Consider the following 57,671-nt stretch of genomic DNA (forward strand, 5'->3'; position numbering starts at 1 on the left):
TTTAGTCAGAATGTGACGGAGGTTAGCGTGCTTACGCTTAAAACCACCACCTGCAGTCTTTTTAAAGCGTTTAGCTGCACCGCGTACTGTTTTAATCTTTGGCATTTCTATAATCCACTTCGCATTGTTAATAACATAAAATAATAAGGCGAATAGCAGTCAGTCAATAAAGACTGACGCTATTACTTGAATTGCCTAACTATTTCTTCTTCGGCGCTAGCACCATGATCATCTGACGACCTTCAATCTTATTAGGGAAAGATTCAACAGAAGCCAGTTCATCCAAATCTTCACGGATGCGATTAAGCATTTCCATACCGATTTGTTGGTGTGCCATTTCACGACCACGAAAACGCAGTGTGACTTTGGCTTTATCGCCATCTTCAAGAAAACGAATCAGGTTGCGTAGTTTGACCTGATAGTCGCCTTCATCTGTACCAGGACGGAATTTAACTTCCTTGACCTGAATAACCTTTTGTTTCTTTTTCTGTTCTTTGAGAGTCTTACTTTTCTCATAGAGGAATTTGCCGTAGTCCATAATACGACAAACTGGCGGCTCGGCATTAGGACTGATTTCAACTAAATCAGCACCTGCTTCCTCGGCTTTCTCAAGAGCCTCTTTCAGACTAACAACTCCAATCTGTTCGCCGTCTAAACCTGTTAAACGAACTTCATGAGCGCGAATCTCACCATTGATACGATTCTGACGCGTTGATTGAATTCTTTTTCCGCCTTTAATACCTTATTCCTCCAACTGATGAAGACTTCTGCTTCTGATTTCTTGCAGAAGTTTTTCTTTAAAATCGTTAACGTCGATACTGCCAAGGTCTTTACCTCGACGAGTACGAACCGCTACTTTGCCTGATTCGACTTCTTTATCACCGCAAACAAGCATGTACGGAACACGACGTAAAGTATGTTCACGAATTTTAAAGCCAATCTTCTCATTTCTCAAGTCTGCTTTTGCACGAATTCCGGCATCTTGCAATTCTTTGACGAGTTTTTGTACATAATCAGCCTGTCCATCCGTGATATTCATCACGACAACCTGCTGTGGTGCTAACCAAGTCGGGAAGAATCCTGCGTATTCTTCAGTTAGAATACCGATAAAACGTTCTAATGATCCTAACACCGCTCGGTGAAGCATAACAGGTACTTTACGCTCATTATTTTCAGCAACATAAGAAGCGCCTAATCGACCTGGCAATGAGAAGTCCAGCTGTACTGTACCACACTGCCATGCACGATCTAAACAGTCGTAAAGTGTAAATTCAATTTTAGGGCCATAAAACGCCCCTTCACCCGGCTGATATTCAAATTCAATATTGTTATCAGTCAAGGCTTTTGCTAAGTCTGTTTCTGCAATATCCCATAAAGCATCTTCACCGATGCGTTTTTCTGGACGAGTAGACAGCTTAACAACGATTTTTTCAAATCCGAAAGTAGAATATACATCATAAATCAATTTGATGCAGTTATTTACTTCACTTAAAATTTGTTCTTCTGTACAGAAGATATGTGCGTCATCTTGTGTAAAGCCACGAACACGCATTAAACCGTGTAATGCACCAGAGGGTTCATTACGATGACAGCTACCAAATTCAGCCATACGTAATGGTAAATCACGGTAAGAACGTAGACCTTGTTTAAAAATCTGCACGTGGCCTGGGCAGTTCATAGGTTTGATACAATATTCACGGTTTTCCGAAGAAGTAGTGAACATATTCTCTTTGTAGTTTTCCCAGTGACCTGTTTTTTCCCAAAGAACACGATCCATCATAAATGGACCTTTTACTTCCTGATAATCATATTCTTTTAATTTGCAACGTACAAATGTTTCTAACTCACGGAAAATAGTCCAACCATCATTATGCCAGAAAGCCATACCCGGCGCTTCTTCTTGCATATGATATAAATCAAGTTGTTTACCTATTTTACGGTGATCACGTTTAGCGGCTTCTTCTAAACGTTCTAAATAAGCTTTTAACTGTTTCTTATCAGCCCAAGCGGTACCGTAAATGCGTTGTAGCATTTTGTTATCGCTATTACCGCGCCAGTATGCACCTGCGATTTTCTGTAATTTAAAGTGATGGCAGAAACGCATGTTTGGCACATGGGGGCCACGGCACATATCAATATACTCTTGATGATGATAAAGTGCTGGGTGTGCATCTTGACTGATATTTTCATCAAGGATAGCGACTTTATAATCTTCACCACGAGCAACAAAAGTTTCCCGTGCTTGTGCCCAAGTTACGCGTTTTTTAATGACATCGTAATCTGTTTTCGCCAACTCTAGCATACGTTTTTCTAACGTTTCTAAATCTTCCTGCGTCAGAGAATGATCTAAATCCACATCATAGTAGAAACCATTTTCGATAACAGGACCAATCGCCATTTTGGTTTGTGGCCATAACTGTTTAATTGCGTGTCCTAATAAGTGGGCACAAGAGTGACGAATAATTTCAAGACCTTCATCGTCTTTTGCGGTAATAATCGCCAGTTGTGAATCTTGCTCGATTAATTCGCAAGCGTCCACCAGCTCACCATTAACGCGCCCTGCAATGCAGGCTTTGGCAAGTCCAGGACCGATATCTGCAGCGACATCCATGACAGAGACTGCATTTTCAAATTGACGTTGGCTCCCGTCAGGAAGAGTAATAATTGGCATTTAAAATCCTTAGTTACAGTGGTGACCCATACGCAAGATCACATGCATTCTTAATTTTACTTTAAAATTTAATACGTTATTAGCAGTTACTTGCTTCACTCTGCAAGTTATGTACACCAAAGTTTTTACGACAATAAAAGTACTTTGGCATACTGCTATAACTCAAGCGTGATATTATCATAGCAACAACAAATTATATATGCTTTTAATTATGTGAATATGCTTACTCCCTACCGTCATATTCACTTATCATAATGACAGTCACTGATGACTAAACTAATATGATACAAAATAGGAAATACACGATAGGCTATAATTAATTTTTTAACGAACAAATAGAATAGATATTTTTATCTATTTTCATTATTATTATCATCATCAAGCGGAAACCGTGGCTTTAAAATACTACTTTTCTGGGGCGGACCAGTGACTTTATTTAACATTAAAGGTACAGCTTGTGTTTTATCTAGCCCCTCGCCTACGCAAATTAGTTTATGCCATTACCTTTGAACTATTGGCTATTTTATTAAGCACCTTATTATTAGCATTTTTAAGCCAAAGTGGCTCAAACAACTCTCTTCCCGTCGCCATCGCTGTATCAGTTATTGCGCTGATTTGGAATTATCTATTTAACTCTTTTTTTGAATTTATTGAATTAAAATTAAAACTTGTAAAGCGAACCGTCGTAGTACGGTTAACTCATGCTATTAGCTTTGAATTAGGTCTATTTTTTTTTACTATCCCATTATATATGTGGTGGTATAGTGTTGGCTTTACAAAAGCAATCAGTATGGAGGTGACCATATTAATTTTCTTTTTTATTTACACTTACTTATTTACCTTAGTATTTGATAAATTATTGCCTCGTACTTATTCGCTAGCCCCCAAAAAAGAAAAACAACCACATCAGTAAGTCGTTTACTGTCGATATTCACTGGGGGTTTTATGAAAGTATTGACGAAAAGCTTGGCTAAAAGCCGAATGTGAATCATACCCTACCGCTAAAGCAATATTTTCAATCGTTAATGATGTGTATTTGAGCAACTCTGCGGATTTAGCGAGTCGCTTTTGCATCACATACTGCATAATAGATATGCCTAATTCCGCTTTTACTTTGCGCTGTAGCGTACTGATTGATATGTTTAATGCACCAGCAATATCAGAAGCTGTTAATGGCATATGCAGTTTATCTTCTAGCCAGAGATCTAATTTATCCCCCCAGCTTGGTTGTACTTTCATTTGGGCTAATAGCAGACGTGCGAGAGTGGAATGATGTTCTGGCGCTTGAGGGTATTGATGTACCCACGCTAATAATCCTATTGCTGCGGGTGATAAGGCAAACATTCCCCCTCTTTCATTCAGTCGCCACTGTGATGTGACAGGAAGTTCTAAAATAAGATTTTTATTATTGAGATGACCAGCAAAAGCATGATCGATGGTAGGTGGGATAATTAAACAGTTTTGTTGAGAAATAAGAAAATCTTGCCGATTGAAATTAACTTCCATCGTTCCGGTTAAGCCAAAGATGATCTGCCAGATATTCTCATGCTGATGTGATACCGTATCTTGTGTATAACATCGCAAATGTAATTCAGGTAATAACAAAACATCCCCTTACACATTAACGCTCACAGTAAAATAAATACTATAACAAAATCGCTGCGAGCGTTAAAAGAAAAGGACTATTAGCTATAGATCATGCTAAACGAGCCCCATCAGGCACAGGTAAATTAAATTCTGCGAGAACGATAGCACCGTTTTCATCAGCAGCCCCGGTAATCAACACCTCAGACTTGATCCCTGCAATCCGCTTAATAGGAAAATTGCAAACACATAAAACTCGGCGACCAATTAGCTCCTCAGGAGTATAATTCACGGTAATTTGCGCACTAGAGCGTTTAGTCCCTAGCTCTCCCAAGCTGACTTCCATTACATAAGCGGGTTTCTTCGCTTTTTTATTTATTTCAGCACTTATAATTGTGCCAACCCGCATTTCTACCCGTAAAAAGTCATCCCATTCGATGGTGTTGGTGGTGTCTGTCATCTTGCTACCTATTATTTTATTGCTATGTCTTCATTAAGATTATCGAATAAGTATAGATTAGCATGACATCGGTATCCTGCCCTGTTGCTAAGCTGTCATTCTCTGTTGTTAAACACTCATGACGTTATTTTTCTCTTTATACAAAAACAAATTCTTAAGCTATTTTTAATCACCGTTAAAATAAGCGTACCAATTAATAAATTTGTTATGTATAAAAAGTATTCTTGCCTTGAAACTATTTAATACACCGACTTAGAGAATCGCCTATGAGAAAGATAACAGACTGGACTACCTTAGAAGGTAATTTAGTACGTTTAGTACCATTAAGCATGGAGCATGCATCACCATTACGTGAACTGATTGCTAAAGATAGGCCTGATGAACTTTGGTTTACCACAGTTCCTTCTGTCACTACATTAAAACAAGATATTGAGCATAAAAGACAATTACAAAAACAAGGAGTAATGCTTCCTTTTGCCGTTATTGATAAACGCCGTGAACGTGTGGTGGGAGTGACGACCTATATGAACGTAGATAACCATACACCTAGAGTAGAGATTGGTTCAACATGGTATGCAAAAGAGGTACAAAGAACGGGTATTAATACCGAGGCGAAATATCTATTACTTAAATATGCATTAGAAGATCTGCAATGTATTGCTGTTGAATTCCGCACTCATATCTTAAATCAAACCAGTCGTAGAGCGATTGAGCGTTTAGGTGCAAAACTCGATGGCATATTACGTAATCATCGTTTGACCACCAACGGTCAACGCAGAGATACCTGTATCTATAGTATTACCGATTATGATTGGCAAGCGGTGAAAACACATCTTGAGTGGTTAATGAAAAAATACCCATAACCTTCTTATAAATATAAAAATATTTCTTGATATCAACACTATTATTACTATTTATTTGCTATGATCGGTAGCCTTAATTACCTGTTGTTAGGAGCCTTTACACTCTATGTACTCTGTTTACCAGTTTTTTCAGGCTATCGGTCTTGGTCTTATTTTACTTCTACCGCTAACTAACCCACTCACCACGGTCGCGCTTTGGCTTGGTCTGTCGGGGAATATGACCAAGGAACAGCGTAATCAACAATCCTTTATGGCATGTGTCTATATTTTTATTATTATGACCATCGCTTTTTATGCGGGTCGTGTAATAATGACGACCTTTGGTATCTCTATTCCAGGCCTTCGTATTGCTGGGGGGATGATCGTTGCTTTTATTGGTTTTAGTATGTTATTTCCCCATACTCCCAATGTGGACGATCCGCTTTCAGAAGAAAAAAATCCGCATCGAAATCCTCAGGCGCCCAATATTGCTTTTGTGCCCTTAGCCATGCCAAGTACCGCAGGGCCGGGAACAATTGCGATGATCATCAGTACAGCAGCATCAATTCCTTCACGTACAGATATTGCGCAATGGGTATTATACGTTGCACCTATTACCACTTTCTTTTTAATTAGCCTGATTGTTTGGCTTTCACTGCGCGGTTCAACCGGTATTATGCGCTATCTCGGCCATAGTGGTATCGATGCTATTTCTCGTGTTATGGGATTTTTATTAATTTGCATGGGAGTTCAGTTTATGATTAATGGTGTACTTGAAATCATTGCTGATCTCCCCGCTTTATTACAACAAGCTCAATCAGCGGCTGCTGCCAGCTTATCAGAAAAGTTATCCGCTAAATGATAGGCTGCTTTGACCTTCGCTAAATAGCGTGGTGCTTGAGATGCAGGATGATTTTTTTCAACGTAACGATAAAAATCATCCGCGCTCATGGCATTAATTTTGGCAATCGCCGTATCTCTATTTTTATCAAAAGTTCTGAGTAATGCACCCGCCCCATTCACATAAGCCAAAATAGTCGCGTAATAGAGTGTTTCAGGATTGGAGATCCCAGATAAATGTCGCTCTCTTAATAATTGAATATAAGCAGTGCCTAAATCAATATTAGTAGCCGGATCTTTTAGCTGAGCGGTGGTTGGTTGCCCTGCTTTTCCTCTATTTTGATAAATATCTCTCCCCGCTGTGGATGCCTTTATTTGCATTAATCCAACCGCATTCGATTTACTTATCACTTCTGGCCTAAAATTAGATTCTACCTGAATAATGGCTTTAATTAAGGTTTCATCAACACCATAACGGGCTGAAGCTTGTTTAATATGCTCATCAAAAGGGGTGTTTTTCCATTGAGCAGTAGAAATTGAGGCATTATTCACTCTGTGCTCTACAGGCTGGCTATTTAAAAATCGCGGTGTCTCTTTTTTCGCCGTTTGGTGATTGGGATCTGCACACCCTGCCAGCAGTAAAATTGCCAAAGGAAATATTATGTTGGTCTTCACACGTTATCCTCATCATTTCGCCCTATGCTTTATAGGAGATTATTAAAAAACACAAACCTAACGCTGTCCATTAAAAAAATGGACTAAGGATAAGCTTCTCTCATAAAAACAGATACCTTAACCAGCAGTAAGCCATGATTTGGCTGTAAATTTCATCAATTGTGAGTATTAAACAACCTTTCACACCAATAGTTACCATCGATTGTTAATTTTTATAAAGAAAGACGACAATTTACTTAACATTTATTGAAATACATGCTGTTATCTTAGTATCAGCTGTTATCAAATAGCTATTTTCACTTTCACACAGAGATAACTTGACTTTTTTGAAATGATATTGATAATCATTATCAGTTAGAGAATTCCACGAAAATTATAAGGCTATATAATATGGATATGTTCCGCTCTGTAAATAAAATTTCGCTTACGGCATTATGCTTAGTTGCCTCAATCTTCTTTATAACCCCTGCACAGGCAAAAGATAAGCTAAAAGTTGTCACGACTTTTACTATTATCCAAGATATCGCACAAAATGTTGCTGGCGATGCTGCCGTTGTTGAATCTATCACCAAACCCGGTGCAGAAATTCATGATTATCAACCAACACCAAAAGATATTGTCAAAGCGCAAAAAGCTGATCTTATTTTATGGAATGGGTTAAACCTTGAGCGTTGGTTTGAACGTTTTTTCAATGAATTACGTAATGTGCCTGCGGTCGTTGTCACTGAAGGTATTACCCCTATGCCTATTCGTGAAGGGGCTTACAAAAACAACCCAAACCCACATGCATGGATGTCGCCTAATAATGCATTAATTTATATCGAAAACATTCGTAAAGCGCTCGTTGAACACGATCCAGATAATGCCGCAATTTATAACCAAAATGCCGCGCGTTACGCTGAACAAATTAAACAACTTGATGCGCCATTAAGAGCAAGATTAGCGCGTATTCCTGAAGAAAAACGCTGGTTAGTAACGAGTGAAGGTGCCTTTAGCTATTTAACCAATGATTATGGTTTTAAAGAAGTGTATTTATGGCCAATTAATGCAGAAGAGCAAGGCACCCCACAACAAGTAAAATACGTGATTGATACCGTAAGAGAACACCATATTCCTGTCGTGTTTAGTGAAAGTACGATTTCCGATAAACCTGCTAAACAAGTGAGTAAAGAGACTGGTGCAAAATATGGTGGCGTTCTTTATGTAGACTCACTTTCTGCCCCAGGTGGAGAAGTGCCTACTTATATTGATCTACTTAATATTACTGTCGATACCATTGCGAAAGGATTTGGACAATGAATGATAAAAAAATAAATCCTACTCTTACTGTTGATAATGCAACGGTAACCTATAACAACGGTCACACTGCTATTTATGATGCAAGTTTCTCTATCACTGGTGGCACAATTTGTGCCCTAGTGGGCATCAACGGTAGTGGTAAATCCACACTTTTTAAAACCATTATGGGATTAGTCAAACCCTCAAAGGGTACCGTAACATTAAATAATCAACCTATTCAGCAAGCACTTAAACAGAATATGATTGCTTATGTGCCACAAACAGAGGAAGTTGACTGGAATTTTCCTGTACTGGTTTCTGATGTGGTGATGATGGGACGTTATGGAAAAATGGGTTTTTTTCGTATTCCATCGAAACAAGATCATGAAGTGGTTGAAGCTTGTTTAGAGCGTGTCGGCTTATCAGGGCTTGGACATCGCCAAATTGGTGAGCTATCTGGTGGGCAGAAAAAACGGGTATTCTTAGCACGAGCAATGGCACAAGAAGGCACCGTACTGTTATTAGATGAACCTTTTACTGGCGTGGACGTAAAAACAGAAAATGCCATTATTGAATTATTACGTAACTTGCGTAAAGAAGGTCACCTAGTATTAGTATCAACTCATAACTTAGGTAGTGTACCCGAGTTTTGTGATCACGTTATTTTAATTAATAGAACAGTGCTTGATAGCGGGCCAACAGAAACCACCTTTACCCAAAAGAATTTAGAGCATGCTTTTGGTGGCGTATTGCGTCATATCAGCTTATCAGGCCCTGATCTTCACGACGACGACGATCCACGTTCACTTACCGTTATTACCGATGATGAACGCGCTGCCGTTTTCTATGGCCACCATGAACAACATACTCCCGCTCATCAAAGTAAGCGTAAACAAGGAGATTAGCGATGCTAGAGTTACTCCTACAACCTTTTGAGTATAACTATATGGTAAAGGCTATCTGGGTAAGTGCCTTAGTTGGTGCTGTCTGTGCCTTTTTATCTTCTTACCTTATTCTTAAAGGTTGGTCATTAATGGGAGATGCCCTCTCCCACTCCGTCGTTCCCGGCGTTGCCGGTGCTTATATTTTAGGGTTGCCATACGCAGTGGGTGCTTTTTTTACGGGTCTACTTGCTGCTTTATCAATGACTTTTATTCGTCACATTACACGATTACGTGAAGATGCGGTGATTGGCTTTATTTTTTCTACTTTTTTTGCTTTTGGTCTGTTGCTGGTTTCATTAAACCCTACTGCCGTCAACGTTCAGACCATTATTTTAGGGAATATTCTCGGCATTGCTGATGAAGATGTCTGGCAAGTCGTTATCATTACTGGTGTCTCTTTTCTTATTCTATTTTGTATGTGGAAAGATTTATTAGTTGTATTTTTTGATGAAGTACATGCTCGCTCTATTGGTTTATCCCCTTTAAAACTAAAAATCATCTTCTTTACCTTGCTCAGTGCATGTACCGTTGCTGCGCTACAAACGGTCGGCGCTATCTTAGTTATTGCTATGGTAGTTACTCCCGGCGCTACCGCTTATTTACTCACTGACCAATTTAAACGACTCGCTATTATCGCTATTTGTATTGGTACAGTAACCAGTGCTGTTGGTGCTTATCTAAGTTATTTCTTTAATGGTGCTACGGGGGGCGTTATCGTCACAATGCAAACCGCCCTTTTCTTATTAGCCTTCTTATTTGCGCCTAAACATGGCATGTTGGCAGCCCGTCGCCGCGCACGTCAAAGTTCACAAGCACTTATTTCACAATCCCAGCATCCAAAAGACGTTACTCAACAAGAAGAGGTGCAACTATGAATGAATTAATGGAATTTTTCATTGAACCTTTTCAATATCCTTTTATGCAACGTGCAATTATTGCCGCGGTTATCATTGGTATCGCCTGCGCTATTTTATCTTGCTATATGGTGTTAAAAGGTTGGTCACTAATGGGAGATGCTATTTCTCACGCTGTTTTACCTGGCGTGGTATTAGCTTATGTCACTGCAATTCCTTTAACGATAGGGGCTTTTCTTTCGGGTCTATTTTGCTCATTTGCAACAGGTTATTTAAAAGAGCATAGCCGAATAAAAGAAGATACGGTAATGGGAATTGTCTTTTCTGGTATGTTTGCTGTCGGTTTGGTGATCTTCGCTAGTGTAGATACTGACCAACATTTAATGCATATATTATTTGGTAATATCTTAGGTATCACCCCTGATGTGCTTATACAGATTAGTGCTATTTGTTTAATTACTATTACTATTATGCTGGTTAAACAAAAAGACTTTATGTTGTATTGTTTCGACCCTAATCAAGCAAGAATTGTCGGTCTCCCGGTCGCTTTATTACATTATGGCTTACTCTCTATTTTGGCGTTAACGATTGTCGCCTCGATGCAAGCCGTTGGGATTATTTTAGTGGTCGCCATGCTGATTTCTCCGGGGATCACCGCTTATCTATTAACGCGAAGCTTCTCTCGAATGATCACACTCGCTATCCTTTTTTCTGTTATATCGAGTGTTATTGGTACATTTATCAGTTTTCATATTGACGGTGCCACAGGCCCTTCTATTGTACTCACGCAAGCGGTGTTCTTTATTATTGCATTACTCTGTAATCAGATTAAATTGGCAAAAATAAAACGGCAAACTAAACCCGCCAATGCCTAATAAAAATCTTTATTGCTATAAAAACGGGATAATCATCCCGTTTTTTAGTTTTATACTGTATTGATTTAATTAAAGTGTTATTGTCATAGTATAAACATCGCTCGTTACTATTTGGGTCTACTAAGTAAACAACTTTGCGAGGTGTAATCTATGTGGCAGAATATTGGTCGTTTGCTTGAATCAAATTTAGGATTTTCAGCAAAGATCAGCGAAAAACACCACCTTTCAAGCGGTGATATACACCACACTTGGAAAATTCAATATGGTGAGATCCCTGTCTTTGTAAAATCTAACCTACGGGAATTTTTGCCCACCTTTAAAAATGAAGCAGAACAGCTTGAAATGTTGGCAAAAAGCCAAACGATCCGTATTCCTCGCGTATTAGGCATTGGCAATAGTAAAGATACTAGCTTCTTACTGTTAGAATTTCTGCCTGTGCAACCTTTTACACCTCACAGCGCGTATTGTTTTGGTCAACAGTTAGCTAAATTGCATCAATGGGAAGAACAACCCCGTTATGGTTTTGATTTCGATACCCATATAGATACCACACCTCAAGCAAATGGTTGGGAGAAGCGCTGGAATTACTTCTATTCGGAAAAGCGTATCGGTATCCAGTTGCAACTCGCTTCAGAGAAAGGGATGGTTTTCGGTGATATAGAAGAAATCATTCAAATCATTAATCACCGTTTAGCCGATCATCATCCACAACCCTCGCTATTACATGGTAACTTATGGCCTAAAAATTGTGCTGCTATAGGTCAATCTGAAGGAACGATGTTCGATCCTGCTTGTTATTGGGGTGATCGCGAATGTGATATTGCCATGTTACCGCTATGCTCTTCTGTGCCAGCCAATATTTTTGATGGTTACCAAAGCATCTGGCCTTTATCTGAAAAATTCCTATCACGCCAGCCTATCTACCAACTCTACTATTTCCTTAATCGCTGTCATTTATTCGGTGAAGAAAAAGATTACCTAGCAGCCAGAAAAATCATTGATGATTTGCTCGGCACACACTAAAACAATCTGATTTTATTTACCGATAGATAAAAATAAACCTCGCAAAATGTTACCCTGCGAGGTTTATTTTAATTAAGTCAATGTGATAGATAACTACCAGCCTAAAAATTTCAGCAGAAAATAACCAATTGCGATCACAATAATAGGTGAAATATACAGCACCATGACTTGAGTAAATAGTGTATGTCTCGGCAATTTTATATTCTGCTCTAGCTCTTGCGCTGTAATACCACTTTTTAGTGCTCGTTCAATAATTAGTTGATCTTGAATATTTTCTTTTAAATATTTCACTTGGCGATACATTCTTAACCCTGATGCACTCAGTGCTAAGCCAATAAACATTAAAAAGAAGATCACAAAGAAGATAATATTCTGTTGGCTAAAACCTATTTGAGTGTTGGGTACTGGAGAATGACGCCAAAAAAAGTCTAGCCACGGGGTATTAAATTGTACCATTTCTGCTAATACTCGAAAAAAATCATTAATCACAGCATTAACACCCTCGCCATTTGCTCTTGGCATCGCAGCTAACTCAATCAACGAAACTGTCGTTGAAATAAAGGCAGGAATAAAAATAAGCCAACCAATAACACGTTTTACAATGGCATATATTCCTGCATGTTGATAACTCATTTTGTCCTCACTCATAGAATTCGGCAATATGCACCTAAATATCCTAATCTAATTAACGGCTAATATGTCAATAATTTAATAGCTATCATTTTCTCTATTTATTTTTTAAAAGAAATAAGAAACTGATTAAAAAAGATTTTCCAATCAACTCTTGCTACAATCATTTTTCATCAACATAGACCTTATTATGGAGAGTAAACATGTCTTTTAAATTGCCCATTGAAGCCGCTATTTTTGATATGGATGGTTTGCTAATCGACTCAGAGCCGTTTTGGGCACAAGCAGAACATGAGGTCTTTGCACAATTAGGTGTCGATTTATCACTTGCTGACAGCATGCCCGACACCGTCGGCTTAAGAATAGATCAAGTTATCGAACTTTGGTATCAAGTATCACCTTGGCAAGGCGTAACACAACAAGAAGCTAAAGAGAAAATGATTGCTCGCGTTGTACAACTTATTGAAGATAAAAAACCGCTGCTCCCTGGTGTTGAACATGCCCTATCTTTATGTCAATCATTAGGTTTAAAGATAGCCTTAGCCTCAGCATCACCGCATTTTATGCTAGAGCGTGTACTTGAGTTGTTTAATATTCGTCATTACTTCTCTGCCGTTGTCTCTGCAGCTGATTTAGCGCACAGTAAACCTCACCCAGAAGTCTATCTCAATGCTGCTAAGGCACTTAATGTTGCACCCATTAATTGTGTCTCTTTAGAGGACTCACGCAATGGTATGATTGCTTGCAAAGCCGCAAGAATGCGCTCAATTGTTGTGCCTGCAGCGGAGCAGTTTAATGACAAATGCTGGGGATTAGCCGATGTTAAACTTGCCTCTCTCAACGAATTAACCAAATCTCAATTATTAGGCTAACGACTTTAGTTATAGCCTATAAAAATTTATAAAAGGGTATCATTTATTGTCGATATCCTTTTTCTATATTAATTCTTATCCCTTATCTAAAATTTGGTTATTTTTAACACATCCGAATAAAATATTTCTGTTATTGCTTAATAATTAAGGCAATTTTTATCTTTTATGTCTGTTAGTTGCTGTAAAAACCTTTTATACTTAAGCACTGTATAAATGAACAGCAAGCGGTAAAAACCGCATATAGGCATAGATAAGGAATGACAGCCGAAGGACATTTACTTTTTTCTGTTGCAACACTCGTCTTAGCACAGAAATTAGAAATAACCCCCGTTCTTGCTCAAGGTGATTGGTTTCACATGATCCCTGCTGTCTTATTAGGTTCACTACTACCAGATTTAGATCATCCTGGCTCTATATTAGGACGCCTCTTTCGGATAATCTCATTACCGCTATCAAAACTCTGTGGTCATCGTGGATTCACACATAGCCTACTCGCCTTTTGTGGTTTAGCCATTTTATGGGAAACACAAGTTGCGCCTTATATAGCGATTTCGGCTGATTTTTTTCACGCCCTTTTGCTAGGTTACTTAAGTCACCTACTGGCAGATATGCTAACACCATCAGGTGTACCTTTTTTATGGCCACTAAAAATGCGTTTTGCCTTACCGATTTTAGCGAAAAAAAATAGCAAAAAAGGAGAACGATTTATTTCTGTCATCATCTTAGTTGGTGCACTATTTCTGCCCCCACACCTAACTTTTTCTCTTCCCACACAAATAAATCACTGGTTACAAATGTACCACGATAAACGTACACCTTTTTAACTCTCCTTGACAGTTCTCTACTTTCCTCTATCTATTTATAGTTAATTAGTCTTTTTTATACCAATCTTCCTTGTTTTTATAACTAAACGACTATATAAAAGAATAATTGATTATAAAAAGTTATTAACAATACTGTTACCATATAGCGAGTTGATGCTGTTATATCCTTTCTTATTACCTAAGAACTCATATCGCATACAATCGCCAAATTTATATATAAAAATCTCGTTGGAGAGTTAAGATGAATTTTCCGTTAATTATTAACGTACTCGTCTTTGTTGTGCTATTACTCATCTTGGCTAAATTAAGCCAACGTCAGTGGAGCCTGTCAAAGAAAGTTCTTGTCGGTTTGGTCTTTGGGGTGGTGTTTGGGCTGGCGTTACATGCATTCTATGACGCACACGATCCTATTATTAAAGAATCTATCCTTTGGTTTAACATCGTTGGTAACGGTTACGTGCAACTGTTACAAATGATTATTATGCCATTGGTATTTGCTTCTATTTTAAGTGCAGTATCACGTTTACACCAAGCATCATCATTGGGAAAAATTAGTGCACTAACCATTGGTACACTTCTATTTACAACGGCAATTGCTGCTCTTATTGGTATTGTTATAGCCAATATCTTTGGTTTAACAGCGGAAGGTCTTGTTCAAGGGGAACAGGAAGCACAGCGTTTAGCCGCTATTCAACATAATTATATAGGTAAAGTGTCTGACTTATCTGTACCTCAGTTAATTTTATCTTTTATTCCTAAAAATCCATTTGCCGATTTAACTGGTGCAAGCTCAACCTCGATTATTAGTGTAGTTATCTTTGCGGTATTCCTAGGAATGGCTGCAATAAAACTGCTTAAAGAAGATAAACCTCGCGGTGAAAAAGTATTAGCAGCGATTGATAGCTTACAAGCGTGGATCATGAAGTTAGTCCGTATCGTTATGGCATTAACACCTTACGGTGTAATGGCACTGATGACTAAAGTTGTGGCAAGCTCCAATCTGCATGACATTATTCAACTCGGTAGCTTCGTTGTTGCCTCTTATGTTGCGCTGGGCTTAATGTTTGTCGTTCATGGTTTATTAGTTGGATTTACTGGCTTAAGCCCAATTAAATTCTTCAAAAAAGCAGGACCATTATTAGCATTTGCATTTACAAGTCGTTCGAGTGCAGCCAGTATTCCATTAAATATCGAAACACAAACTCGTCGCATTGGTGTTCCTGAATCGATTGCCAGTTTCTCATCGTCTTTTGGTGCGACAATTGGTCAGAATGGTTGTGCCGGTATTTATCCTGCTATGTTAGCCGTTATGGTGGCACCAACAGTCGGTATTAATCCTTTCGATCCTCTTTGGATTGCCACTTTGGTAGGTATCGTAACCATTAGCTCAGCAGGTGTTGCGGGTGTCGGTGGTGGTGCAACCTTTGCAGCCCTGATCGTTTTACCAGCAATGGGATTACCTGTAACACTGGTTGCCCTACTGATTTCTGTGGAGCCTCTTATCGATATGGGTCGTACTGCATTAAATGTCAGTGGCTCTATGACCGCAGGTACTATTACTAGCCAAATGATGCGCCAAACAGATAAAGAGATCTTTAATCAGGAAGAAGAAGCTGAACTTAATGTGAAATAAACCACATGAACAATTAAGTTAAATCTCTTAAAGCCAGTTTAATTTTAAACTGGCTTTTTTATTTTTATATTAATTTAACTGCCTTTTATCAATCAATAGATATGATGAAATGCATCACTAGCTCTGAGGCTTAACTTAATACCTATAAAAATATTAAGAGATGAGGATATTTGGCTGAACCAGAACGGTCTGTTAAATAAAACGAAAAGCGATTGTAGGAATTAATTAAAGCTAATGAATCACCAACAAAAATGCCAGAAACATTTCTGTCTCTGGCATTTGTAAACTGATAATTAAAAATTATTTATCGCTAATAGTTTCTTTTACTTGAGATATTCGCCACTACGTAGTGCTTCAATACGTTTATCTAATGGTGGGTGTGATAAAAATAACTCACTAAATGACTTATTACGGCCATTAATACAGAAAGCCATCATACTGCTCTCTTCTTGTGGCTCATAGCTGGTTTTTAAGCGTTGTAATGCCGCTATCATCTTCTCACGGCCAACCAGTTTTGCAGAGCCTGCATCCGCATGGAATTCACGGTAGCGAGAGAACCACATCGTAATAATACTTGCCAAAATGCCAAAGACAATTTCAAGCACCATAGAAACGCCCATATATACCCATGGGTTTCCGTTACTGTTTTCACTCTCTTCATCGCTCGAAATAAAATTCGCCACAAATTGAGCAATGATACGGGAGATAAAGATCACGAAAGTATTCACAACACCTTGTAATAAGGTCATCGTTACCATATCACCGTTGGCAACATGGCTAATTTCGTGTGCAATAACAGCTTCCGCTTCGTCACGGCTCATACTGGCTAATAATCCGGTACTCACCGCCACCAGCGAAGCATCACGACGAGCTCCAGTTGCAAACGCATTAATATCTGGTGCATCGTAGATTGCAACTTGAGGCATTTTAATCCCCACTTGCTCAGACTGACGTCTTACAGTATCAAGTAACCAACGTTCTACTTCAGAGGTTGGATTTTCAATCACTTGACCACCAACGGATCGTAATGCCATCCATTTTGACATAAGTAAAGAAACAAATGCACCACCAAAACCAAATAGGCCAGCCATGATCATTAAACCCTGAACACTGCGGCCTTGAATACCTGTTAAAGATAAGATGATCCCGAACACAAACATGACAGCTAAGTTTGTTAACAGGAATAAGGCAATCCTCATCATATTGATACTGTTCCTATTTTATCTAATTACCACATTGCAAAAACTATCTTATAAATAAGGCTTTTTTTTATTTTATCAAGTCTTTTAACTTGTTTGCTACTAAAAACGATATAACTTTACATTTTAATAAAAGAAAATGTAATTAATAGCTAAATTATGGAGGATTATTTTCACATAGAGGAGGAATAACAGTCTAGGCAAGATAGGCCCAAAAATAAATGCCTAGTGATGAAATTTTAACAAAATAAATTAATTGAAGGCGTTTTGTTAGATTAAAGGCTTGGATGCCAGCTTTATCTATTTTTGTACATGGCTTACCATCAGGCAAGCCATGCACCTATACAGGGATGAATTCTGTTATCCCTTACCCTATAAACAATTACATTTTAAAACGATATGTCGTTGTCATAGAGCCTGATAATGAGTGAGCACGTCGTGAGTGACCATCATACAGTTTTGGTGTGGTGTAATCATTTTCTTGTTGATGGTGCCAACCAATACCGCCACTTAAAGAAATAGAAAGATTAGCCGTTGGCTTCCAGTAGCTAAATAAGCCAAACTGCCCTTGTTTTAATCTTTCGCCGGAGTAACTAAATTCACTATAGTTAGTCCGTGCACCAACAGACAACTCATTGTTAACTTTGTATGCAGCTTCTAATGCACCCATCACTTCACCATCACGCACATAGTCAATATCTGCATAAGCTGGTGAGTTAAAGCGTCCACGAGTATTCCCAATTGGGTTACGCGCAAATTGACCAACACCATTGGCTTTTTTCGCATCGGTATAAGTCACACCAGTACGAATGGTCCACGCTGATTCAGGAATACGCCATTCCATAGTACCAGCAAAGTGCCATGCATCCTTATCAAAGTTACGTTTACCTGCATTAGCATTGGTTAATGTGCGTTTTCCTTCACTGCCATAATCGTGGTAATAAACAACACCACCTAGAGTAACGTCTGATGTTAACTTATATTTTGTTTCTAAACCGTGTTGACGGAATACATCATCCGCCTGACCATAGAAATAATAGACTTTTAATGGTTTGGAATTATAGTTAACTCCCCCAGTAATAACATGGTCAATATTATGTCTAACACCATTACCATCACTGAAATACATTCTATCGATATTTGGGCTATCACGACGCATAACTTTTCCGTCGAGATACAGCAAATCTAAACTCCAATCACCCATCGCCGTATTAGTGTAATAACCGTTATAACTGTTTAATGATAAGCGCTGTGAGTTAGTAAAAATACCTGTATTCTTCAAGGTAAACCAACCCGCTTTACCATTAATTAAAACAGGATCTAAATCGAATCTCACTTTTGCAAAACGTTGACCAATTTTGTTATAGCCTTTTGCTTCACCATCATCATTATATAATATGGCACGAGAAGCGAAGTCTTTACTTGCTCCTAATTTAATACCACCATAATAAGAAACATCGAATCCAAGAATGCCACCTAAATAACCAGATCTGAAATCAGCTTGGAAGTTTTGCCCCCAAGCATTAGCAACTTGTTTTCTATAACGTTGCTCTTGTTTATCAAAACGGTTTTCTGTTTTTAGGTATTTCCACATATTAATGGTAGTCAGCTCAAGTTCAGAATCAGAAATAAATGAGCTTTCTTTAATTGTATTTTCCCAATTCCCAGCATTAGCAGCGCTCACAGCTAAAAAACAAGGGGAAAACATAAACAACACCATTCTTTTTAGTTTCATTTTAAATTCAACCTGGTTAATAACTATTTAAATTTATTTATATTCAATAAGTTAAACAAAGTACTATTTTTATATTTAGCTAAAAGTAACGCTCGCTTAAATTGTATAAACTTAAGCCAAATCGCTATTTTTTTAGCATCAATAATGCTAGGTAGTCATCTCACCACATTGTTATTTACTTTTTTGAGCAATAAAATGCTTAAGCAAATTATAAATAACTTACCTTCTAGTCATTAGTCCTTAATGAGAAAATCTATTCTAAAATTAGCGCATCTAGCGTTTATATAACTGCGCCGATGAGAAGAGATTTTGCACTTAGCATTTGGGTGAGATTTTTAATCTGTTACTATTACCTTAGTATGTCAGAATGATACAAAATTTTATGATCTGTATGCTATCGTAATTTTATGTCAACTAGAGCGATCATTGTCACAACATGTTACATTTATTGCAATAAGTAAACCATTAAATGTGAATTTAATCACATTTAATAAGGCATTTATTTTTTTATCTTATTTAATAGATAAAAATCTAGCTTTTATTTACCTTATAAAAGATTTTTTATCTAAAACCCCTTGTATTCCATTTGGTTATATTTTTCAAAGCTAGCATCAAATAGATTTTAAATAAAAACTTAGATTACATGATATTAAGAATATTTTTATATAAAAGCAGTTAAATATCTTAACGAATCCTTATGTTACTGGTAACTAAATATAACTACTGAGAAAAATAGCGAAATAATAGTATGAGACGATTTTCTCACTAAAGATATAACTAAGGTTATTATAAAGCATTAGATACCAGATACTTTTTCAGACAAATATAGGGAAATAAAAACCCCCAATAATTGATTAATCAACTATTGGGGGTAAATTTGAATCACTTTCTTAAGTAGAAAAACTTAATTTAATAACTTCTTAGGTTTTAATACCTTTGCAAGATCATCCGCAATATTAGCCGTTTCATCTAAGTAAGGATCAGGGCCTTCATAATCCTTCGGTAAATCATCAAGTGATTTTAGTGGCTGCTTACCCTCTAACTTAAGACGTTGGTTAATACGCTGTAATTTTATGGCTTCTAGCTCTTTATTCTCTTTTTCGCGCTCTGCAAAATTAAGAACAATAAACTTATCTTCACCTTTGGCTTTAGCTTCATTGTAGCGCTTGATATCATCAAAGATATATGAAAACTCTCTATCATTCGCGATACGTTTAGCATGTTGATCCGTCAATGTAGGTAGTGCTTGTTTTATTTTCTCTGAATACTCAGACAGCTTATAATTAGCCGGTGGAATACTGTCCCAAGGTAAAGCATTATCTTCATTGCTTTCCCCCATTTCTGAATTATCAAAGCTTGGTAATAACAAGTCTGGTGTCACCCCTTTTAATTGGGTACTTCCGCCATTAATACGATAGAATTTTTGGATAGTGTACTGAACTGAACCTAAACTAGGCCAATCAGGACTTAACATCTGATCATAAACTCGTGTCAATGAACGATATTGTTGCACCGTTCCTTTACCAAAGGTTTGCTCACCGACAATTAATGCGCGACCATAATCTTGCATTGCAGCAGCAAAAATTTCAGAAGCAGAAGCACTAAAGCGGTTAACGATAACCACTAGTGGCCCTTTATAATAGACAACATCATCACGATCATAATCCTGGCGTACTCGACCATTATTATCACGGACTTGAACGACGGGACCACTTGGAATAAATAAACCTGATAATGCAATAGCTTCCGTTAACGCACCGCCCCCATTACCACGTAAATCAATAACTAAAGCAGATACATTGTCTTTAGCCACTTTTTGTAGTTGGGTTTTCACATCATTAGTTAAACCGACATAGAAACTAGGAATATCTAAAATAGCGATTTTATCACCATTAATCACTTTTTCGGTTAACTTGACCGCTCTATCTTCTAGGCGGATCTGTTCTCTTGTTAAAGTGATAGTTCTTGGCTTCGCCCCTTTTTCATCAGAGATAACTTCTAGTTTAACTTGGCTACCTTTAGGGCCTTTGATTAACGCGACAACGTCATCTAAGCGCCAACCAACCACATCAACCATGGGTTTATTATGTTGACCGACAGCGATAATTTTATCACCTACTTTTAGCGCTTTACTTTTAGCAGCCGGTCCGCCCGTTACCATGGAATTAATCATTGGATAATCATCATCCATTTGTAATACGGCACCAATCCCTTCTAATGAAAGGCTCATCTCTGAATCAAAGGCTTCCGTATTTCTTGGTGATAAATAACTGGTATGGGGATCAATTTCACGCGCAAAAGCCGTCATGATAATTTGGAATACGTCTTCACTTTGGCTTTGTGTTTGGCGACGTAATGCAGCTTTATAACGTTTTGTCAGTGTTTCTTTGATTTCACTATCTGTTTTGTCAGAGAGTTTAAGTGTTAGCCAGTCGTATTTTACTTTTTCATCCCAAAGCTTATCTAATTCAGCTTGCGTTTTCGGCCATGGTGCTTTGGTTCTATCTAACTGAAATTTATCTTGTCCAGTGAGATCGATAGGTTGATTTAATCGATTTAAAGCATATTGAAAGCGCTCAAAACGTCTTTTTTGCGCAAGGTTAAACAGATCATATAAAGGACCTAATTCACCTGTTTTTAAATATTCACCCACTTTAGTTTTATCTTTATCAAACTGGGCAATATCTGACGCTAATAATACGTTATGGCTATAATCCAATAAATTAAGATAACGATTAAAAATCTTTTCGGAAAAACTCGCGTCTAACGAGAATTGACGATAGTGGGAACGTTCAAAACGAGCGGTGACACGTTCACTCACTGTGGAATGTTGTGGCTCTTGCTTTAATGTCGGTAATTGATTAATAGTCACCATGGCTGGCGTGGCTGGTTTATCAGCCATGACAGCGGAAGTGCCTGTTAACGCTAATCCGATAGCAAAAGCCACATTTAAAAGTTTGTTCATGCTCTGGTTGGCCTCCGTATCAGAACTTTAAATGTTCCGTGCGTACATTCATTGCCAAACCGTTAGGCAATTGTACACGTACACCCTCTTTCGCTATTTCTAGCACTGTCGCATCCATCACGCTACTTCCAACGTTAACTTTCAGCGATTGACCTACAGTAAGCACTGAGATGTCTTTGACTGGGGTTAACTTTTCAGTATTTTGGCGTGGCGCTTTGCGAGGCGCTTGATTAGCTTGCTTTTGAGGGCGAGGCTGTCGTTTTTCACCATCTTTAGGTGCTTGACGACGAGGATTTGGCTTTTTCGCTGCCGGACGTTTACTGGTCTCCTTATCACCTTCAGCTTCGCGCTTTTTAGCACGTTGCTCAGCTCGTTGAGCTTGAACGCGCGCTTTCGCTTCGGCTAATTGTGTACGAGCATGTGCAATATGCTCTGCTTCCAGCTCTCCGCAGTCGTTACCATTCAAGTCGACACGTTTAGCCCCTTCTTTTACACCATAAAGGTAGCGCCAACTTGAGGTATACAAGCGTAAGGCAGAACGTAACTGTGTCTTACTCAGCTGAGTTTCATCTTTTAGATGCTCAACGAGATCTTGAAAAATACCGACTTTCAAAGGGCGTGCTTCACCCTCAGCGATAAAACACTTAGGGAAACGTTCCGCTAAAAAAGCGATGATTTCTTTACTACTGTTCAACTTAGGTTGATTTTCCATGAAATTTCCTGATTACAACGGTTTTGCCAACCAGCGCAGGCATGAACAAGCGACATTATAATAGTGTTGCCAACAATTTCTACGGCAAACGCCTGTTATCTTACACAAAATTCACAATATTTTGCGGTATGACACGTTTTTAAATGCTCGCAGAGCACGTCACACAACGCTTTAAGCCCATTTTCATCTTTTTTATCAAAACGACCAAAAATAGGGCTATCGATATCGAGAACGCCGATAATTTGTCCATTTACCTCTAAAGGTAGAACAATTTCAGACTGACTTGCACTATCACATGCAATGTGTCCACTAAATTGGTGAACATCATTAACTCTTAGAATTTTGTTTTCTGAGAATGCCGTTCCGCAGACTCCTTTTCCAAAACCAATCCTGACACAAGCCACTTTACCTTGGAAAGGACCAAGAACTAATGAGTTACCATCATTAAGATAAAACCCGACCCAATTTATCTTGTCTAACTTCTCGTAAATCAATGCACTGGTATTAGCAAGTGATGCGATAAAGTCATTTTCACCAGACAACAAGGCTGACAAATTATCAGTGAGTTCCTGATAAAAATTTAATTGTGGCATCAGAAGATCCTATTTGCATAACGAAAGCATAACTAAAATAGATAACATATCTTGTAATTTAGCTTATTTTATCTTGAGGTTGAATACAGACTTTTCAATAAGTCTACAAAAAAACGATAATACACACTAAAAGCGCACAAAAAAAATCAGATACTTATTATTGTAAAATGAAAAGCGTAAATATAATAAAAATGGTAATTTGTGACCCACTGAGTATAGAGGTTTTTTTTGGGCTTAAGCTAGGATAAGCGAGAAGAAAGACCAAATAGGCGGATAAATGAGCGATTTAGTCACCAAAGAAAGCAAATCAATACATTGTCAGGAGTGTGACCACCTCGTATCACTTCCTATAGACCTCAAGCGTGGCGAAGACGCCTATTGCCCACAATGTCAAGCCAAGTTAGCGACCTATCGTGATTGGTCATTAACCCGGCTGTTAATTCTCTCTATCACCATGCTGATATTCGCGTCTATCGCTTTTACTCAACCTCTTATCAAGATCCATTTATTAGGGACCATGATATCAGCCAATGTTCTTGACGGTATTCGCTTAATGTCACAACAAGGCTCTCCATTAACGGCAACAATGGTTGCCTTTTGTGCCGTTGCCGCTCCTCTTAGTCTACCCATTGCCATTTTATATCTCCATTTAGGGGCTCGTTTACATCTAAATTTACGTCCCGTGCTATTAATGTTAGGTAAGCTAAAAGAATGGGTAATGCTTGATGTTTATTTAATTGGCCTTGGTGTTGCCACCATAAAACTGGGCGATTATGCCACAATCTATATTGGGCATGGCTTAGTTGCTTTTTCAGCTTTAATGGTTTTAAGTCTATTAATGCTTATTAACATTAATATGGATCAACTATGGCAACAGTTTTATCCACAAAAAGAGATAAAAACGAGTCCAGCAACCTGTCATGCATGTCATTACCATTTTAAAAAGCCACCTTCGAGCCATTGCCCAAGATGTAAATCTTGTTATAGTGCTCGTCAACCAATGAGTTTGCAAAAAACGTGGGCAGCACTCATTACAGCGATGATCTTGCTATTACCGGCTAATTTATTACCTATCTCAATCTTTTATTTAAATGGCCAGCGTAATGAAGACACTATTTTTTCTGGTGTTCTCTCTTTAATTAATTCAGGTAATACACCTATTGCAATTATTGTGTTTATTGCCAGTATCTTTGTGCCTTTCTTTAAGATAATCATTATGCTGGGATTACTTTTGAGCATTCATTTTAACTCACGTATTCACCCTCTATTGCGCATGAAACTTTATCGATTTGTCTCTTGGATCGGCCGATGGTCAATGCTCGACCTGTTTGTGATTGCGCTGATGATGTCATTAATTAATCGAGATCAATTAATGACATTCACTATGGGACCTGCAGCTTTTTATTTTGGTACAGCTGTCATTCTCACTATCCTTGCCGTTGAATGGTTTGATAGTCGTTTATTATGGGATACTTATGCAACAAGAAGAAAACAACACACAGGCAACCCAAGCCGAAATACGTCGCAAACGTAAAATTTCGACTTTTTGGTTACTCCCTGTTATCGCTATTTTTATTGCGAGTTGGTTGCTTTTCCAACACTGGCAAGAAAAAGGCGTACAAATAACCATCGATTTTCAATCAGCCTCTGGTATTGTTTCAGGGAGAACACCTATCCGTTACCAAGGTGTTGATGTAGGTATTGTACAAGACGTGACGCTCAGTAATGATTTACGTCGAGTCATTGTTACTGCTGATATTCGAAAAAACCTTGCTAATGCGTTACGTAAAAATACGCAATTTTGGCTTGTTACTCCAAAAGCCAGTCTTTCTGGTGTTTCGGGATTAGATGCCTTAGTGGGAGGCAACTATATCAGTATGCTTCCTGGAGATGGGGAAAAGCAGTTTCAATTTGTTGCTCAAGAGGTTCGTCCTAAAGCCAACATTGATAAAAACCAACAAATTATCACCTTAACGGCGGATAATTTAGGCTCTCTTAATGTCGACTCTCAAGTTTATTATCGCAAAGTTCCGGTCGGTAAAGTTTACAGCTATGCCATACGTCCAGATAATCAAGGTATTTTTATCGAGCTGAGTATTGATAAACAATATGCTCATCTGATCCGCCAAGATAGTCATTTTTGGAATGTATCCGGCTTTCAGGGCAACTTTAATCTAAAGAGTGGTGCTTCTATTAAAATGGAAAGTGTTTCTGCTTTAATTAATGGTGCTATTGCCTTTGATTCTCCGGAAAATAGTCCCCCTGCCCAAGAAAATCAACAATTTGTGCTACAGTCTGCCACTTCCGTGGATGCAGGCAAAGCCTTATATGGTGAAGATGGATTAATTATCTCATTAACCAGTGAAGAGAGCTGGGGTGTAGATGCCGGGCAACCTATTCTATTTAGAGGCATTACGATAGGACAAATTATTCAGCGCAACATCAGTGATGATGGGGTTATTTTCGATGCCATCATTGCACCTGAATATAAACACTATATTTACGAAAACAGCAAATTTGTCGCTAATAGCCGAATTAACGTCAATATGGGCTTAAATGGTATTGAGATCCAAGGAGCCACACCTCAAGAGTGGCTTGAAGGCGGTATCCACCTTATTCCGGGTAACCAAGGCGCCCCTAAAGAACAATATCGCCTTTATCGCAATGATTTTTATGCTAAAGCAAGTATTGAGGGCAATGAGTTACCTGTCACTTTGACACTTAAAGCAGCTAGTTTACCGGGTATTCAAAAAGGTTCCGTGGTGCTTTACCACCAATTCCAAGTTGGAGAAATCGTCGATGTACGGCCTTTAATGGATGAATTTGATATTGATGTCCATATTTCTAAACAATATCGTCACCTGCTTACTGAAAAGAGTGTGTTCTGGACTGAAGGTGCTGCGAAGGTTTCATTAAATGGTGCGGGATTAACGGTAGAAGCAACGCCGCTAAACCGTGCCTTAAAAGGCGCGATAAGCTTTGATAACTTTGAAAATATTAATAACAATGTTTCAAGATATAAACTTTATCCTAGCGAAACGAGTGCTAGAGCCATTGGTGCTCAAATTACTTTAAAAACCTACGATGCCAGTAAACTTTCTGAAGGAATGCCTATTCGTTATCTAGGTATTGATATCGGTCAGGTAGAAACGCTAACCCTTTCTGCGGATAAAAAAGCGGTGAGTGTATCAGCGGTACTCTACCCTGAATATGTGAAAACTTTTGCACGCTCAGGAAGCCGATTTGCGGTAGTCACCCCTGAGTTAACCGCTTCAGGCCTCGATAATTTAGATTCTCTTATTCAGCCTTATATCAAGGCAGAGCCAGGCAATGGTGGCGTATACCGCATATTTGAATTACAAACGGCAAATATTACCGACTCTCGGTATCTAGACGGCCTTAACCTTGTATTGAATGCGACTGAAGCAGGATCTGTGCAAATTGGTACACCTATCTATTATCGTGGTTTAGAAGTAGGTGCGGTAACCGGACTAGAATTAGGTAATATGTCTGACAGAGTATTGATCCACATTAGAATTAGTCAGAAATATCAATATCTGGTACGTAATAACACAGAGTTTTGGCTTTCATCAGGTTATAACTTCTCATTTGGTTTAACTGGTGGAGTATTCCGCAGCGGTACATTTAAGCAGTTTATACGTGGTGGCATTACATTTGCTACACCGCCATCAACCCCACTCCAGGCTAAAGCAAAACAAGAGCAGAATTTCATTCTCAATGCTAAAGAGCCAAAAGAGTGGAATGAATGGGGTACTGCGATACCTAAGCCATAAACGGTAATATCATCAACTTTATTTAACACATTTATTTAAAACGGATCACAAAATTTGATCCGTTTTTTTTATTGCTAAAAAATACTTTGGAAATGACTTCCATTTATACTATGCTTAAAACTGTCCGATTAAAAAGTGCTCACCATGCTGTTCACTTTTAAGCTTAAACTATGAAAGCACAACACAACATCGCATAACCTTGGAGCTATAGCATGAATAAAACAACCTTAAAAATTGCTTGTTATGAAATTGAAGATGTTACTTTGAAACACTCTTCCGATAACCAACTCACTTATGTTCATATTCCATGTGATTATGATAAAGAGTTTTGTATGCAATTAGATGGATGGGATGAAAACACCAGCATTCCTGCGCAACTGAAAGATAAAAATATTCTGCTTTATCGTCATGCCTATGACAAAGAAAACCACCATTGGATTTTAAAAGTAGCCTAATCGCATGTTAAAGCATCGTAAAAAAAGCCAGGTAAATCATTTACCTGGCTTAGGGAAAAGGCTCATTGCGAGCCGTGCGCTAAAAAGTGATACTGAATGAGAAAATAGCGTGTAAAAAACTGCTTATGCCACATCTATTTCACAACCTTATTGTTAAATAATAGCTAACAATATGTAAAGATCCAGTAAACACTCCTACCACACTTCATATTCTTTATAAAAAATCAAATAACTCATTTTTTATCTTTTAAATCAAACAAATAACAAATGTGTTTTTTTTATTGCAACTCAATCAAATGATTAGTTTTTTTCACAAAGAGACAAAAATGCACTTTCTATAGCTTCCAGTGATTTTTTCTTATCAGGTGTATTGGGATCAGGAAGTAGAATACTATCAATCAGTTGAGCATTAACTTTGCCACTTTTCATTTGTTCCATGGCAATATTATTAAGTGGATATTGAGCTAAAGTTGCGGGATTAATCACAAACCAAGCACCATCTGCACGACAATTTAGCATGACTTCTTCACGGGTGAATGGCCAAGCATCACCAAACTGAAGCTTACTGACTGTTGATATTGGTGCACTGAAAGTTTGAAAAGAAAAAAGCATCAATATGCCCGCAAATAAAAAACGTTTCATGGTTATCTTCCACTTAAAAAATTGATTAATACAAGTATATATCAATCTATACAGGTGAGTTAATCGCAAAAATGGCCACTGTCAAAATAACCATAGTACCAAGTAATAACTCAAACCAACTATTAATAAGCAACCATTGAAAGTTATTCTTCTTACGGATATGAGGCACTAATACATACCTATTCACTAATGCCAATCCTAACATCAAGGCAACAAAGGCTATTTTTAGCCATAACATACTTTGGTACTCTGAGGAAAGTTGTGTTGTCGCAGGCCAACCGGGGAGTAACATAATGGCACTCACAATCCCACTAGCTATAACCAATAAAACAGCGAAGTGACCAAATAATGAGAAGCGTTTCATGGTGGCAATAATAGGCTTGATCATGCCATCAGCTAACTCATCTTTATTACGTAAAAACTGTAGGCACACAACAAAAGGCCATAAACCACCAAACCAATACGCTCCACTAATAAGATGGATACTCTGATTTAGTTTATAAATTACGGCTTCACTACCTGTAAACATGGCACTATGGCCAATAAAAGCATGTAGCACAAGCATCAATGTTGAGATAAGTAACAGACTAATATTTCTAATGCTACGTTGATGAATAAAGAGAGCGATTAATGCGAGAGAGGATAAAACTAATTGCCATTGCCAAATTTGGCCAAAAGAGGTTCCCAATACAGCTTGCCATATCGTTAGCGACCAAGCATCTTGCCAGCCATCTCCCATAATGCCTGATTGCACTATCATCCATAAATAAGTGGAAACAAATACAGTGATAGTGCTAATCGCCAATGCTGGACGTAAGCGTACTTGAATAAGAGGAACAAACTTTTCTTTAGCGAGAATGGCAGCCGAACAGCTCAGTCCGAACATGAACATGACTGCCACAAAATGAAAAATTCGGCATAAAATATAAACGTCTTCAGGAGTCATTATTTTACACTAAATTGATAAGAACCTTTTGTTTTGTGCCCATCAACAGAAACAACACTCCAATCTACAGAGTAGTTCCCTTCTGCTAATTCACCTTCTAATGGCAATAACAATTTTGTATTGTTAACGGGATCAAGACTTAATTTACCGACAGTAATTTCTTTACCCTCTTTATCAGTGACTTTTACTTTACTAAAGGCCAACTCAATCCCTTCAGAGAAATCGAGTGTAATCACTTTTGGTGCTTGCGCTTGTTCAATAGCCGCACCCTCTGCAGGTAATTGTGATTTTAGATGTGCGTGTGCTAAGGCTTGTTGGCATGACATGCCTAAAAATAAAACAGCGATGGCGGATAATTTGCCCCATGATGTCTTAAGTGTGTTTAATGACATAATAACCTCTTAAATTACAGGTGATTTTTCTATTTATGATAAAGAAGATTTTATAGCAAATTGACTTTAATATCTGCGCTTCTTTATCGTTGAAATAAAAGGTTGTGAACTAGCACTCAAAATATAACTTATTTAGCGCCATTTTTGTTTCAAATATCACCCTTTTTACACTTAACAAAAATATAATACTTTAATTGACACACTACACAGTTCAATACATAACCAAATAATCTAAAAGCCAAACTAAAATAGGCTATAAATCGACGACTCAAACTAGAGAATAGAAAGAACAGAAAATAGACAAAATAATAATCAGCAAAGCTTAAGAAATGATTAAATTAAAGGAGTAGAAAAATAAAAAATCGATTACGTCTATATAAAATAGTTATATGGATATGCAATATTGCACTAACTGAGTCGATAAAAAAAGCTCTACTGTGCGATTACAGTAGAGCTTATTATGTTAATCTGAGCAATGCTTATATGCACTTAACCAACCAGGTTAAAACAGCAGTATAGTTATTCTTATTATTTAAATATGCGCGGATGTAGAAAGAGCACTTAAGTCTTTATCTAACAAGAACAATGCCTTACCACCATCACCGACCATAGCAAGTTTATCCAGAATAGATTTAAATAACTTCTCTTCTTCATGTTGTTCAGCAACATACCATTGTAAGAAGTTAAATGTTGAGTAATCTTGTGTTGTCATTGCTAGGTGAGCTAGTTTATTAATTTCAGCTGTAATAAACTTTTCGTGCTCATAAGTTTTAGTAAATAAATCAGATAAAGATAAAAATTCAGCGGGTGGTGCTTCAATAGTCCCTAACAAAGGCATAGCACCTGTATCACTTAAATAATCAAATAAGCGTTGCATATGCTCCATTTCTTCACGGGAATGTGCTTTTAGAAATTTGGCAGCGCCATCAAATCCTTTATCATCGCACCAAGCGCTCATCTGCAGGTAAAGGTTAGCTGAATAAAACTCAAGATTCAGCTGTTCATTGAGTTTATTGATCATATCTTGATGTAACATATTTTACTTCCTAACCATGAAAATTAACATTATGGATATTATGCACAGCTAAAAATAAAAATATAGTAAATTTAAATATACTTTTTATATATTTTATACTTTTCGAGAGAATAAAAATAAAAACCAATCTCATTTATGGTGACTTAAAAACAAATAATAATTAATGGAATTGATTATCATTAACCATTATGGCCAAAACAAATATCAATCACACACAACCTGTTGTATATAAAGGATATTTTTAGTTATACTCATTTCTTCAAAAATAAATTTTATTAAAACTAAATAAATTCACTTTTTATAATCTTCTATTAAATTTAGTAACGCTCTAAAACTGCACACTCTAATTTATATTAAATATAATTTGTCATATGAAATATCGATATTTACTAAAAACATCAAGATATTTTCCTTTATTTATTATCTTTTTTATTGCGTTTTCTACCATCAATAGCAATCTTATGATAGATCAACCTTTTTACATAAAATAAATATGAATATCTCAAAAAATGAAAATATTTCTATTTTCTTATACCGTTTTCTATTTGTGCTGATAATATTAAGAGGTGACTGATTTTTGGTGCATATAATAACAACCCGCTAAAGCCCCCAACATATAAAAGGTTAATGAGGAGCCACTATGACAAAAACTGTATTAGTTCCCATCGATTTTACTGAGCTTGGTTTATTGGATAAAGTTGTCACTCATCTCAAAGCATTAGCGATGGCCGATAAACTAAATATCCACTTTTTATCTGTTATTCCTAGCTATGAGTCCTTTGTCGGATTTGCTTTTGGCAACCAAGACCGTCTTGCCAATGATAAGCAACGTATTGAAATTGCATTATCTACGTTAAATGATAGTTTATCTCATATTGAAATTCCCAATAGCACATCCCAATCTTATATTTCCGTAGGTAACCCACGCGACCGTATTTTAGAGACCGCAAAAAAAATCCAAGCTGATCTGATTGTGATAGGCTCACGCAACCCTGGAATGAAAACCTACTTACTAGGCTCGACAGCTTCTTCTGTTGTTAGCTATGCAGAATCTTCTGTATTAGTTGTTCGATAACTCAACGCCAAGATTTTTCCTATCAGAAGTCAGGTTACGCCAATAACCTGATTTCTTATTTTTTATCTAAATAATCGCTTTAGAATAAAATTTTATTGTCTCAAAATCTTATTCTTCCTATAAAAAAGAAATAAACATTTTAACAATAAGAATTTTATGAAAATAAACTCATATCGAACGTAAGATAATATTTATTATACAAAACAATATATTAATAAAATGTTAATAAATTTATATTGTTTGCAAAGTTACTTTATGTAAAAATGCGTTTTTTTATGACTACAATTAAATGACCCTCTAACAGGAATTATGATGAATAAAGAATATTCTGCCAAATGGGAAGAGCGTTTTGATTTCTTCGAAAAATATGGTTCTCCTAAATCTCCAGAATACAAGGCTGCATATAAAGCACTGACTTTCGGTAAGCGTATTCTAATTGGGATGAATATCTGGGCTTTCTTCTTTGGTTTTATTTATTTTCTTATCCTTGGTTTATGGCGTAAAGCATTAACTTTATTCGGGATTAATGTTGCTATTATCATTGTGGTAAGTTTTATCGTGGAAGGACTTTCCCTAAGCCCTTCAATTCTCAATGTAGTCAGTATTGTGCTCAACTTCTTATGGGCGGCGACAGCTAATTATGCTTACTACTTAAAAGAAAAGAAAAATGATCAAGGTTGGAACCCGTTCACCGGTGTATTCTGAAAATAGATCAATAAGTTAAGTTAAATTAACATTAATCAAATTAGCAGAAAATCAGTGTTTTTTGCTACCTAAAAGGGCTCATCAGTAGCCCTTTTTTTATGGCTTAATCCCCATCTTTCACCTTTTCCTTCGCCCTTCTCACATATGAAAAATTTACCCAGCGATTTGTGATCATTTAATGAGTTAAGAACTTCACTTTAATATTAAATAAAATACAAGATTTGGCCCTAAATCAAAAACATAAATTATTTTTATAAAATAAATAATTTCACTAAAAAATAACACATAAAAAAACACTTATCACTATTTATACAATATTCAATTTATCATTTGCTATATTTTAAATTTAATAACAATATTTATAACCCAGTTAAATCTTAGGGTTATTCTTTAATATGAACAACAAACAATAAATAATGCTATATTGAATAATAAATTGATAAGGAAAAGAGATGTCTGAACACTTTCAAGGTAAATTTGAAGCAGAATTGAAATACCACTTAAAACGGCCTCAAGATTTTATTGATGCATTACAACTCGCTGGAGCAACTTTATTTATATCGAAAAATAATGAAACAGATTGGTATTTAGAACATCCCAATACACCTTTCCCTGCTCCCTCTATAAGTTTGTGCGTAAGAAAAATGGTCCCCTCTGGTATCAATTTATTAATTGTAAAAGGCCCAGAACAAGCCCAATGTGAAGCAGTAAAAATAGAAGATGCAGAAAAAACGGTTTCGATGTTTAAAACATTAGGTTATCACTGTATTTTAAACTATACAAAATCCCGTCAAATCTACTTTCTAGAGCAATTTCATATCACTATCGATAAATTAGACAATCTTGGCTACTTTGCTGAATTTGCTATTATGACTGATGATGAAAGTAAACTTGCTGACTATAAATTACAGTTACATAACTTAGCATATCAATTTGGCTTTAATGATAGTGAGCAAGAGCATCATAACTATAAAACAATGCTTTTAAGCAAGTTAGCTTAACTAACACGATACACAATCTCGAGCAAATAAGATACTTGAAAAAAGCTAACATTTAATAATGCTAGCTTTTAAGCTTTTTCACTATCTCAAAAATATTGAAACTCTGTGATCTCTTTTTTGCCATGAGTTTGTAAAAAATCAAGCACCTTTCTTGGTGATGTGTTCAATATCTTCTGTTGTGGAAATTGGATCTCCGCCAATACTTCTAATACTCGCTCAAAATTCCCTAAAGATGATGCAATATGTGAATCGGAGCCAAGCGCAATTAAACCTCCGGCATCAAGCACCGCTTTCGCTATTTCAATGCAGTTTTTCTCACTGCCTACTCGAGAATGTATAAAAGAAGAATTATTCATTTCTAATGCAACATTGAACTCAGCAGCAACCTTTGCGACTTCCTTAATATCTATAGGATATTTAGGGTTTCCCGGATGGGTGATCACCTGTACTAAACCACTACTTATTGTTGCAATAAGCGCTTTAGTATTATCAACCATACCTAGTGATCCCATAACAGGATCATGAAAACCAGCGAGTACAATATCTAATTTTTTACTCATCTTCTCAGTACAGTCGATTTCACCTTTTATATTTTTGATATTTGCTTCGATGCCATAAAGAATACCAACACCATCGACCATTCTGGGGATCACCGGCAAATTTGAAAAATGCCATTCATGAGGAGCGTCATCCATATCGGGACCATGATCTGTAATCGCAAATAGCTTAATCCCTTTCTTTTTAGCTTGTTGAAAATATTCGCTAACCGTACTATAAGCATGTGTACTCGCAATGGTATGTGCATGTAAGTCAACTGGATACATAAAGCTCCCCTTTTTCAGGCATACTATAACAACTGACACAATAGCCTTTTTTTTTCTAAAGATAAAACCCGTTTGAGATCTTGCTATTCTGATGGTGCGTAAAGAATTACAGATAAAAGCCGCTAAATATGCTTTAATCATGAGCATAAATTTTAAAATTAATTAGGCAATTTATGTTCAATTATCCAGCAACATCCCATTTTGACGAAGAAAGTGAAACTTACGAGATTACTTATCGTGATTTTGACAATATACATGCAGTGGCATATACAGAAGATGATATTGAACTAGAAGCCTCAGATATTTTACATGTAGGACTTGAAGAGTTTATTTCGAGTAAAATGCCGATCCCTATGCCTTCTGAGCCTCAATCAGGGGATTTTATTGTTTATCTTCCCCCTATTAGTTGCTTAAAAATCGCATTACATAATGCCATGTTAACAACAAAAACTAAAAAGGCAGATCTGGCAAGAAAAATGAATCTAAATAGCGCCCAAATTGAGCGTTTACTCGATATCAATCAAACTTCAAAAATCGATAGCCTAGAGCAAGCGCTTTACCTATTGGGTTATCACATTGCTATATCTGTGTATAAACAACGCTAGTTCGATATTTTCATCTAATAAAAAAGGTGGCTATAATAATTTACGCCACCTTGCTATCATATAACTATCTATCATATAACTATCTATCATATAACTATAGAGCATACAAAATAGTATACAAAGTATGACTACTTATCATGATTAAAGTTGCTTACTCGCTAAGTATTTAGCGTGCTGAGTATAAATAGCAACGATATCTTCATTATAACCCACTAACCCTGCAACTTGGTTAACCATATCAATATGATCTTGCGCATAATCATCTTTTATCAATTTGCCTAATCGCATACTCGAGCGACCAACTAAGCCGTCATTTTGTTTTTCAGTAAAGAATGTATTTAACACACGCATTGCCGCATGAGTAGGATCAAGTAGATTTCCCTTTTCCCCAGCAATTAATCCCTGAATATAGCTACCAAAGCAGTAGTAATGAACCCCATTGACGATTTCATCACCTTCACCACCAGGGGTTTTAGGTAATGCCTGTGGGTATTTGTTATTAAATTCGGTGACTTGCTCTGTTGTTAAAGACTCTAATGCGGCAATAGCATCTTGAGGATCGCCTCTATGACCAGAAAATGTTGAGATAATAGTACCAAACGCATTTAATACTTTTTCGACAATATATTCTGGGATACTGTCTTTACGCATAATGCGTCGATATAAGTCGGCTATTTCTGAACCATGATTTACACCATTAATTGAAGTTACCGAAGCAACACTATCAGGATAATTAGCCGCAACGTAACGACAAGCTAATGGCCCTTGGCTATGACCTATAAAATTCACTTTTTTCGCTTGTGTCTCTTGTAAGAGAGTCTGGACAAATTGCCACAACTGCTTGCCACGCACTTCATTTGAATTAAAGGCAGAAAGAGAAGCGGTAAAAACTTGATGCCCATCTTGCCTTAAGGCATCTGCAATACCGTAAAAGTAGGGAAAACCAACAATTTCATTAAAACCAGCTAAACCATGAACTAAAACGATAGGATATTTCGTTGACATACATCCACTCCTTGGGGTTAAAAACACTTAATTAAATTGCTAACATCCTATTAGCAAATGTTGAACTCATTAGATAAACTGCAATAAACAATATTATTGCAATTCTTTATTTGCTATCAGTTTGTTTAGAATAAGCCTTAAATTACGATCGTAAAGTACTATTTTCATTTTTCTCAATAATAAATATTAATTCGGCCATAATTAACATCCCTTCCACAATGCCTTCTGCTTTTTTGAGTTTTTTCCAATATAAGTATCAGAGCATCGATGCGCTTGTGCTAATTGAATAAATGTTTGTCCAAATACATAATAATCGACTAGTAATTCATAATCTTTTTTATGATTTTTTAGTAGTTTACTCATACATACCGAGACTATGATGCCTTGGCGATCAGTACAGGCTTTTCTTAATTTAACACGTATTGGCACATTTTCACGTTTATTTATTGTTAATGTATTGATATATAAATTATTATTTACAACCCATGAGCCCCAGGCTTCCATTAGTTTTGATATTTTTTGCATATAAACATCCTGTTTATCTTTCTAAAATACACTATATGATCACACTGTTTTTTTATACAGCACTTGTGGTATATAAATATAGTTATTTATCTAAAAAATACAATAGAAATAATAAAATTAAATATCAATATATAAATAGAAAAATAGCTAAAAATAATATTTCTAGCTATTAAAATAATATAAATTTATATCATAATTTTTGCATCAAAAATTAGATAGATATAAATTAACATATTATGGAAGTGTTTCTTCTGGACGCAAAGTGAGTACTTCATACCCATCAGCAGTAACTAAAATAGTATGTTCTGATTGTGCCGATAATTTTTTATCACGAGTGACTACAGTCCAACCATCTTTTTTGGTTTTTATTTTGTGTCCACCTTGGTTAATCATCGGTTCAATGGTAAAGGTCATCCCTTCTTTTAGTACAACACCTTGTCCTCGAATACCATAATGTAATACTTGAGGGGCTTCGTGCATTTCTCGACCAATCCCGTGTCCACAATACTCTCTTACAACACTATACCCATGACTTTGTGCAAAGCTTTGGATTGCATGACCGATATCACCGAGTGTTGCACCAGGTTTAACTTCTTTGATACCTTCCCACATCGCTTGGTAAGTTGTTTTGACTAATCTTCTTGCTATAGGTGAGGCATCTGGCATGACATACATCTTGCTAGAATCAGCAATAAAACCATTTTTTTCTAGTGTAATATCGACATTAATAATATCTTTACTTTTTAATAGCTCATCGGCTTTAGGAACACCATGGCATACTACCTCATTAATTGAAGTATTAAGTACATATTCATAGCCATATTGCCCTTTGCTTGCAGGTCTCGATTGCAGATCATGAGTAATAAAATCGTCTACTTTATCGTTAATTTCTAATGTAGAAACACCTGGCACAATAAAATCATCAAGCATTGTAAAAACTTGGGCTAATAAACGACCTGATTCACGCATTAATTCAATTTCCTCAGGGGTTTTAATCGTAATTTTATCCATATTAATCTCCTTTATATTTACTTATGCTCTTGTTTTATTGCTTCTTTTTCTAACATTTCATTAATAATCATTGGAAACGTTTTTTCTGGATTTAATTCTGCTTGAATACCAATTTTTATCCAAAACTCTGCTTGTGCATTAACTGATCGAGACATCACATTACTCGCTTTACGAAGATACTCATGTAGCTCATCAGAAATTTTTACAATACCCACACTTAACCCTTATATACGAATTATAATAAAACATATATATTATATAATAAAAGTAATCTATTTAGCTTGCAATGACCAGATAGTGTTTCTATTTGGATTTATGTGCTTAAATCTGCATAAATGCGTATTAGTTATTAAAATAGCAATACAAAGTAACCTGATAAGTTATAAAAGAGGTCGATAGATATTGATTGATCTTTAATGCGGCTTTATTTTGATATTTTCTCTTTTCGATTATAATTGTAATATCTTGTCCTCCTTTACTTGTTCTCTTTCTTTGCTAACACTGCTTATTTTTCGCCTTTCTCCCTCTGAAAATTTCTGCATTCAGCCCTCAATCATTTAAAGTCAAAATATATTATTTAAGGAATTACTATGTCCCAAAAACCTTGCCGTATTATTTTAACCGGAGGTCCAGGCTCTGGTAAAAGCACTATTATCAATAAGTTAAGAAGAAATGGCTACTCTTGCTCAATAGAAGCAGGTAGAGCCATTATTCAAGATCAAAGTCATATTGGTGGTTCAGCCCTTCCTTGGATTGATCCGATCGCTTTTGCTGAGTTAATGTTAAGCTGGGAGCTACGATCATGGCATGATGCATCCAATATAGATGATAACAGCAAACCTTATTTTTATGACCGAGGCATACCGGATATAGCAGGTTATTTACACTTTTGTGAGCGCCCTATTCCCCAACATCTTGAAAACGCAATAAGGCTATACAGATATTCTACAACCGTGTTTATTGCTCCGCCATGGAAAGAAATTTACTTACAAGATAAAGAGCGCCAACAGACATTTGATGAAGCCATAGCAACTTATCAAGCGATGCTGGCGATATATAGACAGTATAATTATACCTTAATTGAATTACCCAAAGCCGATGTTAACCAAAGAGTAAAATTTATTATAAACAACATAACATCGCTATCTTAGCTTAGCGCTTATATTGACTATACCATCAAGGACAAAAAATAGACTCTCCTTGATGGTATTATTTAATATGAGGCAATAATTTTTAAATCTGGTTTTTCTCCTCGCATAATAGCTCTTTGCTGTTCATGCACCGCTTCATTAATTGCCTTTTGTTCTTCAACTGTTCGCGTATTCTTTCCACAAACTAATGTTGAACAAACCGGATATCCTATATTATGCGTTCTAGAAGTGCCAATTCCGACACTTATTTGCTCGGTACAGCCAATTAAAAACATAAATGGTATTAACAAAAAAATTGGGCGCATAGTCTTCCTAAAACATAAAGGTTAAATTTAATATGCATCAAAAACATATTTTGGTCTGTAGCTCCACTTAACTTCAACTTCTTGTTTATCTTTATTCCATACAGGTATCGCTTCTGGCAGAATAATCATTGACTGATCATTCTTTCTTATACGTTGTTCCTTTTTATAGGAATATTCGCTATTAGTAGATGTGATTGGCTCTTCAAATCCAAATTTAAATAATTGATTGAATTTCTGTTTTTCCTCCTTGGCTTGCATTTCAAAACGAGATTGTTTTGATAACATAAATGTGGGATAACGACTTTCATCGTGGTGATATTGAACAGTAGGAGTGGCTGTCTCTGTTGCCACCTTTTCTATAGAGCCAGATGTATTCCTCTCTTTATCAACACAACCAACAACTACAAATAGAGCTAAAATTAGAATAAAAGACCAATTCATATCTTAAATAGGAGCAATAAATAGATGTAAATAATTATTCCATAAAATTTATAGACGACAAAATGAATTACAATTATTTCATATAAAAAGCATTCTTTATTCAAGTAACAAAAATATATAAAATAATAATACAAATAGATGAGTTATGGCGGGATAATTATCTTGATTAGAGATTGTAATATTAAGTAAAAAAGAAATATTTCCACAAAAAAACAAGAAAGAAATAGTTTATATTAAAATAATATTAAGATGACCATATAATAACACTGGTTATTATATGGTCATTGTTACATTGGATAATTTTAAATTTGAAATAAAAATAAAGCCTTATTATTCGCTAAACATAAGACTTTAATTAAATCTATTTTTTATTGACCAGCAGACATTTTTTTCATTTGCTCTAAAGAATCTAAAGCTTGTTTACAGGTGCTTTCTTGAACATCTTTAGGTAATGCAGCAAATTGTTCTTTTGATTGAGCATATTGCGCTTTCATTGTTTCTGCTTGTGCTTTAGTTGCATCATTTTGTTCCATTAATGCGACATAGGCATCAGTTTCTTTAAAATAATCTTCGCAAGATTTTGTTAATTCAGCCGAAACAGCAACAGAAGATAATGATAATAAACCTAGTGCTAAAATAATATTTTTCATAAATATCCTATATTTTGTAATTAATAAAAAAATGATACCTGCGTCTTGAATTTTTATTATCGCAAAGAAATTTAAAATTAGGATAAGGATAATCTTAATTGCCATTATATTTCTCTATGAGCATCAGATAAAAAAATAATAATTAACAACTAAAACTGGTATATTTATAAAAAACATCTCTTTATAAAAACCTAAATAAAATTTAACTATACAACTTAACTAAATTAAATATTTTTATGCAGTATAAAATAAAAACATATAAACAGTATTAAAATTTTTAGTTCTTATTCACAAAACAATCAAAAGATATAAATATCATGAGAAATATTACCTTTAAACCATAATAAAAGAAGGCCATTAGCTATATGGCCTTCTTTTATTATTTCTATTTAATTTTATTAATTACATACAGTACTTATTTGTGCTACTCATCTTCTGGGGGATTTTTTAAGATCTGATGTATTTCTTCTTTTAGACGTAATTTTTGTTTTTTTAATTCAACAACTTCTTCTCCATATCCTCGCCTATCTCGGTGTTCTAAGCGTACAATTTTATGGTCAAGTTCATTATGTTGTTCAAACAGGGCACGGAAATGGGGATCAGTTTGACGAAGCTTAGCAATTAAATCACGATATTCTGGAAACATATTACCTACCTTCCATTATCAATGAGTGATGAGTGTCATACTACTTTTAAGTCTCCCTTAAATTGCTGTCACTGTCATACTCTTTATGTGAAAAACAAGAGCGATATCAAGTAAAAATTAACATAAAACTACAAAAAAGTAGGATATCGACACACTATTGCATGAAATTGGTCTAACTTAAGACTATAAAACAGGATAAGATAAAAATGCTCATATTTTATACGAACATCACTATTCTTCTATCAAAAAGCACTTATTGTTAATTCTATAAATAAATTTGAATTAAAGTAAAAGAGTTCTCTAATAGTTTTTATATACCCATCTATTTGAGACACTAAGCCCAATGCCGCCACATTGGGCTTTCTTTTTGCAATCAGCAAGTTGATAACACTAATAACTTAACTGATTGAAATAGAATCGCTAACAATCTATTCAATAATTTTTTATCGAGGGTTTTAGTTAAGATTGTTTATTGTTACCCTCGTATTTCATTAATTACTATGCCCATTTTTAGATTGTTCTAATTGTAATACCTGATCCTTCCACTTGGAAAGGGCTAGCTCCTTTAGCCAATCTGCAAGTAATGGCATCGTTTTTATTGAATCTAATGCAGCTCGCTCTTGTTTGGTTAAACGAATAACAACGACTTCAGTTTTCATTGTAGACATATCAGCCTCTTTTTATAAAAAAAAGAATACTGACATAAAATATAAACAGAACGGTCTGACTTACATCCTTTTACAAAATATTATAATTTAACTTACATTAACAAAGCATTAAATACAAAAAGTAGTCCTATTTCCCTTGCTTTAAATATAAAATTCACTTATTAAAAATAGTTATTTTCTTTCTATAAAAATAGATACAGTAGTGGAATTAATATATCATAAACCATAACGTAATCTTAAAGATTGAGGATAAGGATAAAAGTATTTTTGTTTACTCAGATAATTATCTGGGTATTCTGATAAGTAATGATTAATTAATGTTAATGGCGCCAATAAAGGTTGTATTCCTTGACGATACTCTAAGATCAATTGGCTTAATGCTTGTCGCTGCTTAGAAGTTAAATCTTGCTTAAAATATCCCTGCACATGCATAAGAACATTAGTGTGATTACGACGTGTGGCTTGATGTTGTAATAGAGCCATAAATCGATTACGGTATTCAACAAAGAAAGTCTCTAATGAATCCCAATCTTTATTGTTAGCAACAAAGCGCCCTAGTTGCCGATAAAGCGGTTGTGAATGAGCTAATAACAATAGTTTGTATCTTGTATGAAAATCAATTAATGCCTGGCGAGTAAAGTTATTTATTTTTAATTGATTTAGCTCATTAAGCGCAAACACCCGTGTAATAAAATTTTCTCTAATATAGGGATCGTTTAACCGCCCATCTTCTTCTATAGGTAACCACGGCATTATTCTTTTCAGATTTTCAGTAAAAATGCCTGTACCCGATTTTTTATTGCCGTTGCCTATTGGATCATAAACCCGGACACGCTCTAATCCACAACTGGGTGATTTCGCACACACGATATAACCGCTAAATTGATTAAACCTCCTCAAATATTCGATAGAGTAATCATTCATCAATTGGGTTAAGTCACCTTCACTTCCATTACTAAATTTTAACCTGACTTCACCAGTCTTAGACTGAACTAATCGTAACGCTGGTCTGGGTGTCGGTAAACCAATAGCCATTTCTGGGCAAGTAGATTGATATTCAAAGAACTCAGATAATTCATCAGCAGCAAGATGACAACATTTATGCCCACCATCAAACCTCACTTTATCCCCTAATAAGCATGAACTAATACCTACGATAATTTTTTTATGCGTAAAATCATTTTGTTTAAGACTCATACGAGTTTTGGGCATGGCTATGACCTCATATGAAACAATCACCTAACCTGACTAATCAGATTAATAAATCTATGCTCATAATTTATCTTAGTAACATAATGCTACTTTTACTATGTTTATCATTTAATTAGTTTGTAAAATATTATTAAAAGAAAGGATAGCCGTTAACCACTGATATCACAATATTGATAGATATGAATAGCAAATAGCTAATATACTTACAGCAAATATTAGCTATCTGATTAAATTGATTGATATTTAGTAATAATTAAGTTATTAATCAATAAGTTAACACTGTGTTAATGCACGGAACTATAATACTCAATAGATAAATCATCCACTTTTGCACCACTAAACTGAGCCCATAGTATAATTGCAGATAATACTTCTTTTTCATTCGTTGCAATAAATAGATTTACAAAGGACGTTTCGTTCCATAGTCCACTCACTTTATAAACCACTTTGTTCATCTTTACTCCACCTGACGCTATCAATGACTTTAAGGAAACACAGATTCAAAACTGTTATAAAGTTATTTTTAACATGGGTGCACTTTTGCTTTTTCCAAGTCATATTATCATCAAAAATAGATGCTTTTTCTAAACATATTCTATTTATAACTATAAGTTTTTATTATATTCACCTTGTTATTGATTATTAGTATTAAGCCTTTCACTGCGTCAGTTCGTAACTTTCAGAAATTAATGATTTTAACTCAGCATCATCAAAATCTGTATCTAAGCGAATAGAAATCCAATGCTCTTTGTTCATATGATAAGCGGGATAAACTGCTTTTTTTAAGCGTAAAGCACCCACTAAAGGCACCGGTACTTTTAAGTTAATCACATCGACTTTATTATTTTTACCCGTATCAAATAGCTTGTTTTCAGCGACATCCATGATGACAGCGAACCATTTAGAATGATTATGATGTCTGAAAACCGCATAATTCGGGTACTTACTCCATAAATAATCGGGGATTACGGCATATGTTTTCTGTATATACTCGATAAGCACTTTTCTATTCATTGTCCGGTCATCTCATAAAATGAGATATAACTTGGTCACTAAACGCACGATCTCTAACATTAAGGCATCAGCCTGTTAAATAATTTATTATACATTTGTTATTTAACAATGCTAAATGTAGAGAGAACCCGACTATATTGTTATTATTATTGTTGCTACTTATTTTTATTATCAATACATAAATTATTTATAAATATTTTTAGTATTGTACATATTTTTAGCGTCTTAAATAAGTAAAAACAACTAAGTATTAATATCTAATTTACAATTAATTGGTAAATTTTAGTTGATTAATTCTCAATGGTTAGATAATTTAACGCTTATCCATTTTTGATCATCTTAAATGGACATACACTTTGATTTGATTATCCCCGTTTTGCTTAGTTATATTTTATAACTAAGCTTTTTTCGGTTACTTTAAGCGATACATACCAGAAACAATACTGTTATTTATCAAATAGTTGTCATTCTATCAAATAAATTAATTCTCTGAGGCTAACTTTATCTCCTACGGTGTAACGCCTTCTTGATACATTTTCAATTTATTCAAACTATACTACTTTTTTTATAATTTTTTATTTCTCGCGGTAAATAACGCGACAACTCCTTGAATATGAATAGATACATCGTAAAAAAAACAAGATAATACTTTTTCTAAAGCATCTGCCGAATCAGAATAGTTACTAAAAATACCTTTTTTGTTATAAACAGACATCAATTTATTACCAAAAAAATTGTGTTCAACATCAGCCCCTAAGATAGTAGCACCATATAAAACACCCTTTTCCGTTAATATTTTACTTATATTTTCTATCACTTTCTTTTTACCTTCCATTGTGCCAGGTAAGCAGTGTAATAGATAAAATAAAGAAATAGAGTCAAACGATGAATTGAATTCATTAGGAAATTTATGATAGATATCATGCTGTAAGCAATAAGTTAATTTATTATCAACAATATTTTTTTTAGCATAATCTAAGCTATTAATATTAAGATCTGTTAATGCTATTTTATTTATATTAGCTAAAGCTCTTTTTAAGTAAAATCCTGTTCCTACACCAATATCCATATGGTTCTCACCAAGATTATTTTTAAAATGAGGTAGCAAATATTTATCTGTATCACAACGCCATGCATAACGGTTAGAAATATTTAATACCCACCAGTCATAAAGTTTTAATGCTGTAGGGGTATATACTTTAACTCCATTGTGAGTGTCTAGTGTCATACAAAATCCTAGTCGTAAAATGATTATTCTATGATTTATACAAACCACGAATAACTGGAAATAACGAATAGTTAAACAGGTAATCATCTAAACAAGACAACATAACATATTGAAATTAAATAAAAAAACAAATCAAACTCTAACGGTTAAGTAAGGTGTTATTGACATGAAAAGCGCCGATTGACCGGTTAAGAAATCTTCTTCCTCAGCTTAATGATAAGCAAACTTATTCATCTGTTTTATTTTTAGTAAATAAAAGATAGTAAACCGCCCTTACGCTGGATTATTTTATACATTTTACTGCATAACTAATTGATATGTAGTATAAAAAACCACCAAAAATGCATAATCACAGATCTATACAGCATAACGCCATATTGAAATAATATAGTAATATCTTTCCATAATCAGTTAGTTTAATAAAAACAATTAAATAGAGTAATTACTCTACTGTATTAAAATAAAATTAATAATTACTAACAATTAATACTTACCTTTATCATCTAAATATGATTAAGTGATAATACTAACATTAGCTAATCTATTTTGGTGATAGTTATGTCTTTGAAACGTAAGATTGCGCTGGGGAAAAATGTATTAGAAGCTGCTCAAGAGAGAGTTCAGTGGATATTTGATACTTTTGAACAAATCACGCTCTCCTTTTCGGGAGGGAAAGATTCTACTGCGCTTTTTCATCTTGTTGCCGCACAAGCGCGAAAACAACATAGAAAATTTAATGTGATGTTTCTTGATTGGGAAGTTCAATATTCTGCGACTATAGATCATATTATAAAAATGAAATCTATCTACCAAGATTGTATTGAACAGTTTTACTGGATAGCACTCCCTATCACCACTGAAAGTGGCATTTCTCAATATGAACCTACATGGACAGCATGGGAGCCAGGTAAAAAATGGGTAAGACAACCGCCAGAAGATGCGATAACTGACCCTCACTTTTTCCCTTTTTATCACCCTAATATGCTTTTTGAAGATTTTACCCCTGCATTTAACCAGTGGATCACCGGTAATCATCGCAGTTCGATTATCCTGCTAGGTATAAGAGCGGATGAATCTTTAAACCGATTTATTGCCATTAGTAATAATCGAAAGTTACGTTATGCCGATGATATTCCTTGGACAACGGCATCAGCAGAAGGCTTTTATTATATGGCCTACCCTATTTATGATTGGCATGTTAAAGATATCTGGACTTATATAGCGCGTTTCAATTTACCCTATAACCCTATTTATGATCTGATGCACCAAGCGGGCGTTAGTTTAAGTCAAATGCGTATTTGTGAACCTTTTGGGCCAGAGCAACGCAAGGGACTATGGTTATATCATGTGCTAGAGCCTGAAACATGGAGTCTTGCTTGTGAACGAGTGAGTGGAGCTGATGCCGGAATGTTATATACGAATCCTCGTAATAAATCAGGTTTCTATGGGCGACATCAAATTAGCAAACCTTCCCATCATACGTGGAAATCTTATGCTCACTTTTTATTAGCCAGTTTACCAGAGAAAACAGCAGAACATTATCGCAATAAAATAGCGGTCTATCTTCGCTGGTATGCCGAACGAGATTACCCAAATGGCATACCTGATGCACAAGAAGGTGATACTAGCACTAAACAGATACCTTCTTGGCGACGAATTTGTAAGACCATCTTGCGTAACGATTTTTGGTGTAGAACATTAGCATTTAGTCCTACTAAATCACACTGTTATGATCGATATTTCAAACGAATACAAGGAAAACGAAAAGACTGGCAACTTATTTAGCAAGGTGTGAATATGACCATTGAAACTATAATTTCTGTTTTAAAAGAGTACCTAGCAAAACTAAATGATGAACAAAAAATTGAAGCTCTCAATAAAATAAAAATATCGCTTCATCAAATAAGCCCATTTAAAAATGAACCTACTGACTGTGTTCTTTGGATAAAGCAACAACAAGTTATCGCTAATGACTATAATCCCAATGTCATGTCTCCGACAGAAAAGAGATTACTAGAAACGTCTCTGGTAAAAGACGGTTATACTCAGCCTGTTGTTGTCTTACCTATTCAACAATCCAAAAATAAACCATCACAATGGCAAGTCGTTGATGGTTACCATCGTTATTTATTGAGTAAAAAAAATAGCTTAAACAAGCGAATTAACGGCTATTTACCTATTACTATACTTGATGTTGAAAGTCATACTATGGCTGACCAAATGGCAGCGACTATTCGCCATAATCGGGCTAGAGGGCAACATCAAGTGGCAGCAATGTCGGATATAGTTAGAGATTTATCAAGATTAGGTTGGAATGACCAAAAGATTGGTGATGAATTAGGTATGTCACAAGATGAAGTACTACGTTTAAAACAGATTAGTGGCTTAGCTGAATTATTTTCAGAGCACGACTTCTCAGAAGCTTGGACGGTTAAGTAGAAATAACTTTGTATAAAGCACCAATAAAGATATTTATTGGTGCTTTGTTAGTAATATCAACGACCATAGAAATAATTTATTTATATGGCTTACTTTCGTTTCTTACTAAATTAGTATTAATTTATTATTTTTCAGTAAGAAAAATTCATATTGATGACATCCTATGTTTTATCTTAAAAAAACTAAAAAACAGCTTATTTTTAATTCTATCTTATCTTACTAAAATCATACCACCTAAATCTATTTATCATTCAAAAAATAATAAATAATTATAATAATTTTAGATATTCTCTTCTTTATTGTTGCTATGATAATAACAATCAAATGATTGATATTGACGATCGTAACCATTCATTTGATAGATGAAAGCTATCATTATATTACAAATCGATCGATAAAAACATTTTGATAATTACTTTATATTGATATTAATATATAAGAATAATCGATAATTTTGGTTATAAATACTAAAAATTTGCATTTATGTTAAATTTTACCGCTATCGATCTAAAAGTGATAGTTATTGTATTTCTGACTGTAGAATTAATAGCAGTACTAAATTAATACAGATATATAACATTTAATAGTAGTTAACTAAACGTTAATTATTTTTAAATAATGCTTTATAACCTTATAAAAAATAGATGACCATGATAAACTCCACTATTGCACACAAAATAAAACAAAGAAGAAAAGAGTTAAGACTAACAGGCATAGAAATGGGAAATCGATTAGGGATAAGCCAGCAACATTATTCTCGAATAGAAAATGGTAACATAAAAATCACGGTAGAACTTTTGTTTTCTATTGCATTTATTCTCAATATGACGCCACAAAGTTTACTACCTAATTATAATTTATTGGATAAAAAAATCATTAATCTTTCAGATGAGAAAAATATCATCAAAGCAAAACAGGCTTTATCTGCAGAATTTATTATACCAATAAAAGAAAAATAATGTCTTATACATATTATTTAACTTTATTCAAGAATAATTATTCTTTTTGCTTGATTAGATATTAAAAAACTCGCAAACAAAAAAATCAAAAGCATATTAAGCCCTCATATTAGTAAAATTCCCACCAAAAGCAAATTACACTAGACCAATCAACACTATAGAATATCGATGGAATTCCCTTTTCGAAGGTATGCTTAATCGATACTTAAAATAACACTGTTGTTAATATTATACTGTGATACAAAAAAAGTTATTAAGATAACTTTAAGATTATTTATAAAAATATAATTATTCTTATTTATTACTATACATGTTGATAATTTTGTATATAAAATTATCAACAATCCATGCTTTTTATAAACCGGAGAAATCAAGTGCGGTATATATTATTATTTATCTCTTTGTTTTTTATTGTAATTTTTCTATTAAAAACACAGGGCAGTACCAAAAACGATGTTATCAACCAACCCACAGAAATAGAAAGAAAATTAAATAAAAAAGTCGAAAGATGTATGTTTCACTCAAAAATAAAAACTAAACGTTTGCCTTGGATAATGTTAACGCGTAAACGTTCATGCTCTTAGTGAGAATAAGTGATCACTCTGGTTATTATAACTATTTTTACAAATAATACCGCTTATTTTATAATCAAAAAATCGATGTTACTTATTGAGTTATATTAATATATAGTATAGTTTATTAATTCCTACCTCTTACTATAATTAATTAAGTTTTTCTAAAAACTGAACTTATTCAGAATACTATAAATAAATTATACTTAATATAAATTAGTCTATATAATACCCTATACAATTTTATTTTGATTATGAGCTAACAATGAGTTCTATAAAATCACCTATAATTATCTCTATCACCTCAATTGCAGGTGGCGGCAAAACAGCACTTTCTCATTATATAAGAGAAAAGCTTCCATCAAGCAAATGCCTTCATTTTGATGATTTCGACTGCCCTACAGCACCTGAAGATCTCGATGAGTGGATAGAACAAGGTGGTAATTATAGCGAATGGGATATAAAGCCATTTGTTGAACAAGTTAATCAGACGATAGAAGAGTCTCAATATACTCATATCATTTTGGATTATCCTTTTGCCAGATCTCACCCAGCGCTACAACAGATAATCGACTATGCTTTTTTTATTGATACGCCACTAGATATCGCATTAGCAAGAAGAATACTGCGTGATTATAAAGAGAAAAGTAGAAATGATATTATTCATTATTTAGAAGAGTACTTAATCTACTCACGCCCCTCATATACAGCAATGACAGAAAGAGAAAAGCTAAGTGCGGACATTATTATTGATGGTAACGCATCTGTGTCTTTAATTGCACAGAATATCCTAAAGTATATTGTTTAACCTTAAAGCTGTGCCGTATTAAATCAATAGCACCCACCAATTTTACTATTACATACGGTGATCTTCTGGTGCTGTCTAATCGTATTGATTACGCTGTCAGAATATGGATCTGGCTTCATCGCATCTTTACTCGATTGCTCATATTTATCAATATCAGACTGTGATGTCGAACATCCTGAAACAAAAAATAAAGTTAATAATATCGCTGAAACTAGCTTCATATAAAGTCCTATTGAGCTGAATAAATATTTTTCAATATCATTTAGTTATATTCATTTTTGTTACCTAGTGTAGCAGTCTATCCTACTATTTTACGACTAAAATTAATCTTTTATTAATTGATGCTCACCTATCATAAATAATAATGCTTATGAAAGGCACCCTGCATGTAAAACCCAAAATTTCAACTCTAGGGTGCCAAAAAATTAAACTGAAAATAGAATAGATATTAGCTATCGATTTACAATATTGATTTGATACTCTCCGCAAGTGTTGTTGTACGTCGGCCAATTAATTTACTTAGGGTATGACTATCATCAAATAATCCACCTTTGGATGCGCCGATATCAGAATCAGCCAGCATATTTGATAATTTATCGGGTAAGCCTGCCGTTTTTAACGCAGCGACAAAATCGGCCTGACTTAAATTGTTATATATCACTTGCTTCCCGCTTTGTTTAGTCAATTCCTTAGCTAATTGCTCTAATGTCCAAGCTTCATCACCCGCAAGCTCATACACTTTACCTATATGTCCTTCTTCACTAATTACCCGAGCAGCAGCCAATGCATAATCGGCCCGAGTGGCTGAAGCTATTTTGCCATCACCAGCCGCCCCCAGAAAAACGCCATGCTCAAGTGCTGCAGGGACGCTTGCCAGATAATTTTCTGTATACCAGCCATTTCGTAATAAAGTGTAAGAGATCCCAGAATCAGCTAGCATTTTTTCTGTTTCTACATGTTCCACATGCAAGCTTAATGGAGAGCGATCAGCATGTAATATGCTAGTGTAAGCAATAAATTGTACATCTGCTGATTTTGCTGCCTCAATGACATTACGGTGTTGAATGGTACGTTTGCCAACTTCACTTGAGGAAATTAAAAGTAATTTATCGACACCCTGTAAAGCTGTTATTAATGAAGCTTTATCATTGTAATCCGCCTGACGTACTAAAACTCCTTTCTGACTTAAAGACGATCCTTTTTTTACATCACGAGCAAATGCCACTATTTGATTAGCAGGAACGGTTTGAAGAAGGTTTTCAATCACATGTTGACCTAATAGGCCTGTTGCACCAGTAATTGCAATCATAAGATAACTCCTTAATGTATCACTTGTGTTTTGATAAAATAGCACCTAAACTTACCAAAAGTAAGTACATACAAAAAGGTAAGTATACAATGACAATATCCACACTCTCGCAGCAATTACGTGAAGGAAATTTATTTTCTAAACAGTGCCCATCCAGAGAGATCCTCAAACATGTTACAAGTCGTTGGGGCATACTCATTTTAATAGCCCTACGTGATGGAACACATCGTTTTAGTGATTTACGACGTAAAATTGGCGGAGTAAGTGAGAAAATGCTGTCTCAATCGTTACAAGTATTGGAGCAAGATGGTTTTATTAACCGAGTGTCATATCCTGTTGTTCCACCCCATGTAGAGTACTCTTTGACAGATCTTGGTGAGCAAATAAGTGAGAAACTCACGCTTCTTGCGGATTGGATAGAAATAAATTTACCTAATATCTTGTCACGACAAGAAGTGGAGTAGTATACAGATATTATTTCTAATAATTATGTATTTATACTTTATTTAATAATTATTTATACCAAGATATTTTTATGCAATAAAAATGGATGGTTATTAAGCCATCCATTTTTGTAGTCAAAAAAATCATTCACTTTTCTCAAATAGAAAATAACGCTTTAATTTTTTTGAAAATAATATAATAGATGTCAACCAAAGGGATAATCCAGCCAGAATAAGTTTACCTATAATCCCTCCAGATCTTTGAGCATCATTATCATAGCTTATACCACTTTCGTTCAAAGAAGTTAACCCATCATGGAAATTGCTCCATAACATGACGATAATGATTGGTAGCCAAGCTAAGATAGTCAATACCCGCGCCCTTTTATCGCATCTGAAGGAAAAGTAAAGCGCTGATATTTGTATAATTAAAACTAACAAACGAATAAAACTCCATAAATAAATTTCTATCTTTATCTCAGCGGGCATATCAAAACTATACAAATTTAATAACAGTGATGCATTGGTTATAAAAAAATATAATATCAGTATAATACAGCAGACAATCAAAAATTGAGTTATCCATAAAGAAAGTGGCTTTTTCATAACAGTTCCTATTTAAATAAAATAAATCATATCGTTTCTTTATTCTGAAGTCATTATTTTAATAATAGAAAACTCATTTCTATATTAGATAATAAATAAAAACTGGTATATTATTTACTAATAACTTATCTTTTAAATATTTAGTATAAATATCTATATCATTTTTTGACACACTTTCTTGTATCAACAGTATTTAATCTTTTAAACATTTACTACTGTATAAACTATCATGGTTAAATCTCATTATGCGTTCACATAAAGTGCCCCCTCTTAAAGAGGTTTGTTATGAACACATATACTCCAACGATTAAGTGTATCTATTGCGAGCCATAAACATCCAATCCATTTTTCTAGTGTAAGCTTGCACTTCTTTAAGCATCCGGTTTATTTTGCCCTTCTTTATTCAAATATTATAATTTATAGGCTATTACAAAAAATTAAGGCTACACATTATGTGCAGCCTTAATCTTATTTAAGCTATCTCACTAAATTAGCTTTTATCTTTATTTTCTATCGCTATTGTTTGCCGTTTTTCTTCTTCAGGTAACTCATATTCAATAGCAATGGTCAGAAGTCCACTTGATAAATCGGCTTTTTCTATTTTGACATTTTTACCGAGGTCAAACTGCAATGTAAACTGCCCTTGAGATATACCTCGGTGGATCCATTTATCATTGTCTTCTTCTAATTTTTCTTCTTTTTTCCCTTCAATCAATAAGCGACTTCCTTTCAATGAAACCGATAAGTCATCTTCTTGATATCCAGGCACACTCACTGTTAGTTCATAATGGTTATCATCAATCTGTTTCAGATTATAAGTCTGAGTCGGTGATGAAATTGGTTTACTACCTGTTAACTGGCTAAACAGGCGATCTATCTGATCAAAACGGTTTGAAAGTAGGTTGTCAGATAAAGTTGGGAATAATGAAAAAGGTTTAATGTTAGGCATATAATTCCTCCTTCAGTATTTATTGAATTATGGGCGATATCTGATTGGCCCAATATATAAATATGAACGAGCAAGTATTTTTCAAGCCCTAAAATCTAAATTTTTTATCTCTAGCCAATATGAGATTGTAGATAGCAAAAAACCCCGCCGAAGCGAGGTTTTGTATATTCAACTATTTAATGCTTAGCTCATTTGAGCTGTCATCACACTTTTGCAAAAGATACATTTTGCGCCGTGTGGATTGTTCACTGTAACATCAAATTGTGATGTTCTATATTGTGAACCGCGACAACTTGGGCATTTAAAATAGAGGCGAATTGTAATAGCGCCTTTAGAGAGCCACCACGTTGCCTGCTGCTGGGCCTTTCATACCATTTTCCATGGTGAATGAAACTTGTTGGCCTTCAGCTAATGTTTTGAAGTTATCACTTTGGATTGCAGAGAAATGCACGAATACATCTTTGCTGCCATCTGCTGGAGTAATAAAACCAAAACCTTTACCTTCATCGAACCATTTTACTGTACCAGTCATTGAATTAGACATAGAATTTCCTTTAATTTATTTAATTTGCCATAAGGCATATGTGGTTTGTTTGGTATTTTTACTTATGGGAATTAATTAGAAGGAATTCGCAATGAAGTGGTATCAAGGATAACGCTAAACGGGAACAACTTTAAACTGACTAACATAAATAGGTCTGTACTTCCAAACCAGTGACATCATTAAGCCATAGAAAAACTCAGATAGCAAACTTTATTTTTGGTGAATAAAAAATCTATCAATAAGATTGATATAGACAAAATTATAAAAACTTATCAATAAAAATAAGTTTTTATTTCCTTAAATCAAAGAATTAAAATAAAAAGAGATACCAGATGTTCTTTAACCAAAACATGATCTGGCATCTCACATCACTCATCTTTCCACATTCAAATAATAAGAATAAGATTAAGATAGAAATTAATCAGTTATAAAATAGTTTTTAGTCTATTTTGCTATGCTCATTTTTCATCAGTTCAAATACAAAAGGCACTGAATTTCGCAAAGAGACATTGTATACATCTAAATGACCAATATTCGGATATTCATATACATATGCATTTGTGCCAGCTTCCAATACATCTCTTGCAAACTCTTGTTGCCAACGAGTTAACACATGAATATCTTCTAAACCAATCCCTATAAATACGGGCTTATCAACAAGAAGTTTTCTATAATTTAAGCTTGACGCTTCTTGCTCTAATAGCTCGTAAAACTTAGGTTTTAAGCTATTTGATGCGTTTAATTTATTATCCATTACTAATTGACTTAATGGACTGATACAAAGCGTTTTCGCTTTTTCAACATAAGGTATTGCTAATTCTTGGAAATAATCTTCCACTTTTAAGTTTGGATTTTTATCAGCAGCAGAAAGATATAAGTACATCGCGTAAGGTAGCTTTCTATCACCTTCATCTTGAACACCATCACTAATAAAGTTTTCAAGTAGATTATCACTAAAATAAGGCGTCCCTGTCACTATCGCACCTAAGATATTTAATTCTGGTGCATATTCAGGCTGATAGCCGACAGAGGCAAATGCAGCATGAGCTCCTTGAGATTGCCCCATAAAGATAAAGCGATTACTTAGCGAAAACCCACCTTTCAAGACAGCTTTTGCACTATCCAAAGCGCTCCATGCTGTTGCTCTTTCATCCATATAATGATGCAACCCTGATGAGCCTAAACCTGGATAATCAGGTGCAACAATCGCAAACCCAAGGGATAGCCAAGTATTTAAATATTGCGATACGCGACTATTTTTAGGCGTTAATGAGGGAGCACAAGTTGGCGCTATCCCTACCGTACCATGATTCCATACAATGACAGGCCAACCATCTTTAGGTGCCTGACTTTTCGGAATAAAAACAGCACCAGTATCTTCACGGATAATTTCTCCATGAACACTGTCACAAGAAGTATAAGATATTGTGTATTGCGCAAAAGCTTCGCTTAACCCTAAGTCAGATGCTAGATCTTGGCAGTGTGTTATTACACCCGGTTTATTAGGGAGATTTTCATTAGTTTTATCGCAGGTAAATAATGATTTTTTAGTAAAGTGTTCCATAAATATTTCCTTATATTATTGATAAGTTTTTTTCCATTTAACTTAATTAGTCTTATAACTAGGGCATGTTTTTAGGCCTGTTATTCGCTAATTTCAGATAACAAAAAACCTCACTAATTGAGTGAGGTTTAACAAAGTTTAGTGTGCTTAGTAACAAATTGCCCACTATTTAGAGATGATAAGACAAATTTTTTCGAAATGCAATCTTTTACTGTATACAATTACAGTATTTTGTATATTATTGTGTACTATTTATCTTTTCGCCAACTAGGTATAGTTAATCAGTACAAAAAAATGTTGATAAATCATCACGTGATCGCCTTGCTGCAAATAGTGTCGATATTACTAATAGGTTAGATTTTGTTGGCGAAGCTATTTTAAATTTCTCCTTTGGCATCTCATTGCGACTAATACACATTAATAATGCTATGGACAAATTAGTTTAATCTATTGCAATACTTAGTAGTTACTATTAGAGGCTTTCTAACTAATTGGTTATATTAAAATCTCTATCAACCCCGAGTTGATATCTAATTAAGTTTTATTTTTGCTTCATTTAAACACCCTGTGAGTATAAAAATCACAGGGTGTTTTTTGTTTACTTGTTACAATCGCTCTGCGGATCACTTTTACTAAATTCGGATTAAGGCTTATGGGATTGTTTTCGCTTCGCTGACTGAATTTAAAGTGAGTCAATTAATGGGGAGTTGACACCATCAGAATATGGCCAATATAGATTAGAAGTCACTGTTCTTGGCGATTGGACTGAATTAGAAATAGATGGATTAAGTTATTTTATTACTATAAAAACCTATGTTAATAACTAACTTTTTTACTAGGGTAAATAATTTAAAGAATAAGGGAAAATTCTATGTCTAAATTCAGACCGAATATTTTTGATAAGGCTATGACCATTGTGTAATGTATTCCTATAATTCGATTGCTTCTACAGTATTGATCAATATCTCTAACCAAAGAATAAACGCTGCATTGCTCGATTAGTGATTCCGAGAATTATTCATCTATACTTGAGTTTTCAATCGCCTTTAGCCGATTAACAAATTGATTGGGCAACTCTAAAGGTATGCAACGATCTATATTCATTTTGATAATTCGTTTTGATAACCGTTTCAAAATTGACAATAAAAAACGGGAACTAATAAGCTCCCGTTAACTATTTATCAAATCAACAATTACATATGTTTAATAATCGCGTCACCGAACTCGCTACATTTCAGCAGTTTAGCACCGTCCATTAGACGTTCGAAATCATAAGTAACGGTCTTCGCTTCGATTGCGCCTTCCATACCTTTAATGATTAAATCAGCGGCTTCTGTCCACCCCATGTGGCGTAGCATTATATAAATCAGCCATTATTAACTATTTGTTTATTAAGGCATATTTACTCTTAATAGACTTAAAAGACAGTGATTATGCATTTTTATAACTAGTTGATTACCATAATGCTTTTATTGGTTTTGATAACCACTAATTAGGGCTGTAAACATGACTTAGTGAGTATTCGAAACATTAGCTAGAAAAATGGGAATAAGTTCTGAATTAAGAATATGGTACAAAACCATAAAAGACTAGGAATTTCTCAAAAGCATTATGATAGATATGATTATTTTAGAGAAAAACGAGAAACGCTTAATACATGGTGTGAAAAACTCTCATTACTTAAAAAATTATAATTATTTTTATCCATATAAACCTAGACTATGATTTTTTAAAAAGCCTCAGCTAAGAGGCTTTTGATAAATAAAACTAACTAAAATAGCTATACATCACTCTAATATTAATTCTGTTTTTCTGCTGCTAATACACCTACCCATGACTCCGCTTTTGTAGTTCCTAAAATATATTTGTGATCATCTATATTTTCTGCAGAATTAACAAATTGAATATCCATTGCTGCTCTATCATTAGGAATGATACCATTTGATACATGCCGAGTAGGTGTTATTACTAAACTTTTAGTATTACCATCTATTTTAAATAATTCATCATTACCTATATGTGGATCATTTTCAGTAATAACACCTTTAACTATGCCATTAGTATAATTCATTGTAATGTCTGCTGTTCTAACGACTGCGTTTATTTGATCAGATCTATGATCTAATGGACCATACACAAAACCGTCTTTTTTACTATACACAGCATTTAAATCATTAGGCACATTTTCAGCAATAAGGTCTTTTTCAATAGAATAAATATAAGAAGCATAACTTGCTGTTCTATCAGCATCTAATTCAATTCGATACCCATAATATCCAACATCACCCAATAAACTAAATTGATGCGAATCGCCTTTATCTGTTACGAAAGTAATTATTTTTTCCTCACTAGATAAATAATTCTCATATGGATCTTTTGAACCTTCAATATTATAAACAGGAATATTTTCTTTCCCATAATCCCAGTTAGAATGGTATATCTTATCTATCTTACTACCTGTATATACTTTTTCTTTATTATCTGATAATAATTTTTCATCCACGGATATTCCTTTATCGTTTGAAATTTCCGCAGCATCTTCTTTTTCATCTATTCTATTTATTTCTTTATTTACTATCTCATTCACCACTTCATTTACTTCTTTATTTACCACCTCATTCACTACTTTATTCGTTACTTTATTTACTTCTTCATTTACTTCTTCATTTACTTCTTTATTTAATGCTTCATTGACTCTTTTACCCTCCTCTTTATTTAAACTAGATGTAGGGTTATTAGATATAACATCGACTTTCTTTTCCTGAATAACATTATTATCTTTGTTCTCACCGCCACCACTAGAACATCCAGCAATAATAAGAGGTAAAACAACAAAAGGTATATTTTTTTTCATAATATAATATCCAACTTTAATTAAAAATATTTACTAAACTCAAGATAAAAGTTATTTTTATCATAACTATAAAATAAATTACTA

At 34.9% G+C, this 57,671-nt stretch carries 63 protein-coding genes and 1 pseudogene (2 of these 64 cut by a window edge); 24 read left to right on the forward strand and 40 right to left on the reverse strand.

Annotation, left to right across the window (positions count from 1 at the left end; all coding sequences use genetic code 11):
• The 3 genes from rpmI to thrS form a co-directional block, all read right to left on the reverse strand.
• Positions 1-105, reverse strand: partial view of a 50S ribosomal protein L35 gene (gene rpmI / locus GWI58_RS11435; RefSeq protein WP_004242608.1) — the 5' portion only. The gene continues 93 nt to the left of window position 1, outside the view; the window shows 105 of its 198 coding nt (coding positions 1-105); its start codon is at positions 103-105; its stop codon lies beyond the left edge, outside the window.
• 94 nt (positions 106-199) lie between these two features.
• On the reverse strand, positions 200-739 hold the full coding sequence (gene infC / locus GWI58_RS11440; protein WP_012367833.1) for a translation initiation factor IF-3: 540 nt from the start codon (positions 737-739) through the stop codon (positions 200-202).
• Between the two features lie 3 nt (positions 740-742).
• Positions 743-2,671 carry a threonine--tRNA ligase gene (gene thrS, locus GWI58_RS11445; protein ID WP_004242605.1) on the reverse strand — a complete coding sequence of 643 codons (1,929 nt, stop codon included), beginning with the start codon at positions 2,669-2,671 and terminating at the stop codon, positions 743-745.
• Positions 2,672-3,128: 457 nt separating this feature from the next.
• On the opposite strand from thrS, the gene GWI58_RS11450 reads away from it, so the two are divergent.
• Complete coding sequence (locus tag GWI58_RS11450; protein WP_004242604.1) at positions 3,129-3,584, forward strand: PACE efflux transporter; 456 nt, start codon at positions 3,129-3,131, stop codon at positions 3,582-3,584.
• Between the two features lie 5 nt (positions 3,585-3,589).
• Here GWI58_RS11450 and GWI58_RS11455 read toward each other — a convergent pair whose 3' ends face one another.
• Both GWI58_RS11455 and GWI58_RS11460 read right to left on the reverse strand, forming a co-directional pair.
• Positions 3,590-4,276 (reverse strand): helix-turn-helix transcriptional regulator, encoded by a 687-nt coding sequence (locus GWI58_RS11455; protein ID WP_004251463.1) that lies wholly within the window; start codon positions 4,274-4,276, stop codon positions 3,590-3,592.
• 91 nt (positions 4,277-4,367) lie between these two features.
• Positions 4,368-4,715 (reverse strand): tRNA-binding protein, encoded by a 348-nt coding sequence (locus GWI58_RS11460; RefSeq protein ID WP_004242601.1) that lies wholly within the window; start codon positions 4,713-4,715, stop codon positions 4,368-4,370.
• 266 nt (positions 4,716-4,981) lie between these two features.
• Between GWI58_RS11460 and GWI58_RS11465 the strand changes: the two genes are divergently transcribed.
• Both GWI58_RS11465 and GWI58_RS11470 read left to right on the forward strand, forming a co-directional pair.
• Positions 4,982-5,578: a GNAT family N-acetyltransferase gene (locus tag GWI58_RS11465; RefSeq protein WP_004247938.1), complete on the forward strand. Its 597-nt coding sequence runs from the start codon at positions 4,982-4,984 to the stop codon at positions 5,576-5,578.
• Positions 5,579-5,684: 106 nt separating this feature from the next.
• A complete protein-coding gene (locus GWI58_RS11470; RefSeq protein WP_004242597.1) occupies positions 5,685-6,419 on the forward strand; it encodes a MarC family NAAT transporter in 735 nt (244 codons plus the stop codon).
• Here GWI58_RS11470 and GWI58_RS11475 read toward each other — a convergent pair.
• Positions 6,371-7,072 carry a transglycosylase SLT domain-containing protein gene (locus GWI58_RS11475; protein ID WP_036918227.1) on the reverse strand — a complete coding sequence of 234 codons (702 nt, stop codon included), beginning with the start codon at positions 7,070-7,072 and terminating at the stop codon, positions 6,371-6,373. The two genes, GWI58_RS11470 and GWI58_RS11475, sit on opposite strands and share 49 nt — an antisense overlap.
• 390 nt (positions 7,073-7,462) lie before the next feature.
• Between GWI58_RS11475 and GWI58_RS11480 the strand changes: the two genes are divergently transcribed.
• The 5 genes from GWI58_RS11480 to GWI58_RS11500 all read left to right on the forward strand — a co-directional run bounded on the left by GWI58_RS11480 (position 7,463) and on the right by GWI58_RS11500 (position 12,046).
• The gene (locus GWI58_RS11480; protein ID WP_004242594.1) at positions 7,463-8,371 is read left to right on the forward strand and encodes a metal ABC transporter substrate-binding protein; all 909 of its coding nucleotides are present in this window, start codon (positions 7,463-7,465) and stop codon (positions 8,369-8,371) included.
• Entirely contained in the window at positions 8,368-9,255 is an 888-nt protein-coding gene (locus tag GWI58_RS11485; protein WP_004251467.1) for a manganese/iron ABC transporter ATP-binding protein, read from the forward strand. Before GWI58_RS11480 ends, GWI58_RS11485 begins: the two co-directional genes overlap by 4 nt.
• A 2-nt stretch (positions 9,256-9,257) precedes the next feature.
• Entirely contained in the window at positions 9,258-10,169 is a 912-nt protein-coding gene (locus tag GWI58_RS11490; RefSeq protein ID WP_004242585.1) for a metal ABC transporter permease, read from the forward strand.
• Positions 10,166-11,023 carry a metal ABC transporter permease gene (locus GWI58_RS11495; protein ID WP_004242584.1) on the forward strand — a complete coding sequence of 286 codons (858 nt, stop codon included), beginning with the start codon at positions 10,166-10,168 and terminating at the stop codon, positions 11,021-11,023. The genes GWI58_RS11490 and GWI58_RS11495 overlap by 4 nt, the downstream gene beginning before the upstream one ends.
• 150 nt (positions 11,024-11,173) lie before the next feature.
• A complete protein-coding gene (locus GWI58_RS11500; RefSeq protein ID WP_004242583.1) occupies positions 11,174-12,046 on the forward strand; it encodes a fructosamine kinase family protein in 873 nt (290 codons plus the stop codon).
• A 93-nt stretch (positions 12,047-12,139) separates the two neighbouring features.
• Here GWI58_RS11500 and GWI58_RS11505 read toward each other — a convergent pair whose 3' ends face one another.
• Positions 12,140-12,694 (reverse strand): YniB family protein, encoded by a 555-nt coding sequence (locus GWI58_RS11505; protein ID WP_004242582.1) that lies wholly within the window; start codon positions 12,692-12,694, stop codon positions 12,140-12,142.
• Between the two features lie 185 nt (positions 12,695-12,879).
• On the opposite strand from GWI58_RS11505, the gene hxpB reads away from it, so the two are divergent.
• The 3 genes from hxpB to GWI58_RS11520 all read left to right on the forward strand — a co-directional run bounded on the left by hxpB (position 12,880) and on the right by GWI58_RS11520 (position 16,005).
• The gene (gene hxpB, locus GWI58_RS11510) at positions 12,880-13,548 is read left to right on the forward strand and encodes a hexitol phosphatase HxpB (protein ID WP_094959118.1); all 669 of its coding nucleotides are present in this window, start codon (positions 12,880-12,882) and stop codon (positions 13,546-13,548) included.
• Positions 13,549-13,805: 257 nt separating this feature from the next.
• Entirely contained in the window at positions 13,806-14,372 is a 567-nt protein-coding gene (locus GWI58_RS11515; RefSeq protein ID WP_020945544.1) for a metal-dependent hydrolase, read from the forward strand.
• A gap of 241 nt (positions 14,373-14,613) precedes the next feature.
• A complete protein-coding gene (locus GWI58_RS11520; RefSeq protein WP_094959117.1) occupies positions 14,614-16,005 on the forward strand; it encodes an L-cystine transporter in 1,392 nt (463 codons plus the stop codon).
• A 323-nt stretch (positions 16,006-16,328) separates the two neighbouring features.
• Here the strand turns inward: GWI58_RS11520 and htpX are convergent, their stop codons facing one another.
• The 5 genes from htpX to GWI58_RS11545 form a co-directional block, all read right to left on the reverse strand.
• Positions 16,329-17,207, reverse strand: a complete 879-nt coding sequence (htpX, locus tag GWI58_RS11525; RefSeq protein ID WP_004242578.1) for a protease HtpX — start codon at positions 17,205-17,207, stop codon at positions 16,329-16,331.
• Between the two features lie 379 nt (positions 17,208-17,586).
• Positions 17,587-18,939, reverse strand: a complete 1,353-nt coding sequence (locus GWI58_RS11530) for an OprD family outer membrane porin (protein ID WP_004242576.1) — start codon at positions 18,937-18,939, stop codon at positions 17,587-17,589.
• Between the two features lie 904 nt (positions 18,940-19,843).
• A complete protein-coding gene (prc, locus tag GWI58_RS11535; RefSeq protein ID WP_161769190.1) occupies positions 19,844-21,904 on the reverse strand; it encodes a carboxy terminal-processing peptidase in 2,061 nt (686 codons plus the stop codon).
• Between the two features lie 19 nt (positions 21,905-21,923).
• Positions 21,924-22,616 (reverse strand): RNA chaperone ProQ, encoded by a 693-nt coding sequence (gene proQ, locus GWI58_RS11540; RefSeq protein ID WP_004242572.1) that lies wholly within the window; start codon positions 22,614-22,616, stop codon positions 21,924-21,926.
• A 95-nt stretch (positions 22,617-22,711) separates the two neighbouring features.
• Positions 22,712-23,209: a GAF domain-containing protein gene (locus GWI58_RS11545; RefSeq protein ID WP_004242571.1), complete on the reverse strand. Its 498-nt coding sequence runs from the start codon at positions 23,207-23,209 to the stop codon at positions 22,712-22,714.
• A 277-nt stretch (positions 23,210-23,486) separates the two neighbouring features.
• Here GWI58_RS11545 and GWI58_RS11550 point away from each other — a divergent pair, with 277 nt between their 5' ends.
• From GWI58_RS11550 to GWI58_RS11560, 3 genes are all read left to right on the forward strand, one after another.
• Complete coding sequence (locus GWI58_RS11550; protein WP_049211111.1) at positions 23,487-24,743, forward strand: membrane integrity lipid transport subunit YebS; 1,257 nt, start codon at positions 23,487-23,489, stop codon at positions 24,741-24,743.
• Positions 24,685-27,003, forward strand: coding sequence for a PqiB family protein (locus GWI58_RS11555; RefSeq protein WP_094959116.1), 2,319 nt, complete (start codon positions 24,685-24,687; stop codon positions 27,001-27,003). Before GWI58_RS11550 ends, GWI58_RS11555 begins: the two co-directional genes overlap by 59 nt.
• Positions 27,004-27,215: 212 nt before the next feature.
• The gene (locus GWI58_RS11560; RefSeq protein WP_004242567.1) at positions 27,216-27,458 is read left to right on the forward strand and encodes a DUF1480 family protein; all 243 of its coding nucleotides are present in this window, start codon (positions 27,216-27,218) and stop codon (positions 27,456-27,458) included.
• A 300-nt stretch (positions 27,459-27,758) separates the two neighbouring features.
• On the opposite strand, the gene GWI58_RS11565 is transcribed toward GWI58_RS11560, so the two are convergent.
• The 4 genes from GWI58_RS11565 to ftnA form a co-directional block, all read right to left on the reverse strand.
• Entirely contained in the window at positions 27,759-28,100 is a 342-nt protein-coding gene (locus GWI58_RS11565) for a YebY family protein (RefSeq protein ID WP_004242565.1), read from the reverse strand.
• 46 nt (positions 28,101-28,146) lie between these two features.
• Complete coding sequence (gene copD / locus GWI58_RS11570; protein WP_004242564.1) at positions 28,147-29,046, reverse strand: copper homeostasis membrane protein CopD; 900 nt, start codon at positions 29,044-29,046, stop codon at positions 28,147-28,149.
• The gene (copC, locus tag GWI58_RS11575; RefSeq protein WP_004242563.1) at positions 29,046-29,438 is read right to left on the reverse strand and encodes a copper homeostasis periplasmic binding protein CopC; all 393 of its coding nucleotides are present in this window, start codon (positions 29,436-29,438) and stop codon (positions 29,046-29,048) included. Before copC ends, copD begins: the two co-directional genes overlap by 1 nt.
• A gap of 532 nt (positions 29,439-29,970) precedes the next feature.
• Positions 29,971-30,474 (reverse strand): non-heme ferritin, encoded by a 504-nt coding sequence (gene ftnA, locus GWI58_RS11580; protein WP_004242561.1) that lies wholly within the window; start codon positions 30,472-30,474, stop codon positions 29,971-29,973.
• 640 nt (positions 30,475-31,114) lie between these two features.
• On the opposite strand from ftnA, the gene GWI58_RS11585 reads away from it, so the two are divergent.
• The 3 genes from GWI58_RS11585 (at position 31,115) to cyaB (ending at position 33,255) form a co-directional block, all read left to right on the forward strand.
• Entirely contained in the window at positions 31,115-31,549 is a 435-nt protein-coding gene (locus GWI58_RS11585; protein WP_004242557.1) for a universal stress protein, read from the forward strand.
• A 309-nt stretch (positions 31,550-31,858) separates the two neighbouring features.
• Complete coding sequence (locus tag GWI58_RS11590) at positions 31,859-32,254, forward strand: DUF2628 domain-containing protein (RefSeq protein ID WP_004242555.1); 396 nt, start codon at positions 31,859-31,861, stop codon at positions 32,252-32,254.
• Positions 32,255-32,706: 452 nt separating this feature from the next.
• Positions 32,707-33,255 carry a class IV adenylate cyclase gene (gene cyaB, locus GWI58_RS11595; RefSeq protein WP_110229298.1) on the forward strand — a complete coding sequence of 183 codons (549 nt, stop codon included), beginning with the start codon at positions 32,707-32,709 and terminating at the stop codon, positions 33,253-33,255.
• An 86-nt stretch (positions 33,256-33,341) separates the two neighbouring features.
• On the opposite strand, the gene GWI58_RS11600 is transcribed toward cyaB, so the two are convergent.
• Positions 33,342-34,079, reverse strand: coding sequence for a phosphatase (locus GWI58_RS11600; protein WP_110229299.1), 738 nt, complete (start codon positions 34,077-34,079; stop codon positions 33,342-33,344).
• A 173-nt stretch (positions 34,080-34,252) separates the two neighbouring features.
• Between GWI58_RS11600 and GWI58_RS11605 the strand changes: the two genes are divergently transcribed.
• Positions 34,253-34,684, forward strand: a complete 432-nt coding sequence (locus GWI58_RS11605; RefSeq protein ID WP_094959114.1) for a hypothetical protein — start codon at positions 34,253-34,255, stop codon at positions 34,682-34,684.
• Positions 34,685-34,825: 141 nt separating this feature from the next.
• On the opposite strand, the gene GWI58_RS11610 is transcribed toward GWI58_RS11605, so the two are convergent.
• The 4 genes from GWI58_RS11610 to GWI58_RS11625 form a co-directional block, all read right to left on the reverse strand.
• A complete protein-coding gene (locus GWI58_RS11610; protein ID WP_004247922.1) occupies positions 34,826-35,689 on the reverse strand; it encodes a lipase family alpha/beta hydrolase in 864 nt (287 codons plus the stop codon).
• 201 nt (positions 35,690-35,890) lie between these two features.
• Positions 35,891-36,214 carry an antiterminator Q family protein gene (locus tag GWI58_RS11615; protein ID WP_237611695.1) on the reverse strand — a complete coding sequence of 108 codons (324 nt, stop codon included), beginning with the start codon at positions 36,212-36,214 and terminating at the stop codon, positions 35,891-35,893.
• Positions 36,215-36,448: 234 nt separating this feature from the next.
• Complete coding sequence (gene map, locus GWI58_RS11620; protein WP_004242544.1) at positions 36,449-37,225, reverse strand: type I methionyl aminopeptidase; 777 nt, start codon at positions 37,223-37,225, stop codon at positions 36,449-36,451.
• A 17-nt stretch (positions 37,226-37,242) separates the two neighbouring features.
• Positions 37,243-37,440, reverse strand: a complete 198-nt coding sequence (locus tag GWI58_RS11625; RefSeq protein ID WP_004242542.1) for a ParD-like family protein — start codon at positions 37,438-37,440, stop codon at positions 37,243-37,245.
• A gap of 375 nt (positions 37,441-37,815) precedes the next feature.
• On the opposite strand from GWI58_RS11625, the gene GWI58_RS11630 reads away from it, so the two are divergent.
• Positions 37,816-38,376: an AAA family ATPase gene (locus tag GWI58_RS11630; RefSeq protein WP_110229300.1), complete on the forward strand. Its 561-nt coding sequence runs from the start codon at positions 37,816-37,818 to the stop codon at positions 38,374-38,376.
• A 62-nt stretch (positions 38,377-38,438) separates the two neighbouring features.
• On the opposite strand, the gene GWI58_RS11635 is transcribed toward GWI58_RS11630, so the two are convergent.
• The 9 genes from GWI58_RS11635 to GWI58_RS11665 all read right to left on the reverse strand — a co-directional run bounded on the left by GWI58_RS11635 (position 38,439) and on the right by GWI58_RS11665 (position 44,540).
• On the reverse strand, positions 38,439-38,681 hold the full coding sequence (locus GWI58_RS11635) for a hypothetical protein (RefSeq protein WP_110229301.1): 243 nt from the start codon (positions 38,679-38,681) through the stop codon (positions 38,439-38,441).
• Positions 38,682-38,708: 27 nt separating this feature from the next.
• Positions 38,709-39,122 carry a hypothetical protein gene (locus GWI58_RS11640; RefSeq protein ID WP_094959113.1) on the reverse strand — a complete coding sequence of 138 codons (414 nt, stop codon included), beginning with the start codon at positions 39,120-39,122 and terminating at the stop codon, positions 38,709-38,711.
• A 368-nt stretch (positions 39,123-39,490) separates the two neighbouring features.
• Positions 39,491-39,877, reverse strand: a complete 387-nt coding sequence (locus tag GWI58_RS11645; protein ID WP_237611696.1) for a DUF5339 domain-containing protein — start codon at positions 39,875-39,877, stop codon at positions 39,491-39,493.
• Positions 39,878-40,196: 319 nt separating this feature from the next.
• Positions 40,197-40,418 carry a YdcH family protein gene (locus tag GWI58_RS11650; RefSeq protein ID WP_004242534.1) on the reverse strand — a complete coding sequence of 74 codons (222 nt, stop codon included), beginning with the start codon at positions 40,416-40,418 and terminating at the stop codon, positions 40,197-40,199.
• Between the two features lie 491 nt (positions 40,419-40,909).
• Entirely contained in the window at positions 40,910-41,086 is a 177-nt protein-coding gene (locus GWI58_RS17720) for a hypothetical protein (RefSeq protein WP_187357459.1), read from the reverse strand.
• A 216-nt stretch (positions 41,087-41,302) separates the two neighbouring features.
• Positions 41,303-42,298 carry a YbgA family protein gene (locus tag GWI58_RS11655; RefSeq protein WP_110229302.1) on the reverse strand — a complete coding sequence of 332 codons (996 nt, stop codon included), beginning with the start codon at positions 42,296-42,298 and terminating at the stop codon, positions 41,303-41,305.
• 284 nt (positions 42,299-42,582) lie between these two features.
• Positions 42,583-42,753, reverse strand: coding sequence for a hypothetical protein (locus GWI58_RS17725; RefSeq protein ID WP_004242531.1), 171 nt, complete (start codon positions 42,751-42,753; stop codon positions 42,583-42,585).
• Between the two features lie 202 nt (positions 42,754-42,955).
• Positions 42,956-43,312 (reverse strand): MmcQ/YjbR family DNA-binding protein, encoded by a 357-nt coding sequence (locus tag GWI58_RS11660; protein ID WP_110229303.1) that lies wholly within the window; start codon positions 43,310-43,312, stop codon positions 42,956-42,958.
• 565 nt (positions 43,313-43,877) lie between these two features.
• Positions 43,878-44,540: a class I SAM-dependent methyltransferase gene (locus GWI58_RS11665; protein WP_004242528.1), complete on the reverse strand. Its 663-nt coding sequence runs from the start codon at positions 44,538-44,540 to the stop codon at positions 43,878-43,880.
• 558 nt (positions 44,541-45,098) lie between these two features.
• Between GWI58_RS11665 and GWI58_RS11670 the strand changes: the two genes are divergently transcribed.
• The 4 genes from GWI58_RS11670 (at position 45,099) to GWI58_RS11685 (ending at position 49,318) form a co-directional block, all read left to right on the forward strand.
• Positions 45,099-46,325 (forward strand): phosphoadenosine phosphosulfate reductase, encoded by a 1,227-nt coding sequence (locus tag GWI58_RS11670; protein WP_049210503.1) that lies wholly within the window; start codon positions 45,099-45,101, stop codon positions 46,323-46,325.
• Positions 46,326-46,337: 12 nt separating this feature from the next.
• Positions 46,338-46,979, forward strand: coding sequence for an IbrB-like domain-containing protein (locus tag GWI58_RS11675; protein WP_004247912.1), 642 nt, complete (start codon positions 46,338-46,340; stop codon positions 46,977-46,979).
• A 644-nt stretch (positions 46,980-47,623) separates the two neighbouring features.
• Positions 47,624-47,938, forward strand: a complete 315-nt coding sequence (locus GWI58_RS11680; protein WP_026090443.1) for a helix-turn-helix domain-containing protein — start codon at positions 47,624-47,626, stop codon at positions 47,936-47,938.
• A gap of 837 nt (positions 47,939-48,775) precedes the next feature.
• The gene (locus GWI58_RS11685; RefSeq protein ID WP_110229305.1) at positions 48,776-49,318 is read left to right on the forward strand and encodes a hypothetical protein; all 543 of its coding nucleotides are present in this window, start codon (positions 48,776-48,778) and stop codon (positions 49,316-49,318) included.
• Between the two features lie 23 nt (positions 49,319-49,341).
• On the opposite strand, the gene GWI58_RS11690 is transcribed toward GWI58_RS11685, so the two are convergent.
• Positions 49,342-49,539, reverse strand: a complete 198-nt coding sequence (locus tag GWI58_RS11690; protein ID WP_004242521.1) for a hypothetical protein — start codon at positions 49,537-49,539, stop codon at positions 49,342-49,344.
• Between the two features lie 239 nt (positions 49,540-49,778).
• A complete protein-coding gene (locus GWI58_RS11695; protein WP_110229306.1) occupies positions 49,779-50,627 on the reverse strand; it encodes an SDR family oxidoreductase in 849 nt (282 codons plus the stop codon).
• An 89-nt stretch (positions 50,628-50,716) separates the two neighbouring features.
• On the opposite strand from GWI58_RS11695, the gene GWI58_RS11700 reads away from it, so the two are divergent.
• The gene (locus GWI58_RS11700) at positions 50,717-51,091 is read left to right on the forward strand and encodes a winged helix-turn-helix transcriptional regulator (RefSeq protein WP_004247909.1); all 375 of its coding nucleotides are present in this window, start codon (positions 50,717-50,719) and stop codon (positions 51,089-51,091) included.
• Between the two features lie 123 nt (positions 51,092-51,214).
• Here the strand turns inward: GWI58_RS11700 and GWI58_RS11705 are convergent, their stop codons facing one another.
• From GWI58_RS11705 to GWI58_RS11735, 8 genes and pseudogenes are all read right to left on the reverse strand, one after another.
• Entirely contained in the window at positions 51,215-51,676 is a 462-nt protein-coding gene (locus tag GWI58_RS11705) for a hypothetical protein (RefSeq protein WP_004247908.1), read from the reverse strand.
• Between the two features lie 490 nt (positions 51,677-52,166).
• Positions 52,167-52,625 (reverse strand): Hsp20 family protein, encoded by a 459-nt coding sequence (locus GWI58_RS11710; RefSeq protein ID WP_004242516.1) that lies wholly within the window; start codon positions 52,623-52,625, stop codon positions 52,167-52,169.
• Between the two features lie 183 nt (positions 52,626-52,808).
• A complete protein-coding gene (gene ymcF, locus GWI58_RS17880) occupies positions 52,809-52,949 on the reverse strand; it encodes a cold shock small protein YmcF (RefSeq protein WP_406819891.1) in 141 nt (46 codons plus the stop codon).
• 7 nt (positions 52,950-52,956) lie between these two features.
• The gene (gene cspE, locus GWI58_RS11715; RefSeq protein WP_004247907.1) at positions 52,957-53,169 is read right to left on the reverse strand and encodes a transcription antiterminator/RNA stability regulator CspE; all 213 of its coding nucleotides are present in this window, start codon (positions 53,167-53,169) and stop codon (positions 52,957-52,959) included.
• A gap of 439 nt (positions 53,170-53,608) precedes the next feature.
• Complete coding sequence (locus GWI58_RS11720) at positions 53,609-54,733, reverse strand: lipase family protein (RefSeq protein WP_004247906.1); 1,125 nt, start codon at positions 54,731-54,733, stop codon at positions 53,609-53,611.
• A gap of 1,193 nt (positions 54,734-55,926) precedes the next feature.
• Positions 55,927-56,094, reverse strand: a pseudogene (locus GWI58_RS11725) (isocitrate/isopropylmalate family dehydrogenase); the annotation flags it as partial.
• A 437-nt stretch (positions 56,095-56,531) separates the two neighbouring features.
• Positions 56,532-57,587 carry a hypothetical protein gene (locus tag GWI58_RS17730; RefSeq protein ID WP_064971342.1) on the reverse strand — a complete coding sequence of 352 codons (1,056 nt, stop codon included), beginning with the start codon at positions 57,585-57,587 and terminating at the stop codon, positions 56,532-56,534.
• A 20-nt stretch (positions 57,588-57,607) separates the two neighbouring features.
• On the reverse strand, positions 57,608-57,671 hold the 3' portion of the coding sequence (locus GWI58_RS11735; protein ID WP_430256797.1) for a surface lipoprotein assembly modifier. Its footprint extends 1,340 nt past the window's final position; only the last 64 of its 1,404 coding nucleotides appear in the window; the start codon falls outside the window, past its right edge; the stop codon is at positions 57,608-57,610.

Source organism: Proteus sp. G2674 (assembly GCF_009915195.1).
Classification (GTDB): Bacteria; Pseudomonadota; Gammaproteobacteria; order Enterobacterales; family Enterobacteriaceae; genus Proteus; species Proteus mirabilis.

Excerpts from the sequence above, each read along its gene's own strand:
- thrS (WP_004242605.1), bottom strand. The coding sequence starts at position 2,671 with ATGCCAATTATTACTCTTCCTGACGGGAGCCAACGTCAATTTGAAAAT.
- GWI58_RS11460 (WP_004242601.1), bottom strand. The coding sequence starts at position 4,715 with ATGACAGACACCACCAACACCATCGAATGGGATGACTTTTTACGGGTA.
- GWI58_RS11465 (WP_004247938.1), top strand. The coding sequence starts at position 4,982 with ATGAGAAAGATAACAGACTGGACTACCTTAGAAGGTAATTTAGTACGT.
- GWI58_RS11470 (WP_004242597.1), top strand. The coding sequence starts at position 5,685 with ATGTACTCTGTTTACCAGTTTTTTCAGGCTATCGGTCTTGGTCTTATT.
- GWI58_RS11480 (WP_004242594.1), top strand. The coding sequence starts at position 7,463 with ATGGATATGTTCCGCTCTGTAAATAAAATTTCGCTTACGGCATTATGC.
- GWI58_RS11485 (WP_004251467.1), top strand. The coding sequence starts at position 8,368 with ATGAATGATAAAAAAATAAATCCTACTCTTACTGTTGATAATGCAACG.
- GWI58_RS11490 (WP_004242585.1), top strand. The coding sequence starts at position 9,258 with ATGCTAGAGTTACTCCTACAACCTTTTGAGTATAACTATATGGTAAAG.
- GWI58_RS11495 (WP_004242584.1), top strand. The coding sequence starts at position 10,166 with ATGAATGAATTAATGGAATTTTTCATTGAACCTTTTCAATATCCTTTT.
- GWI58_RS11500 (WP_004242583.1), top strand. The coding sequence starts at position 11,174 with ATGTGGCAGAATATTGGTCGTTTGCTTGAATCAAATTTAGGATTTTCA.
- GWI58_RS11505 (WP_004242582.1), bottom strand. The coding sequence starts at position 12,694 with ATGAGTGAGGACAAAATGAGTTATCAACATGCAGGAATATATGCCATT.
- hxpB (WP_094959118.1), top strand. The coding sequence starts at position 12,880 with ATGTCTTTTAAATTGCCCATTGAAGCCGCTATTTTTGATATGGATGGT.
- GWI58_RS11515 (WP_020945544.1), top strand. The coding sequence starts at position 13,806 with ATGACAGCCGAAGGACATTTACTTTTTTCTGTTGCAACACTCGTCTTA.
- GWI58_RS11520 (WP_094959117.1), top strand. The coding sequence starts at position 14,614 with ATGAATTTTCCGTTAATTATTAACGTACTCGTCTTTGTTGTGCTATTA.
- htpX (WP_004242578.1), bottom strand. The coding sequence starts at position 17,207 with ATGATGAGGATTGCCTTATTCCTGTTAACAAACTTAGCTGTCATGTTT.
- GWI58_RS11530 (WP_004242576.1), bottom strand. The coding sequence starts at position 18,939 with ATGAAACTAAAAAGAATGGTGTTGTTTATGTTTTCCCCTTGTTTTTTA.
- prc (WP_161769190.1), bottom strand. The coding sequence starts at position 21,904 with ATGAACAAACTTTTAAATGTGGCTTTTGCTATCGGATTAGCGTTAACA.
- proQ (WP_004242572.1), bottom strand. The coding sequence starts at position 22,616 with ATGGAAAATCAACCTAAGTTGAACAGTAGTAAAGAAATCATCGCTTTT.
- GWI58_RS11545 (WP_004242571.1), bottom strand. The coding sequence starts at position 23,209 with ATGCCACAATTAAATTTTTATCAGGAACTCACTGATAATTTGTCAGCC.
- GWI58_RS11550 (WP_049211111.1), top strand. The coding sequence starts at position 23,487 with ATGAGCGATTTAGTCACCAAAGAAAGCAAATCAATACATTGTCAGGAG.
- GWI58_RS11555 (WP_094959116.1), top strand. The coding sequence starts at position 24,685 with ATGCAACAAGAAGAAAACAACACACAGGCAACCCAAGCCGAAATACGT.
- GWI58_RS11560 (WP_004242567.1), top strand. The coding sequence starts at position 27,216 with ATGAATAAAACAACCTTAAAAATTGCTTGTTATGAAATTGAAGATGTT.
- GWI58_RS11565 (WP_004242565.1), bottom strand. The coding sequence starts at position 28,100 with ATGAAACGTTTTTTATTTGCGGGCATATTGATGCTTTTTTCTTTTCAA.
- copD (WP_004242564.1), bottom strand. The coding sequence starts at position 29,046 with ATGACTCCTGAAGACGTTTATATTTTATGCCGAATTTTTCATTTTGTG.
- copC (WP_004242563.1), bottom strand. The coding sequence starts at position 29,438 with ATGTCATTAAACACACTTAAGACATCATGGGGCAAATTATCCGCCATC.
- ftnA (WP_004242561.1), bottom strand. The coding sequence starts at position 30,474 with ATGTTACATCAAGATATGATCAATAAACTCAATGAACAGCTGAATCTT.
- GWI58_RS11585 (WP_004242557.1), top strand. The coding sequence starts at position 31,115 with ATGACAAAAACTGTATTAGTTCCCATCGATTTTACTGAGCTTGGTTTA.
- GWI58_RS11590 (WP_004242555.1), top strand. The coding sequence starts at position 31,859 with ATGATGAATAAAGAATATTCTGCCAAATGGGAAGAGCGTTTTGATTTC.
- cyaB (WP_110229298.1), top strand. The coding sequence starts at position 32,707 with ATGTCTGAACACTTTCAAGGTAAATTTGAAGCAGAATTGAAATACCAC.
- GWI58_RS11600 (WP_110229299.1), bottom strand. The coding sequence starts at position 34,079 with ATGTATCCAGTTGACTTACATGCACATACCATTGCGAGTACACATGCT.
- GWI58_RS11605 (WP_094959114.1), top strand. The coding sequence starts at position 34,253 with ATGTTCAATTATCCAGCAACATCCCATTTTGACGAAGAAAGTGAAACT.
- GWI58_RS11610 (WP_004247922.1), bottom strand. The coding sequence starts at position 35,689 with ATGTCAACGAAATATCCTATCGTTTTAGTTCATGGTTTAGCTGGTTTT.
- GWI58_RS11615 (WP_237611695.1), bottom strand. The coding sequence starts at position 36,214 with ATGCAAAAAATATCAAAACTAATGGAAGCCTGGGGCTCATGGGTTGTA.
- map (WP_004242544.1), bottom strand. The coding sequence starts at position 37,225 with ATGGATAAAATTACGATTAAAACCCCTGAGGAAATTGAATTAATGCGT.
- GWI58_RS11630 (WP_110229300.1), top strand. The coding sequence starts at position 37,816 with ATGTCCCAAAAACCTTGCCGTATTATTTTAACCGGAGGTCCAGGCTCT.
- GWI58_RS11635 (WP_110229301.1), bottom strand. The coding sequence starts at position 38,681 with ATGCGCCCAATTTTTTTGTTAATACCATTTATGTTTTTAATTGGCTGT.
- GWI58_RS11640 (WP_094959113.1), bottom strand. The coding sequence starts at position 39,122 with ATGAATTGGTCTTTTATTCTAATTTTAGCTCTATTTGTAGTTGTTGGT.
- GWI58_RS11645 (WP_237611696.1), bottom strand. The coding sequence starts at position 39,877 with ATGGCAATTAAGATTATCCTTATCCTAATTTTAAATTTCTTTGCGATA.
- GWI58_RS11650 (WP_004242534.1), bottom strand. The coding sequence starts at position 40,418 with ATGTTTCCAGAATATCGTGATTTAATTGCTAAGCTTCGTCAAACTGAT.
- GWI58_RS17720 (WP_187357459.1), bottom strand. The coding sequence starts at position 41,086 with ATGTCTACAATGAAAACTGAAGTCGTTGTTATTCGTTTAACCAAACAA.
- GWI58_RS11655 (WP_110229302.1), bottom strand. The coding sequence starts at position 42,298 with ATGCCCAAAACTCGTATGAGTCTTAAACAAAATGATTTTACGCATAAA.
- GWI58_RS17725 (WP_004242531.1), bottom strand. The coding sequence starts at position 42,753 with ATGAACAAAGTGGTTTATAAAGTGAGTGGACTATGGAACGAAACGTCC.
- GWI58_RS11660 (WP_110229303.1), bottom strand. The coding sequence starts at position 43,312 with ATGAATAGAAAAGTGCTTATCGAGTATATACAGAAAACATATGCCGTA.
- GWI58_RS11665 (WP_004242528.1), bottom strand. The coding sequence starts at position 44,540 with ATGACACTAGACACTCACAATGGAGTTAAAGTATATACCCCTACAGCA.
- GWI58_RS11670 (WP_049210503.1), top strand. The coding sequence starts at position 45,099 with ATGTCTTTGAAACGTAAGATTGCGCTGGGGAAAAATGTATTAGAAGCT.
- GWI58_RS11675 (WP_004247912.1), top strand. The coding sequence starts at position 46,338 with ATGACCATTGAAACTATAATTTCTGTTTTAAAAGAGTACCTAGCAAAA.
- GWI58_RS11680 (WP_026090443.1), top strand. The coding sequence starts at position 47,624 with ATGACCATGATAAACTCCACTATTGCACACAAAATAAAACAAAGAAGA.
- GWI58_RS11685 (WP_110229305.1), top strand. The coding sequence starts at position 48,776 with ATGAGTTCTATAAAATCACCTATAATTATCTCTATCACCTCAATTGCA.
- GWI58_RS11690 (WP_004242521.1), bottom strand. The coding sequence starts at position 49,539 with ATGAAGCTAGTTTCAGCGATATTATTAACTTTATTTTTTGTTTCAGGA.
- GWI58_RS11695 (WP_110229306.1), bottom strand. The coding sequence starts at position 50,627 with ATGATTGCAATTACTGGTGCAACAGGCCTATTAGGTCAACATGTGATT.
- GWI58_RS11700 (WP_004247909.1), top strand. The coding sequence starts at position 50,717 with ATGACAATATCCACACTCTCGCAGCAATTACGTGAAGGAAATTTATTT.
- GWI58_RS11705 (WP_004247908.1), bottom strand. The coding sequence starts at position 51,676 with ATGAAAAAGCCACTTTCTTTATGGATAACTCAATTTTTGATTGTCTGC.
- GWI58_RS11710 (WP_004242516.1), bottom strand. The coding sequence starts at position 52,625 with ATGCCTAACATTAAACCTTTTTCATTATTCCCAACTTTATCTGACAAC.
- cspE (WP_004247907.1), bottom strand. The coding sequence starts at position 53,169 with ATGTCTAATTCAATGACTGGTACAGTAAAATGGTTCGATGAAGGTAAA.
- GWI58_RS11720 (WP_004247906.1), bottom strand. The coding sequence starts at position 54,733 with ATGGAACACTTTACTAAAAAATCATTATTTACCTGCGATAAAACTAAT.
- GWI58_RS17730 (WP_064971342.1), bottom strand. The coding sequence starts at position 57,587 with ATGAAAAAAAATATACCTTTTGTTGTTTTACCTCTTATTATTGCTGGA.